47 protein-coding genes (1 of these 47 cut by a window edge) are annotated in these 43,213 nt (G+C 56.3%); 34 read left to right on the forward strand and 13 right to left on the reverse strand.

Annotation, left to right across the window (positions count from 1 at the left end; genetic code table 11):
- The 8 genes from hofQ to trpS form a co-directional block, all read left to right on the forward strand.
- On the forward strand, positions 1–221 hold the 3' end of the coding sequence (gene hofQ / locus ACOTX5_RS14135; protein WP_045348067.1) for a DNA uptake porin HofQ. 1,018 nt of this gene lie to the left of the window's left edge; only the last 221 of its 1,239 coding nucleotides appear in the window; its start codon lies off the left edge, out of view; it ends in the stop codon at positions 219–221.
- Between the two features lie 286 nt (positions 222–507).
- Positions 508–1,029 carry a shikimate kinase AroK gene (gene aroK, locus ACOTX5_RS14140; RefSeq protein ID WP_003861630.1) on the forward strand — a complete coding sequence of 174 codons (522 nt, stop codon included), beginning with the start codon at positions 508–510 and terminating at the stop codon, positions 1,027–1,029.
- Between the two features lie 57 nt (positions 1,030–1,086).
- On the forward strand, positions 1,087–2,175 hold the full coding sequence (aroB, locus tag ACOTX5_RS14145; protein WP_003861631.1) for a 3-dehydroquinate synthase: 1,089 nt from the start codon (positions 1,087–1,089) through the stop codon (positions 2,173–2,175).
- 92 nt (positions 2,176–2,267) lie between these two features.
- The gene (gene damX / locus ACOTX5_RS14150; RefSeq protein ID WP_045142195.1) at positions 2,268–3,557 is read left to right on the forward strand and encodes a cell division protein DamX; all 1,290 of its coding nucleotides are present in this window, start codon (positions 2,268–2,270) and stop codon (positions 3,555–3,557) included.
- 67 nt (positions 3,558–3,624) lie between these two features.
- Positions 3,625–4,437, forward strand: a complete 813-nt coding sequence (gene dam, locus ACOTX5_RS14155; protein WP_015571432.1) for an adenine-specific DNA-methyltransferase — start codon at positions 3,625–3,627, stop codon at positions 4,435–4,437.
- Positions 4,438–4,476: 39 nt separating this feature from the next.
- Positions 4,477–5,154, forward strand: a complete 678-nt coding sequence (gene rpe, locus ACOTX5_RS14160; protein ID WP_003861634.1) for a ribulose-phosphate 3-epimerase — start codon at positions 4,477–4,479, stop codon at positions 5,152–5,154.
- On the forward strand, positions 5,147–5,908 hold the full coding sequence (gene gph, locus ACOTX5_RS14165; RefSeq protein ID WP_045910894.1) for a phosphoglycolate phosphatase: 762 nt from the start codon (positions 5,147–5,149) through the stop codon (positions 5,906–5,908). The genes rpe and gph overlap by 8 nt, the downstream gene beginning before the upstream one ends.
- On the forward strand, positions 5,901–6,905 hold the full coding sequence (gene trpS, locus ACOTX5_RS14170) for a tryptophan--tRNA ligase (RefSeq protein WP_015571430.1): 1,005 nt from the start codon (positions 5,901–5,903) through the stop codon (positions 6,903–6,905). Before gph ends, trpS begins: the two co-directional genes overlap by 8 nt.
- 137 nt (positions 6,906–7,042) lie before the next feature.
- On the opposite strand, the gene ACOTX5_RS14175 is transcribed toward trpS, so the two are convergent.
- The 5 genes from ACOTX5_RS14175 to tsgA all read right to left on the reverse strand — a co-directional run bounded on the left by ACOTX5_RS14175 (position 7,043) and on the right by tsgA (position 13,175).
- Complete coding sequence (locus tag ACOTX5_RS14175; protein ID WP_008503029.1) at positions 7,043–7,213, reverse strand: YhfL family protein; 171 nt, start codon at positions 7,211–7,213, stop codon at positions 7,043–7,045.
- 142 nt (positions 7,214–7,355) lie between these two features.
- Positions 7,356–8,729, reverse strand: a complete 1,374-nt coding sequence (gene cysG, locus ACOTX5_RS14180; protein WP_040118178.1) for a siroheme synthase CysG — start codon at positions 8,727–8,729, stop codon at positions 7,356–7,358.
- A 134-nt stretch (positions 8,730–8,863) separates the two neighbouring features.
- Positions 8,864–9,190 carry a nitrite reductase small subunit NirD gene (gene nirD / locus ACOTX5_RS14185; protein ID WP_015571429.1) on the reverse strand — a complete coding sequence of 109 codons (327 nt, stop codon included), beginning with the start codon at positions 9,188–9,190 and terminating at the stop codon, positions 8,864–8,866.
- Positions 9,187–11,730: a nitrite reductase large subunit NirB gene (nirB, locus tag ACOTX5_RS14190; RefSeq protein ID WP_017384160.1), complete on the reverse strand. Its 2,544-nt coding sequence runs from the start codon at positions 11,728–11,730 to the stop codon at positions 9,187–9,189. Before nirB ends, nirD begins: the two co-directional genes overlap by 4 nt.
- A gap of 260 nt (positions 11,731–11,990) precedes the next feature.
- Positions 11,991–13,175: an MFS transporter TsgA gene (tsgA, locus tag ACOTX5_RS14195; RefSeq protein WP_045910893.1), complete on the reverse strand. Its 1,185-nt coding sequence runs from the start codon at positions 13,173–13,175 to the stop codon at positions 11,991–11,993.
- Between the two features lie 278 nt (positions 13,176–13,453).
- On the opposite strand from tsgA, the gene ppiA reads away from it, so the two are divergent.
- The 4 genes from ppiA (at position 13,454) to argD (ending at position 16,617) form a co-directional block, all read left to right on the forward strand.
- Positions 13,454–14,026 (forward strand): peptidylprolyl isomerase A, encoded by a 573-nt coding sequence (gene ppiA / locus ACOTX5_RS14200; protein ID WP_003861649.1) that lies wholly within the window; start codon positions 13,454–13,456, stop codon positions 14,024–14,026.
- A gap of 104 nt (positions 14,027–14,130) precedes the next feature.
- Positions 14,131–14,715: a putative adenosine monophosphate-protein transferase Fic gene (locus tag ACOTX5_RS14205; RefSeq protein WP_026080671.1), complete on the forward strand. Its 585-nt coding sequence runs from the start codon at positions 14,131–14,133 to the stop codon at positions 14,713–14,715.
- A gap of 30 nt (positions 14,716–14,745) precedes the next feature.
- A complete protein-coding gene (gene pabA / locus ACOTX5_RS14210; protein WP_017384162.1) occupies positions 14,746–15,309 on the forward strand; it encodes an aminodeoxychorismate synthase component 2 in 564 nt (187 codons plus the stop codon).
- Positions 15,310–15,396: 87 nt separating this feature from the next.
- The gene (gene argD, locus ACOTX5_RS14215) at positions 15,397–16,617 is read left to right on the forward strand and encodes a bifunctional acetylornithine/succinyldiaminopimelate transaminase (RefSeq protein WP_023295528.1); all 1,221 of its coding nucleotides are present in this window, start codon (positions 15,397–15,399) and stop codon (positions 16,615–16,617) included.
- Here the strand turns inward: argD and ACOTX5_RS14220 are convergent.
- Together ACOTX5_RS14220 and crp are read right to left on the reverse strand one after the other, a co-directional pair.
- Positions 16,614–18,701 (reverse strand): YccS/YhfK family putative transporter, encoded by a 2,088-nt coding sequence (locus tag ACOTX5_RS14220; RefSeq protein WP_006812214.1) that lies wholly within the window; start codon positions 18,699–18,701, stop codon positions 16,614–16,616. The genes argD and ACOTX5_RS14220 overlap by 4 nt on opposite strands.
- Before the next feature lie 57 nt (positions 18,702–18,758).
- Positions 18,759–19,391: a cAMP-activated global transcriptional regulator CRP gene (crp, locus tag ACOTX5_RS14225; protein ID WP_000242758.1), complete on the reverse strand. Its 633-nt coding sequence runs from the start codon at positions 19,389–19,391 to the stop codon at positions 18,759–18,761.
- Positions 19,392–19,701: 310 nt separating this feature from the next.
- On the opposite strand from crp, the gene ACOTX5_RS14230 reads away from it, so the two are divergent.
- Positions 19,702–20,106, forward strand: coding sequence for an OsmC family protein (locus ACOTX5_RS14230; RefSeq protein ID WP_015571423.1), 405 nt, complete (start codon positions 19,702–19,704; stop codon positions 20,104–20,106).
- An 86-nt stretch (positions 20,107–20,192) separates the two neighbouring features.
- Here the strand turns inward: ACOTX5_RS14230 and ACOTX5_RS14235 are convergent, their stop codons facing one another.
- From ACOTX5_RS14235 to ACOTX5_RS14245, 3 genes are read right to left on the reverse strand one after another with little or no spacing between them, the layout of a single operon-like run.
- A complete protein-coding gene (locus ACOTX5_RS14235; protein ID WP_003861663.1) occupies positions 20,193–21,062 on the reverse strand; it encodes a phosphoribulokinase in 870 nt (289 codons plus the stop codon).
- Between the two features lie 30 nt (positions 21,063–21,092).
- Positions 21,093–21,311 carry a YheU family protein gene (locus ACOTX5_RS14240; RefSeq protein WP_045910892.1) on the reverse strand — a complete coding sequence of 73 codons (219 nt, stop codon included), beginning with the start codon at positions 21,309–21,311 and terminating at the stop codon, positions 21,093–21,095.
- Positions 21,311–22,330 carry a hydrolase gene (locus ACOTX5_RS14245; RefSeq protein WP_017693875.1) on the reverse strand — a complete coding sequence of 340 codons (1,020 nt, stop codon included), beginning with the start codon at positions 22,328–22,330 and terminating at the stop codon, positions 21,311–21,313. The genes ACOTX5_RS14240 and ACOTX5_RS14245 overlap by 1 nt, the downstream gene beginning before the upstream one ends.
- 228 nt (positions 22,331–22,558) lie before the next feature.
- Between ACOTX5_RS14245 and mdcA the strand changes: the two genes are divergently transcribed.
- From mdcA to mdcH, 8 genes are all read left to right on the forward strand, one after another.
- Positions 22,559–24,214, forward strand: coding sequence for a malonate decarboxylase subunit alpha (gene mdcA, locus ACOTX5_RS14250; RefSeq protein WP_234101238.1), 1,656 nt, complete (start codon positions 22,559–22,561; stop codon positions 24,212–24,214).
- Positions 24,214–25,071: a triphosphoribosyl-dephospho-CoA synthase gene (locus ACOTX5_RS14255; protein ID WP_017384166.1), complete on the forward strand. Its 858-nt coding sequence runs from the start codon at positions 24,214–24,216 to the stop codon at positions 25,069–25,071. Before mdcA ends, ACOTX5_RS14255 begins: the two co-directional genes overlap by 1 nt.
- Positions 25,072–25,080: 9 nt before the next feature.
- A complete protein-coding gene (mdcC, locus tag ACOTX5_RS14260) occupies positions 25,081–25,380 on the forward strand; it encodes a malonate decarboxylase acyl carrier protein (RefSeq protein WP_000411786.1) in 300 nt (99 codons plus the stop codon).
- Entirely contained in the window at positions 25,373–26,206 is an 834-nt protein-coding gene (locus ACOTX5_RS14265; RefSeq protein ID WP_032669055.1) for a biotin-independent malonate decarboxylase subunit beta, read from the forward strand. Before mdcC ends, ACOTX5_RS14265 begins: the two co-directional genes overlap by 8 nt.
- Positions 26,206–27,006: a biotin-independent malonate decarboxylase subunit gamma gene (mdcE, locus tag ACOTX5_RS14270; protein ID WP_040118327.1), complete on the forward strand. Its 801-nt coding sequence runs from the start codon at positions 26,206–26,208 to the stop codon at positions 27,004–27,006. The genes ACOTX5_RS14265 and mdcE overlap by 1 nt, the downstream gene beginning before the upstream one ends.
- Before the next feature lie 123 nt (positions 27,007–27,129).
- Positions 27,130–28,089, forward strand: a complete 960-nt coding sequence (locus ACOTX5_RS14275) for an AEC family transporter (protein WP_000222846.1) — start codon at positions 27,130–27,132, stop codon at positions 28,087–28,089.
- 2 nt (positions 28,090–28,091) lie between these two features.
- Positions 28,092–28,709: a malonate decarboxylase holo-ACP synthase gene (locus ACOTX5_RS14280; RefSeq protein WP_045910890.1), complete on the forward strand. Its 618-nt coding sequence runs from the start codon at positions 28,092–28,094 to the stop codon at positions 28,707–28,709.
- The gene (gene mdcH, locus ACOTX5_RS14285; RefSeq protein ID WP_017693877.1) at positions 28,709–29,605 is read left to right on the forward strand and encodes a malonate decarboxylase subunit epsilon; all 897 of its coding nucleotides are present in this window, start codon (positions 28,709–28,711) and stop codon (positions 29,603–29,605) included. Before ACOTX5_RS14280 ends, mdcH begins: the two co-directional genes overlap by 1 nt.
- Before the next feature lie 85 nt (positions 29,606–29,690).
- Here the strand turns inward: mdcH and ACOTX5_RS14290 are convergent, their stop codons facing one another.
- Both ACOTX5_RS14290 and ACOTX5_RS14295 read right to left on the reverse strand, forming a co-directional pair.
- Positions 29,691–30,623, reverse strand: a complete 933-nt coding sequence (locus tag ACOTX5_RS14290) for a LysR substrate-binding domain-containing protein (protein WP_033488045.1) — start codon at positions 30,621–30,623, stop codon at positions 29,691–29,693.
- Positions 30,624–30,638: 15 nt separating this feature from the next.
- On the reverse strand, positions 30,639–32,543 hold the full coding sequence (locus ACOTX5_RS14295) for an ABC transporter ATP-binding protein (protein WP_045910889.1): 1,905 nt from the start codon (positions 32,541–32,543) through the stop codon (positions 30,639–30,641).
- A gap of 132 nt (positions 32,544–32,675) precedes the next feature.
- Here ACOTX5_RS14295 and kefG point away from each other — a divergent pair, with 132 nt between their 5' ends.
- The 4 genes from kefG (at position 32,676) to slyD (ending at position 35,931) form a co-directional block, all read left to right on the forward strand.
- Positions 32,676–33,227: a glutathione-regulated potassium-efflux system ancillary protein KefG gene (kefG, locus tag ACOTX5_RS14300; RefSeq protein ID WP_003861686.1), complete on the forward strand. Its 552-nt coding sequence runs from the start codon at positions 32,676–32,678 to the stop codon at positions 33,225–33,227.
- Complete coding sequence (gene kefB, locus ACOTX5_RS14305; protein WP_017384173.1) at positions 33,227–35,032, forward strand: glutathione-regulated potassium-efflux system protein KefB; 1,806 nt, start codon at positions 33,227–33,229, stop codon at positions 35,030–35,032. Before kefG ends, kefB begins: the two co-directional genes overlap by 1 nt.
- Before the next feature lie 13 nt (positions 35,033–35,045).
- Positions 35,046–35,246, forward strand: a complete 201-nt coding sequence (locus tag ACOTX5_RS14310; RefSeq protein WP_003861689.1) for a YheV family putative zinc ribbon protein — start codon at positions 35,046–35,048, stop codon at positions 35,244–35,246.
- A 94-nt stretch (positions 35,247–35,340) separates the two neighbouring features.
- The gene (gene slyD, locus ACOTX5_RS14315) at positions 35,341–35,931 is read left to right on the forward strand and encodes a peptidylprolyl isomerase (RefSeq protein WP_003861691.1); all 591 of its coding nucleotides are present in this window, start codon (positions 35,341–35,343) and stop codon (positions 35,929–35,931) included.
- Between the two features lie 51 nt (positions 35,932–35,982).
- Here slyD and ACOTX5_RS14320 read toward each other — a convergent pair whose 3' ends face one another.
- Positions 35,983–36,201, reverse strand: a complete 219-nt coding sequence (locus ACOTX5_RS14320; protein WP_003861693.1) for a protein SlyX — start codon at positions 36,199–36,201, stop codon at positions 35,983–35,985.
- Positions 36,202–36,439: 238 nt separating this feature from the next.
- Between ACOTX5_RS14320 and fkpA the strand changes: the two genes are divergently transcribed.
- From fkpA to ACOTX5_RS14365, 9 genes are all read left to right on the forward strand, one after another.
- On the forward strand, positions 36,440–37,258 hold the full coding sequence (gene fkpA, locus ACOTX5_RS14325) for an FKBP-type peptidyl-prolyl cis-trans isomerase (protein ID WP_003861695.1): 819 nt from the start codon (positions 36,440–36,442) through the stop codon (positions 37,256–37,258).
- 167 nt (positions 37,259–37,425) lie between these two features.
- Positions 37,426–38,148, forward strand: a complete 723-nt coding sequence (locus tag ACOTX5_RS14330) for a helix-turn-helix transcriptional regulator (RefSeq protein ID WP_003861697.1) — start codon at positions 37,426–37,428, stop codon at positions 38,146–38,148.
- Positions 38,148–38,534 (forward strand): sulfurtransferase complex subunit TusD, encoded by a 387-nt coding sequence (gene tusD / locus ACOTX5_RS14335; protein ID WP_045910888.1) that lies wholly within the window; start codon positions 38,148–38,150, stop codon positions 38,532–38,534. The genes ACOTX5_RS14330 and tusD overlap by 1 nt, the downstream gene beginning before the upstream one ends.
- Positions 38,534–38,893 (forward strand): sulfurtransferase complex subunit TusC, encoded by a 360-nt coding sequence (gene tusC, locus ACOTX5_RS14340; RefSeq protein WP_023295521.1) that lies wholly within the window; start codon positions 38,534–38,536, stop codon positions 38,891–38,893. The genes tusD and tusC overlap by 1 nt, the downstream gene beginning before the upstream one ends.
- A 7-nt stretch (positions 38,894–38,900) precedes the next feature.
- Positions 38,901–39,188, forward strand: a complete 288-nt coding sequence (tusB, locus tag ACOTX5_RS14345; protein ID WP_045910887.1) for a sulfurtransferase complex subunit TusB — start codon at positions 38,901–38,903, stop codon at positions 39,186–39,188.
- 124 nt (positions 39,189–39,312) lie between these two features.
- On the forward strand, positions 39,313–39,687 hold the full coding sequence (rpsL, locus tag ACOTX5_RS14350; RefSeq protein WP_000246815.1) for a 30S ribosomal protein S12: 375 nt from the start codon (positions 39,313–39,315) through the stop codon (positions 39,685–39,687).
- Positions 39,688–39,783: 96 nt separating this feature from the next.
- On the forward strand, positions 39,784–40,254 hold the full coding sequence (gene rpsG / locus ACOTX5_RS14355) for a 30S ribosomal protein S7 (protein WP_003861706.1): 471 nt from the start codon (positions 39,784–39,786) through the stop codon (positions 40,252–40,254).
- Positions 40,255–40,350: 96 nt separating this feature from the next.
- Positions 40,351–42,465, forward strand: a complete 2,115-nt coding sequence (gene fusA, locus ACOTX5_RS14360) for an elongation factor G (protein ID WP_006812195.1) — start codon at positions 40,351–40,353, stop codon at positions 42,463–42,465.
- 69 nt (positions 42,466–42,534) lie between these two features.
- Positions 42,535–43,213: GTP-binding protein (locus ACOTX5_RS14365; protein WP_214577642.1), on the forward strand; the 679-nt coding region annotated here is incomplete at its 3' end.

Below are 43,213 nucleotides of genomic sequence, written 5' to 3' on the forward strand. Positions count from 1 at the left end.
CGATCGATAAGCAGGAGATCGAAACGCAGGTAGAGGTAAAAAGTGGGGAAACGCTCGCGCTGGGCGGGATCTTTTCGCAAAAGAATAAAACCGGACGCGACAGCGTGCCCGTGCTGGGCAACATTCCGTGGCTGGGTCAGCTGTTCCGCCATGACGGAAAAGATAACGAACGGCGCGAGTTAGTGGTGTTTATCACGCCACGTCTGGTCAGTATTCATTAATGGGTAACGATCCCCGCAATGATTTTGCATTCAGTTTGTTGCAGATGTTTGACGTGGGGCATGAATTAGCATACAAGGAGTACCGATTTGAGTTGGACTTACGTCTTATTTCCTTATGCGCCGGGAACGGTGATTTAATCAGTTGCCAAACAAGCCGGAGTATTGAGATAATTTTTCGTCTGACTCTCGCTCTATTGCAAATGAGGTTTCAGTTCATGTCCTGCTACGCCGGGTGTCTGCGCAGCGGGGATTACCATTAACGAATAGTCTTAGTAGTACCGAAAAAATGGCAGAGAAACGCAATATCTTTCTGGTTGGGCCTATGGGTGCCGGCAAAAGCACTATTGGGCGTCAGTTAGCTCAACAACTCAATATGGAATTTTACGATTCTGATCAAGAGATTGAGAAACGAACCGGAGCGGATGTGGGCTGGGTCTTCGACGTAGAAGGCGAAGAAGGTTTCCGTGACCGAGAAGAAAAAGTGATCAACGAACTCACGGAAAAACAGGGCATTGTGCTGGCAACTGGCGGCGGCTCTGTAAAATCTCGCGAAACCCGCAACCGTCTCTCCGCCCGTGGCGTAGTGGTCTATCTTGAGACGACCATCGAAAAACAGCTGGCACGCACGCAGCGTGATAAAAAGCGCCCGTTGTTGCAGGTTGAAACACCGCCACGTGAAGTTCTGGAAGCTTTGGCCGATGAACGCAATCCTCTGTACGAAGAGATTGCTGATGTGACCATTCGTACTGACGATCAAAGCGCTAAAGTGGTTGCAAACCAGATTATTCATATGCTGGAAAGCAACTGATTCTGGCTTTATATACACTCGCCTGCGGGTAAAAGCATTTAAGGTGGATGTCGCGTCATGGAGAGGATTACAGTTACTCTCGGGGAACGTAGTTACCCTATCACCATCGCGGCTGGTTTGTTTAACGACCCAGCTTCCTTCTTACCACTGAAAGCGGGTGATCAGGCGATGCTGGTCACCAACGAGACGCTGGCTCCGCTTTATCTCGACCGTGTACGTCACCTGCTTGAGCAGGCGGGCGTGAAGGTCGACAGTGTGATTCTGCCCGATGGCGAGCAGTACAAAAGCCTGACGGTACTGGATACCGTCTTTACCGCACTTCTGCAAAAACCGCACGGTCGTGATACAACACTGCTTGCCCTGGGCGGCGGCGTTGTGGGCGATCTGACCGGTTTTGCAGCCGCCAGCTATCAGCGCGGCGTGCGCTTTATTCAAATTCCAACCACGTTGCTCTCACAGGTCGATTCTTCTGTGGGCGGTAAAACGGCGGTTAACCATCCGCTCGGCAAAAACATGATTGGCGCGTTCTACCAGCCTGCCTCGGTGGTGGTGGATCTCGACTGTCTGAAAACCTTGCCAGCGCGCGAACTGGCGTCCGGCCTTGCAGAAGTGATCAAATACGGCATTATTCTTGACGGGGAGTTCTTCACCTGGCTGGAAGAGAATATGGATGCGCTGCTGCGCCTCGACGGGCAGGCAATGGCCTACTGTATTCGCCGTTGTTGTGAGCTGAAAGCAGAAGTCGTTGCCGCAGATGAGCGTGAAACCGGCTTACGTGCTTTACTGAATCTGGGGCATACGTTTGGTCATGCGATCGAAGCCGAAATGGGCTACGGTAACTGGCTTCACGGTGAAGCTGTCGCTGCCGGAATGGTTATGGCGGCGCGAGCCTCTGAACGTCTGGGGCAGTTCAGGCCGGAAGAGACAGCACGTATCATCGCGTTGCTTAAACGTGCTGGCTTGCCGGTGAGTGGTCCGCAGGAAATGTCTGCGCAGGCGTACCTTCCCCACATGATGCGCGATAAAAAAGTATTGGCAGGTGAGATGCGTCTGGTACTCCCGCTTGCAATAGGGAAAAGTGAAGTGCGCGGCGGAGTGCCGCACGAAGTCGTACTTGGCGCTATTGCTGATTGTCAGCAGGCGTAACAACTAGAAAGGTCAGACCGCTGTAACAGGTGGTCGTTTTAGCTTCAGGTAAATGCAGAGTCGTTGGCAGAAGCCTTTGAGTGGGGTGTTAAATGGATGAATTCAAACCAGAAGACGAGCTGAAACCCGATCCCAGCGATCGTCGTACTGGTCGTTCTCGTCAATCTTCAGAACGTGATAACGAGCCGCAGATCAATTTTGACGATGTCGAACTGGATGCAGACGATCGTCGCCCTTCGCGTAGCCGTAACGCGCGAAATGAGCGAGAAGACGAGGAGTATGAATCCGAAGAAGAGTTAATGGATGAACAGCCTGTTGAACGTCGTCCGCGCAAACGTAAAAAAGCGGTAGCGGCAAAACCGGCCTCCCGTCAGTACATCATGATGGGCCTTGGCGTTCTGGTGCTGGTCTTGCTGATTGTCGGCATTGGGTCCGCGCTAAAAGCACCTTCTACCAATTCTACCGAGCAGACGGCGTCTGCCGAGAAGAGCATCGACCTGTCTGGTAACGATGCGAGCAACCAGGCGAATGGCGCTCAGCCTGCGCCGGGCACCACTTCCGCAGAGCAGACCGCAGGTAACACCAGCGCTGGCCAGGATATCTCTCTGCCGCCTGTCTCTGCGACCCCGACTCAGGGCCAGGCGCCTGCGACGCCTGAAGGCCAGCAGCGTGTTGAAGTTCAGGGCGATCTGAACAATGCGCTGATGCAGTCGCAGAATCAGGAGCAGGTTAACGCTGCCGTGGTGAACTCCACGCTGCCAACTGAACCAGCCACCGTTGCGCCAGTTCATGGCAGCAATGCCCAGCAGCAAACGGCGACAACGGAAACCAAACCGCGCCAGACGCAGACTGCGCCACGCCAGGAGCGTAAGCAGGCTGTGATTGAGCCGAAGCGTGAGACGAAACCGCAAACCGTGGCAAAAGCGCCAGAAACGAAAGCGCCAGCGCAGACCAAACCTGCAGTGACCCAGCCGGTTAAAGCGCCAACGCCTGCGGCAACCACTGCACCGAAAGCAACGGCGACCACAACCGCGCCTGCTGCAACAACACCTGCGGCTCCCGCAGCCAAAACGGGCGCTGCATCAGGTAAAACGACGGGCAACGTGGGTTCTTTGCAGTCGGCCTCTTCCAGCAACTACACCCTTCAGCTGAGCAGTTCGTCTAACTATGACAACCTCAACGCCTGGGCGAAGAAATCGAATCTGAAAAACTACGTGGTTTATCAGACGACCCGTAACGGTCAACCGTGGTATGTGCTGGTGAGTGGTATTTATGCTTCCAAAGATGAAGCAAAACGTGCCGTTTCCACGCTGCCAGCCGACGTGCAGGCGAAAAACCCGTGGGCGAAGCCGATTCATCAGGTGCAGGCCGATCTGAAGTAATGTTTAAAGCGCAGGATGCTGTCGGAGCTTTCTCCACAGCCGGAGAAGGTGTAATCAGTTAGTCAGCATGAAAAAAAATCGCGCTTTTCTGAAATGGGCAGGGGGGAAATACCCCCTGCTCGACGATATTAAAAAGCACCTGCCGAAAGGCGAGTGTCTTATCGAGCCCTTTGTGGGTGCTGGATCGGTGTTCCTGAATACCGATTTTTCTCGTTATATCCTGGCGGATATCAACAGCGACCTTATCAGCCTCTATAACATCGTCAAACTGCGTACCGATGAGTATGTGGAAGAGGCGCGGAAGCTGTTTACGCCAGAGAACAACAACCCGGACGTCTACTATCAGTTCCGCGCTGAGTTTAATCAAAGCCAGGATCCGTTCCGTCGCGCGCTGTTGTTTCTTTATCTCAACCGCCATGGTTACAACGGTCTGTGCCGGTATAATCTGCGTGGCGAGTTTAACGTGCCGTTTGGCCGCTATAAGCGTCCCTATTTCCCACAGGACGAACTGTATCACTTTGCTGAAAAAGCGCAGAATGCCGAGTTCTACTGTCTCTCCTATGAAGAGTGCATGGATCTGGCGGGCGTAAACTCGGTGGTCTACTGCGACCCGCCTTACGCGCCGCTGTCTGCCACGGCAAATTTCACCGCCTACCACACCAATAGCTTCAGCCCGGCCGAGCAGGCTCGTCTGGCTGAGATGGCGGAAAAGCTGGTCAGCAAAAGAATTCCGGTGTTAATTTCGAATCACGACACGCCTGATACGCGCGAATGGTACAAAGCCGCGAAGCATTTTCAGGTAAAAGTGCGGCGTAGCATTAGCAGCAACGGCGGCACACGTAAAAAGGTGGACGAACTTCTGGCGCTTTATCGACCCTGAGCCTTTGCCCGCCGGTAAACACATTTCAAGGAGATGCGGATGAAACAGTTTTTGATTGCCCCCTCAATTCTGTCGGCCGATTTTGCCCGCCTGGGTGAAGACACTGCCAAAGCTCTCGCGGCTGGCGCGGATGTCGTCCATTTCGACGTTATGGATAACCACTACGTTCCCAACCTGACCATCGGTCCGATGGTGCTTAAAGCACTGCGTAACTACGGGATCACCGCGCCCATTGACGTGCATCTGATGGTGAAACCGGTTGACCGCATCGTGCCTGATTTCGCCGCGGCGGGTGCCAGCATCATCACTTTCCACCCGGAAGCCTCCGAACACGTTGACCGCACGCTACAGCTGATCAAAGAGAACGGCTGTAAGGCGGGACTGGTCTTTAACCCGGCGACCCCGCTGAGCTATCTCGACTACGTGATGGACAAGCTGGACGTGATCCTGCTGATGTCCGTCAACCCGGGCTTTGGTGGTCAGTCATTTATCCCTCAGACCCTCGACAAACTGCGTGAAGTGCGCCGCCGTATTGATGAGTCTGGCTATGATATTCGTCTGGAAGTGGACGGCGGCGTGAAGGTCAATAACATCGGTGAGATTGCGGCGGCAGGAGCGGATATGTTCGTCGCAGGCTCCGCCATCTTCGATCAACCGGATTACAAAAAAGTCATTGATGAAATGCGCCGTGAACTGGCGAAGGTAAGTCATGGATAAATTGCAGGCTATTCGGGGTGTAGCATTTGACCTCGACGGCACGCTGGTCGACAGCGCGCCAGGATTAACCCGCGCCGTCGATCAGGCGCTGTATGCCCTTGAACTCCCCGTTGCAGGCGAAGAGCGCGTCGTGACGTGGATTGGTAACGGTGCAGACGTGCTGATGGAGCGCGCGCTGTCCTGGGCTCGTCAGGAGCGTGCCTCTCAGCGTTCCGCGCAAGGTAAACCGAGTGTTGACCACGCGGATATTCCCCAGGATGAGCAGCAGCGTATTCTGCGCAAACTGTTCGACCGTTTCTACGAAGAGACCGTCGAAGAGGGTAGCTTCCTGTTCCCGGATGTCGCTGAAACGCTGAGCGCGCTACATGCCAAAGGCATCCCGCTGGGACTGGTGACTAACAAGCCGACACCGTTCGTTGTGCCTCTGCTGGAAGCGCTGGATATCGCGAAATACTTCTCCGTAATTGTGGGCGGCGATGACGTGCAGAATAAAAAGCCGCATCCGGAACCGCTATTGCTGGTGGCAGGAAAATTATCCTTAGCGCCTGCGGAGCTGCTCTTTGTCGGGGATTCCCGCAATGATATTCTGGCTGCCAGAGCGGCAGGTTGCCCGTCGGTTGGGTTGACCTACGGCTACAACTACGGTGAAGCCATTACGCTGAGTGAGCCGGACGTTGTGTTCGACCACTTCAAAGATTTGTTGCCCGCACTCGGGCTCTCGCACAGTGAACATCAGGAATTGAATAATGACTAAGCCCATCGTTTTTAGTGGCGCACAGCCTTCAGGTGAACTGACCATTGGTAACTACATGGGTGCGTTACGTCAGTGGGTGAGCATGCAGGATGACTACCACTGCATTTACTGCATCGTGGATTTGCATGCTATCACCGCGCGTCAGGATCCCGAGAAGCTTCGCAAAGCAACACTTGATACGCTGGCGCTGTACCTGGCGTGCGGTATCGATCCAGAGAAGAGCACCATTTTCGTTCAGTCTCACGTGCCAGAGCACGCGCAGCTGGGCTGGGCGCTGAACTGCTACACCTATTTCGGCGAGCTGAGCCGCATGACCCAGTTCAAGGATAAGTCTGCCCGCTACTCTGAAAACATCAACGCCGGTCTGTTTGACTATCCGGTGCTGATGGCGGCCGACATTCTGCTGTACCAGACCAACCAGGTGCCGGTGGGTGAAGACCAGAAGCAGCACCTGGAGCTGAGCCGCGATATTGCCCAGCGCTTCAATGCGCTTTACGGTGACGTGTTCAAAGTGCCTGAGCCGTTTATTCCGAAATCCGGTGCGCGCGTGATGTCGCTGCTGGAGCCGACCAAAAAGATGTCCAAGTCTGACGATAACCGCAACAACGTTATCGGCCTGCTGGAAGATCCGAAATCGGTGGTGAAAAAGCTCAAGCGTGCGGTGACCGACTCCGACGAGCCGCCAGTGGTGCGCTACGACGTGCAGAACAAAGCGGGCGTGTCTAACCTGCTGGACATTCTCTCCGGTGTGACCGGACAGAGCATCCCTGAGCTGGAAAAACACTTTGAAGGCAAGATGTACGGCCACCTGAAAGGCGAAGTGGCAGACGCCGTTTCCGGCATGCTGACCGAGTTGCAGGAGCGCTATCACCGTTACCGTAACGACGAAGCTTTCCTGCAAAAAGTGATGAAAGAGGGCGCGGAAAAAGCCAGCGCGCGCGCCTCCGAAACTCTGAAAGCGGTGTACGACGCGATTGGGTTTGTGGCGAAACCTTAAGCCGCTTTGTCGGGTGGCGCTTACGCTTACCCGGCCTACGGGACCGTGCAGGTCGGGTAAGGCGGAGCCGCCACCCGACAAAACTGACGAAACAAAAAAACCGGGACATCCCCGGTTTTTTTACGCCTGAAAAACGCTTACTGCTGTGCCGCCGGGCCGCAACCGCCGATGATCTTCGAAATGGAGATCGCCGGGTGAAGCAGGTAATCGTAGCTGCAATTATTTTTAGTATTTTGAACGTGACCGGTGCAGGCCGTCAGAGTTGATAACAGGCCGACCAGAACGGCAGCTTTTGCCAGTTTGAACATACGCATTCCTTGTCAATAAATCGAAAATTGGATGTAACACGAGGGAATAAATGGAAAAGTTCCATTATGCGGGCGGTATGTTATCGACTGAGGTAAGAAGGGAGTAGTCCGCTTAAAGACTACTCCCGGGAGAGATTATGCGTTAGTGGCTGGAGAACCAGTTCAGTTTTTCGCGCAGGGCTACCACGCGACCCACCACGATCAGCGCCGGGCTTTCAACCTGCTGCGCCAGCTCGCCCAGCTGCGTCAGCACGCCATCGACCACGCGCTGCGTAATGGCGGTGCCGTTTTCCACCAGCGCGACCGGCATATCTGCTTCCATGCCGTGCTCCAGCAGTTTCGCCTGGATCGTGGCTGCCTGATTTAGCCCCATATAGAACACCAGCGTCTGCTTTTCAGCGGCCAGATTATGCCAGTCCAGTTCGCTGCCGGTTTTCAGGTGGCCCGTCACCAGGCGCACGCTCTGGGCATAGTCGCGATGGGTTAACGGAATGCCGGAATAGGCAGAACAGCCGGACGCCGCCGTAATGCCCGGCACCACGGAGAACGGAATACCCGCGTTGCACAGGGTTTCCAGCTCTTCGCCGCCACGACCAAAGATAAACGGATCGCCACCCTTCAGGCGCACCACGCGCTTTCCTTTTTGCGCTTCCCGCAGCAGGATCTGATTGATCTCCTCCTGCGGCACGCAGTGATAACCTGCCCGTTTGCCGACGAACACGCGGTCAGCATCGCGGCGCACCAGATTCATGATGTCATCAGAGACCAGACGGTCATACACCACGATGTCCGCCTGCTGGATCTGCTGGAGACCCTTCAGCGTCAGCAGGCCCGCATCGCCGGGACCTGCGCCCACCAGCACCACTTCACCGCGATGGTCCAGCGGCTCGCTCAGGAGCTGTTCGGTCGTCTCTTCAACGGCTTTGGTGTCCTGATTGGCAAGGGACTGCGCCAGCCTGTCGTTGACAAAGAACTTCTCCCAGAAGCGACGGCGTTCGCCCACGGTTGCGAAGGTTTGCTTCACGCGGGAGCGCAGCTCCCCGGCGTATTGGGCAATCTGACCAAGATGCTGCGGCAGCACGGCTTCCAGTTTTTCCCGCAGCAGACGGGCAAGAACGGGCGAGCGCCCGCCGGACGACACCGCAATCATCAGCGGTGAACGGTCAATAATCGACGGCATGATAAAGCTCGCCTCTTTCGGCGCATCCACAACGTTACAGAAGATGCGGCGCGCTTCGCAGGCGTCGCTGACGCGCTGGTTAACGTCATCGTTATCCGTTGCGGCGATGGTCAGCCAGCAGGTATCCAGCAGGGATTCATCAAATTCGCCCTGCACCTGGGTGAGCATCCCTTCCTGCGCCCAGACGTCAAACTGTGGGGCAAAGGTGAGGGCGTTGACGGTCAGCCGGGCACCCGCCTCTAACAGCAGGCGTGCCTTGCGTTCAGCCACATCGCCGCCGCCCACGAGCAGGCAGTCGCGGTTGCGTAATTGACAAAAAATCGGCAGGTGATCCACGACGTTACCTCACAGCATTCATGGCGGGGGAAGAATTGACGTCAGGATAACAGCAGGAATCGTACAGAACATACGGTTTTTCCTGCCGTTACCCATAAGGGGTCATAAGCCTTTCCTATTGAAAAGGCGAGAGGTTACGCTTTCAGCTGCACCTCGCCGTCCTTCACGCGGACGTCGTAGTGTTTGACCGAGAAGCTTTCATCTTCCATGCAGAGTCCGTCGGTTAAGCGGAAGCGCTGCTTTTTCAGCGGGCTGGCAACCCACAGCTCGCCCTGGTGCTCCGCAATCAGACCGCGGGAGAGCACGCTGGCCTCGAAGAACGGGTCGATATTGCTGATGGCATAGACCTGTTCATCGTGGCGAGGGCGGAAAATCGCCACCTGCTCGTTGCCCAGCAGGGCACAGACGCCGGTTGCTGGCAGAATGTCGTTAATATTGCAGATGTTTACCCACTGGCTCATGCGTTTTCCTCCACCAGCATCACCGGAATACGTTCATACGGGGTCGCTGGACGATGCTGTTCACGCTCCGGCACCACCTGCACGTTCGGGTCGCGCTGGGTGCTGTTGATAAAGTGTTTGAAGCGCGTCTGCGCCGCTGGCGTGTTCACGGTTTCGGTCCACTCGCAGATCACCGCCTCGCGCAGGCGAGTCATCTCGGATTCCAGCTGTTCATTCAGACCCAGCTTGTCGTCGATAATGACCGACTTCAGGTAGTCGATGCCGCCTTCGAGATTATCCAGCCAGGACGCGGTACGGGTCAGCTTATCGGCGGTACGAATGTAGAACATCATGAAGCGGTCGAGGTATTTGATCAGCGTATCGCGATCGAGATCGGCGGCCAGCAGATCCGCGTGGCGAGGTTTCATCCCGCCGTTACCGCACACGTACAGGTTCCAGCCTTTCTCCGTGGCAATGATACCCACGTCTTTCCCCTGTGCTTCCGCACATTCACGGGTACACCCTGAGACGCCGAACTTCATTTTGTGCGGCGTACGGATGCCTTTGTAGCGGTTTTCCAGCTCTACGCCAAAGCCCACGCTGTCGCCCACGCCGTAGCGGCACCAGGTGCTGCCCACGCAGGTTTTCGCCATGCGCAGCGCCTTGGCGTACGCGTGACCGGTTTCAAAGCCCGCTTCAATCAGCTGACGCCAGATTTCCGGCAGGTCATCTTTCTGCGCTCCGAACAGGCCGATACGCTGGGAGCCGGTGATTTTGGTGTACAGGTTAAACTCACGGGCGATACGGCCCACGGCGACCAGCCCTTCCGGGGTAATCTCCCCTCCGGCAGAACGCGGGATCACCGAGTAAGTCCCGTCTTTCTGAATATTGGCCAGGAAGTTATCGTTGGTGTCCTGAAGCGGAGTATGTTCTGGTTTGAGCACATATTCGTTCCAGCAGGACGCCAGCAGAGAACCGACGGTAGGCTTACATACTTCACAGCCATAGCCCTGGCCGTGTTTCTCCAGCAGTTCGTCGAAGGACTTAATGCCTTCCACGCGGATCAGGTGATACAGCTCCTGGCGAGAGTAAGCGAAGTGCTCGCACAGGTTGTTGTTCACTTCAATGCCCTGTTTTGCCAGCTCGGCGTTCAGCACCTGAGTGACCAGAGGAATACAGCCGCCGCAGCCGGTCCCGGCTTTGGTTTCCGCCTTCAGCGCCGCAACGGTGTGGCAGCCTTTGTTAATGGCGGAGATCAGCATGCCTTTGGTCACGTCGAAGCAGGAGCAAATCTGCGCGCTGTCCGGCAGTTTATCCACGCCGATGGACGGCTTACCGCTGGAGGCGTGCGCCGGGAGGATTAGCGCGTCCGGGTTCTCCGGCAGCTCAATGGCGTTCAGCACCAGCTGGAGCAGGTTACCGAAGTCGCTGGTATCACCCACCAGCACCGCCCCGAGCAGGGTTTTGTTGTCCTGGCTGACGATGAGGCGTTTGTAGACTTCTTTGCTTTCGTCCAGATAAACATAGCTGCGGGAGTTCGGGGTGCGGCCATGCGCATCACCAATACCGCCCACGTCCACGCCCAGCAGCTTCAGCTTGGCGCTCATGTCTGCGCCGGTGAAGGCGTTTTCGCTGCCGAGGATATGGTCAACGGCGACCTGCGCCATTTTATACCCTGGTGCAACCAGACCGTATACGCGGTTATTCCAGCTGGCGCATTCGCCGATGGCGTAGATATCCGGATCGGAGGTCTGGCAGGTATCGTTGATCATGATCCCGCCGCGCTGCGCAACGGCCAGACCGCACTGGGTGGCCAGCTTGTCGCGCGGGCGAATACCGGTGGAGAAGACGATGAAATCCACTTCCAGCTCGCTGCCGTCGGCAAAGCGCATGGTTTTACGCGCTTCGGTGCCTTCCTGCACGATCTCTTTGGTGTTCTTGCTGGTGTGAACCTTCACGCCCATGCTTTCGATTTTACGGCGTAGCTGGTCGCCACCCATATGGTCCAGTTGTTCCGCCATCAGCATCGGGGCAAATTCGATGACGTGGGTTTCAACGCCGAGGTTTTTCAGTGCGCCTGCCGCTTCCAGACCCAGCAGACCACCGCCGACAACCGCGCCGCGTTTGCTTCGACGTGCGCAGGATTCAATGGCGTTGAGGTCTTCAATTGTACGGTAAACGAAGCAATCCTGGGTTTCCGACCCTTTAATAGGCGGGATCCACGGATACGAGCCCGTCGCCATGATCAGCTTATCGTAAAAAACCGTACGTCCGGCGCTGGAGTGGATCACTTTCTCCTGACGGTTGATGGTGATAGCGCGTTCGCCCACCAGCACTTTTACGCCATGCTTCTCGTAGAACCCTTCACGCACCAGAGATAGCTCTTCGGCGGTATGGTGAGAGAAGTAGGAAGACAAGTGCACACGGTCGTACGCCTTGCGGGGTTCTTCACAGAACACGGTAATATCGAACTGCTCAGCATCGGCTTTATCGAGAAGATCCTCAATAAAGCGGTGGCCGACCATGCCGTTACCGATGATAGCGAGTCTGACTTTGCTCATTTTTGCCTCGATTTCTTTTCTATTACTGCCTACCTTAACGATTCAGCAGGGGCACTTATTGATGCAAATCAAATACGCCTTCACCTACCCCTTAGTGGGTATATCTATGATTTGTCAGGATTTTTATAAGTGACGGATATTGTTTGATTTTTGTGCTTGCTTATTTTTTGCACAAATGTAGTGGTGTTTTTTACCCATTGGCGGGCAGGGCGGGTGAGCAGGGGAAAACCCCTTTGCAGTACGCAAAGGGGTTACGGCGATTAGTGGGTAGCTGTTGCCGGGTTGTGTTGACGGTGACGGGTCACAAAGCCCAGCACGAAGCACATGATGAACACCACGGCGTACAGACCGTTAGCGGTATGCAGCGCCGCCAGCGGGCCGCTGTGCGCAACAATCGGGCCCGTGACCACGAAGGTCAGCATGGTGCCGATGGTGCCGCAGGTCAGCACGAAGTTCACCAGCTTTGGCGAGGCCACTTTGGTCTGAAGAGAGCCAAGGGTGATGATCGAGGTGTAAATCGCACTGGAGAAGAAGCCCAGGGTCAGGATGAACCACGGCATATGCTCCGGGGAACCGTTGATGAACAGATACATCAGCACGGTCGCCAGACCCGCCAGAACGGTCAGGATCCGTTGCAGGTCGAAGAAGCGCAGGATAAAGCTAAACGCCCACATGCCGAACATGTAAGACATCCAGAAATCGCTCACCAGTTTACCCGCATCGCTCAGGCTCATGCCCAGACCTTTCGCGTATTCAGGAACCCAGGAGATAAAGCCCAGCTGGCCGAGGATATAACACAGCGCGGCGATGGAGAGGAACAGTACGCCGATACCCCATTTTTCTTTCGCAACCGGCTCGGACGTAGTCTGCGCTTTTTTGCCCAGCACCGGGAACTCGCAGCCGAAGGTGAGAACAAAGATCGCGACATAAACCAGACCAATGCAGGCGTACACCCAGTACCACTCAATGCTGCGCGCCAGAAGATATGCGGCGACCATCGGGAAAATCATCCCGGCCATGCTGAAGAAGGAGTCGGTGAACAGCAGACGCGCGCCGCGCTGGCGGCCTTCATACATATGCGTAATCAGGAACGTACCGATCGACATGGTGATCCCGCTCACCAGACCCAGCACGAACATGGCGGCAGAGAAGAGGGCGATGCTGTGGCTCAGCATCAGGCCCGCCACGGCGGCAACCATCAGCACGAAGCCGAAACGCAGCTGCGTTTTCAGCGGCACGATTTCCATCAGCCAGGCATTAAGGAAAATAGAGATCAGGATCCCCGCGTTCAGGAAGGTGAATGTGTTACTCATGCTGGAAACGGGCAACTGGAAGTAGTCTGCGATATTTCCCATCACCATCCCGGTGACGATCACCAACGCGCCGGTCAGGGCGTAAGAGAAGAAGCTGATCCATGTGAGCTTGATGCGATTGCTGTTAGTCATGTCTGGCCTGTTAAAAGTAAAGAAAAACGCAATGACTGCGTTTGACCGGGCAGATTTTAGTCGCGAAAGTGATCTAATTAAATCTTTTCAGAAAATTTTGAGCACAATTGCAGGATTTAACGTGATGCAGATCACATTACGTTGCGGGGTGAACAATCGTTTGCGCGGTAATAATTGTTTCAATTTGGTAAAATTAGGTAAAAGACTGGTCTGGGTTCATACTGCTCTTTAGAATCAAGCCATTCGCTTTTTATACTGCGCTTTGTTAAGGAATTCTCATGCTCAAATCAACACTGGCGGCTGTCGCAGCTGTGTTTGCTCTTTCTGCCGTTTCCCCTGCTGCGCTGGCAGCCAAAGGAGACCCTCACGTCCTGCTGACTACCTCTGCGGGGAATATTGAGCTGGAGCTGGATAGCCAGAAAGCCCCTGTTTCGGTGAAAAACTTCCTCGACTACGTGAACAGTGGTTTTTATAACAACACCACGTTCCACCGCGTGATCCCGGGCTTTATGATTCAGGGTGGCGGTTTTAACGAGCAGATGCAGCAGAAACAGCCCAACCCGCCCATCAAAAATGAAGCAGACAACGGCCTGCTGAACAAGCGCGGCACCATCTCCATGGCGCGTACGGCGGACAAAGACAGCGCCACCAGCCAGTTCTTCCTCAACGTGGCTGATAACGCCTTCCTGGACCACGGTCAGCGCGACTTTGGCTACGCGGTGTTTGGCAAAGTGGTGAAAGGCATGGACGTTGCGGATAAGATCTCTCAGGTTCAGACTCACGATGTCGGTCCATACCAGAATGTGCCGACTAAGCCTGTCGTCATTCTCTCCGCGAAAGTGCTGCCGTAACGTTCCCTTACACGGGCACATCTTGCCCGTGTCTTTCCACCCTCCCTGCGAAAGCGCGTTTTGCTGCTTATACTTGTGACAAACGGACTATTCAGGGAGGCGTAGTGAAAAAACTCACCGACAAGCAAAAATCCCGTCTCTGGGAGCAACAACGTAAGGTCAATTTTCAGGCCAGCTGCCTCCTTGAAAAAGGCAAGGGTCCCGCTGAACCCGATATCGAGACGCTGGAACTGGGGCCTTCCGCTCCGGGTTTACCCCATCTGTGTCTTATTCACCGCCATTTATTCCGCAACGAAATGAAAGGCGCGGGCGAGCTGCGCACCGCCGATATTTCTAAGGGCGACATTCCTTTTTGCCATTTCGAGTACATCGAGAAAGTGGGTAATGAGCTGATGGCTTCGCTGGAAAGTGATAAATATCTGGTGGGCCTTCAGAAAGAAGAGTTTACAGACAGAATCAGTCATTACTACTGTGAAATCAACATGCTACATCCGTTTATGAGCGGTAATGGCGTGGCCCAGCGGATCTTCTTTGAACAACTGGCTATTCATGCGGGCTATGTGCTGAACTGGCAGGGGATCGACCCGAACGACTGGGCAGCCGCCAATCAGAGCGGGGCAATGGGGGATTTGACCGCCCTGAACGCCATCTTTGCCAAAGTTGTGAGCGAAGCGCGGGAATCTGCGTAAAATAGGGCGGCCATTTTTTCAGGAGCCGCCATGATTCTGCTGATTGATAACTACGATTCCTTTACCTGGAACCTTTACCAGTACTTTTGTGAGCTGGGGGCAGAGGTGGTTGTCCGCCGTAACGATGAGATCGCGCTGGCTGACATTGACGCGCTGGCACCCCAGAAAATCGTGATTTCGCCGGGGCCGTGTACCCCTTCGGAGTCTGGTATCTCGCTGGAGGCGATCCGCCACTATGCGGGCAAACTGCCGATTCTGGGCGTCTGCCTGGGTCATCAGGCCATTGCGCAGGTCTTTGGCGCCACCATTGTCCGTGCCGCGAAAGTCATGCACGGCAAAACCTCTCCGGTCACGCACACCGGTACCGGCGTATTCCTGGGGCTAAACAATCCGTTAACCGTGACGCGCTACCATTCTCTGATCATTGATCCGCCGACCCTGCCGGCCTGCTTTGAGGTCACCGCCTGGAGCGAGACGCAGGAGATCATGGGCATTCGTCACCGTGAGTACGATCTGGAAGGGGTGCAATTCCACCCGGAAAGCATTCTCAGCGAACAGGGGCACGCGCTGCTGGCCAATTTCCTTAATCGCTGAATATCTGTTGCCTTGTTGTGATTTTTTATGCATATTTTGTGATTATATTTTCACAATCAATGTGACATAAAAATGGATGGTCATGACATGGCAACTGAACAACCAGCAATTACTCGCGCGACATTCGATGAAGTGATCCTGCCGATTTATGCACCGGCTGAGTTTATCCCGGTAAAAGGCAGAGGCAGCCGCGTCTGGGATCAGCAGGGCAACGAGTATGTTGATTTCGCAGGCGGTATTGCGGTGACGGCGCTGGGCCATTGCCATCCTGCGCTGGTGGACGCGCTGAAAACGCAGGGCGAAACGCTGTGGCACACCAGCAACGTATTCACCAACGAACCGGCGCTGCGTCTGGGGCGTAAGATCATCGATGCCACCTTCGCCGAACGCGTGCTGTTTATGAACTCCGGCACCGAAGCCAACGAAACCGCCTTTAAGCTGGCGCGCTACTACGCAACCACGCGTCATAGCCCGTACAAAACCAAAATCATCGCCTTCCATAACGCCTTCCACGGTCGCTCCTTCTTTACCGTTTCCGTTGGCGGCCAGCCGAAGTATTCCGACGGCTTTGGTCCGAAACCTGCGGATATCATCCACGTGCCGTTTAACGATCTCCACGCCGTTAAAGCGGTGATGGACGATCACACCTGTGCCGTGGTGGTCGAGCCCATTCAGGGGGAAGGCGGCGTCACGGCGGCCACCCCGGAATTTCTGCAAGGGCTGCGCGAGCTGTGCGACGAGCACCAGGCGCTGCTGGTGTTTGATGAAGTGCAGTGTGGGATGGGGCGTACCGGAGACCTGTTTGCTTATATGCACTACGGCGTAACGCCGGATATTCTGACCAGCGCGAAAGCGCTCGGCGGCGGTTTCCCGGTCAGTGCGGTGCTCACCACCCAGGATATCGCTTCCGCATTTCATGTGGGCTCACACGGCTCCACCTACGGCGGTAATCCGCTGGCGTGCGCCGTGGCGGGTGCGGCGTTCGACATCATTAATACGCCGGACGTCCTGAATGGCGTGAATGCGAAACGCGACCTGTTTGTGAAACATCTCCAGCAGATTGACCAACAGTTTGATGTCTTCAGCGACATCCGCGGGATGGGGCTGCTGATCGGCGCCGAACTGAAGCCGCAGTACAAAGGCCGCGCGCGCGATTTCCTGCACGCCGCCGCGCACGAAGGCGTCATGGTGCTCAACGCCGGGCCGGACGTGATGCGCTTTGCGCCATCGCTGGTGGTGGAAGACAAAGACATCGAAGACGGATTAACCCGTTTTGCCGCGGCGGTCGCGAAGATCGTCAGCGGCTAATACGCGGTTCGTTTTAACCGGCGCGTTAACCAAATCCCGTGATGCGGGCGCTGACGCCATGCCACCGACGAAATGGTGTGCATGGTGTTCAGGTGCCCGAGAACGCGCTGTAAATGCTGCTCAAGGGTGCTCATCGGCCCGTGGGTCAGCGTCTCCGGCGCTTCCAGAATGTTCGAATCCCCTGACTCGCCCGGCGCGTCATACTCCAGACGCTGCTGACAGCGCTGCAACGCAATTTCACACGACTGCAAATAGCGCTGCGCCAGATCCGGCGTCAGCATCGTGTGCTCCCGCGCCAGCGTCGTCATGGCATTGATGTGCTCGACGATAAACTGGCTGTGCGTGACCCACAGCTTCATGTCAGCCAGATAGTGCGCGTTAAAGCCCGGCTCCTGCATGGCCTGGTTAAGAGAGTTGAACAGGGCGTTATGCGCCTGGTTGACCTTCATGCGCTCGTAGGCCAGCGGAGAGGGCTGCGGGTCATCGCTCAGAATAAGACGAATGGCCTGCTGGTCAGCTTCGAGCGCGTCGTGGGCGTTCTGCCTCAGCAACCCGCTCTGCCACTGCGGCCACAGCCAGACCATGCCGCCAAAGGCGATCAGGCAGCCAATTAGCGTATCGACCAGCCGGGCAATAATAAACTGTTCCCCGTTAAGCGTGAGCAGTTGCAGGGTATACACCGCCGTGACCGTAAAGCCCACCATCGCCCAGCCGTAGTTTTTGCGGATGATCAGGTAGCTCACCAGCGTGATTGCCAGCATACCGGCCAGGGTATAGCCTTCCGGCACGTGAAAGTGCAGCGTCACGCCCGCGATAATCAGCCCCGCCATCGTACCGCCCGCCCGATGCAGAATGCGCACCCGCGTGGCGCCATAGCCGTTCTGGGTGACAAACAGCACGGTCATTAAGATCCAGTAGGGTTTCGGCAGGTGCAGGGCCATTCCCATCAGGCTGGCGATGCTCAGCATCACACTGATCCGCGCGGCATTGCGCAGGGCGGAAGATTTCAGTGATAGATAGCTTTTGAGCGCGGGCAGCAGCGGCAGCCGTTTTTGCTTATCGGCCATCAGGTCCCGGGCATAAAGCGGGCGCTGGGTGCGTAACACCCGGGCGATGCGGCTGAAATGCCAGGCAGCAAATTGCCCGACCGGGTTATCCGCGTGCTGACGCGCAATCTTTTCCAGCGCGCCGAGCTGTTTGTCCATGTTAAAGCGCGTCGGGTAGCGGTGATAGAGGATATCGTCAGCCAGCACCCGCAGGCGGGCCGCGACGGTCTGCGCGTTCCAGCGGATCACCGCTTCCGCATGGCTGCGCTCCACCAGCTTTTGCACCTCTTCCGGATTATGAAGGCTGACGGAGATATGCTCCTGCAAATCCAGCCCGACCTGGAAGGTTCGCAGCAGCCGCTTGTATTCATGATTTTTGTTGGCGGCAAGCATGTGCAACTGCTGATAGCACTGGCTGATCAGATCCACCACTTTTTGCTGGCGCGCCAGCAGCGGCGGCAGGGATTTTTCCGGGTCGGTATGTTGAGTGAGCAGGGTGTATTTTGCTTCGCAGTATTCAGCAAGCTGCACGTAGAGCAGGCTCAGGGATTCGCGCAGCGGCTGTTCCCGCCACAGCCAGAACCAGAACCAGTTAAACAGCCCGTACCATAGCGTGCCGAGGGCGTAAATCAGCAATGGCTCCCACACCGGCATATTGCCCGCAAGGCTTAAGGTGAAGATGGCGGCAATCAGCGACGCGGGAAGCAGGCGGGCGTGCAGCGAGCTGATTTCGGCGGTGACGCCGAGCGTCATCGCCAGCACGGTCAGGATCAGCGGCAGAGGAATGTCGCGGGCCAGTAAGAGTTGTACGGCAAGGCTACAGCCGGCAAACAGGCAGCCGCCAATAATCAGACGTTTAAAAAAGCGTTTATGCGGCGTATCCAGACCGGCAATGTTGCAGCAGGCGGGCACAAGAGAAAACAGCAGGCCTTGCTGAAGATGTCCGAGGATCAGGCCCACGGCCACGGGAAGACACAGCACCAGCGTTTGTCGCAGTGCGTAGTTAACTTCCGGGTGATAGATCAGCCTGCGCCACATGAGGAGTAGAGACAAAAACGGCGTGCCACCCTGCGGCGGCACGCCGTTTGACCGAAATTAACGGGTTCCGTAGACCACGATAGTTTTACCGTGGGCAGAGATCAGGTTCTGGTCTTCCAGCATCTTCAGGATACGGCCCACTGTTTCACGGGAGCAGCCGACGATCTGACCGATTTCCTGGCGGGTAATTTTAATTTGCATACCGTCAGGGTGGGTCATGGCGTCTGGCTGTTTCGCCAGGTTCAACAGCGTCTGCGCGATACGACCGGTCACGTCCAGGAAGGCGAGGTTACCCACCTTCTCAGAGGTCACTTGCAGACGGCGTGCCATCTGGGAAGAAAGACGCATCAGGATGTCAGGGTTGACCTGAATCAGCTGACGGAATTTCTTGTAAGAAATTTCAGCCACTTCACATGCTGTTTTTGCACGAACCCAGGCGCTACGTTCCTGGCCTTCTTCAAACAGGCCCAGTTCACCGATAAAATCGCCCTGGTTCAGATAAGAAAGGATCATCTCTTTCCCTTCTTCATCTTTGATCAGCACGGCCACCGAGCCTTTAACGATGTAATACAACGTTTCCGCTTTTTCACCCTGGTGAATCAGCGTGCTCTTTGATGGGTACTTATGAATGTGGCAATGAGACAAGAACCATTCGAGAGTCGGGTCTGTTTGCGGTTTGCCAAGCACCATGCGCTGTTATCCTCTGTTATAAGCTGTCACCAGAGTCATAAGATGCATCCGGACTCTGGGGTTGCAATCGAATTCTTACCCATACCTGGGAAGTCGGCTGTCGTAACGTTTCGCAGCCAGTAAAGTTTGATGTCCTCTGCATACATGTGTAACGTCAATGTATTACTGTAGCATCCAGAGTGTTTTAGCATAGCTTTCGCCGCGTGTCTCCTGGTGTCTCGCTTCAGCATGACGCAGGTCGCCTTCCGTTGCGAGAATTGTAACGTACACGTAATCTGTCATAAAAAATGCAACGTTGGAGTGAGTGAATATGCAAGCGCGTGTGAAATGGGTTGAAGGGTTAACGTTCCTGGGCGAGTCTGCTTCCGGGCACCAGGTTTTGATGGATGGCAACTCCGGCGATAAAGCGCCAAGCCCAATGGAAATGGTGCTGATGGCGGCGGGGGGATGCAGCGCGATCGACGTGGTGTCGATCCTGCAAAAAGGCCGTCATGACGTGACCGATTGTGAAGTGAAGCTGACGTCAGAACGTCGCGAAGAGGCGCCACGCCTGTTCACGCATATTAATCTGCACTTTATCGTCACCGGCAAAGAACTGAAGGATGCGGCGGTCTCGCGTGCGGTTGACCTGTCTGCGGAGAAATACTGCTCTGTGGCGTTAATGCTGGAGAAAGCGGTAAAAATCACCCATTCGTATGAAGTGATCGCGGCTTAATTTTTTGGCGGGTGGCGCTGCGCTGACCCGCCCTACAAAAGCACGCCCGTAGGCCGGATAAGCGAAGCGCCATCCGGCAACAGGCGTCACGCGATCTGCTTTCCTTCCATCAGCCGCTGCACCAGCGGTGTCATGATCAGCTCCATTGCCAGCCCCATTTTTCCGCCCGGCACCACTAACGTATTCATGTGCGAAATAAACGAACCCTGTAGCATCGCCAGCAGCCAGGGGTAATCAATGCCTTCCAGGTTGCGGAAGTGGATCACCACAAAGCTCTCGTCCAGCGACGGGATGCTTTTTGCAGCGAACGGGTTGGAGGTGTCCACGGTGGGGACGCGCTGGAAGTTAATGTGGGTTCGGGAGAACTGCGGCGTCAGGAAGTTGATGTAATCTTCCATGGAGCGCACCACCGAGTCCATGACCGCCTCTCGCGAATGGCCGCGCTCGCTCATGTCACGCGTCAGCTTCTGGATCCACTCAAGGTTAACAATCGGCACCACCCCCACCAGCAAATCCACGTGGCGCGCCACGTCGTGCTGAGGCGTCACCACGCCGCCGTGCAATCCTTCGTAAAACAGCACGTCAGTCGGTTCCGGCAGCGGCTGCCAGGGCGTGAACGTGCCGGGGACCTGGTTCCAGGGCACGGCTTCATCGTAGGTGTGGAGATACTTGCGGGACTGCCCGGTACCGCTTTGCCCGTATTCACGGAAGGTTTGCTCCAGCAGGCCGAAGTCATTCGCCTCCGGGCCGAAGTAGCTGATGTGTTTACCCAGATCGCGCGCCTTGCGGATGGCCATATCCATCTCCGGGCGCGTGTAGCGGTGAAAGCTGTCGCCTTCTACCTCTGCCGCCCGTAAGTTAAGCTGGGCGAAGATCTTGCGGAAGGCGAGGCTGGTGGTAGTGGTTCCCGCCCCACTCGAACCCGTAACGGCAATAACCGGATGTCTGGCAGACATAGCAACTCCCTGACTGGAAAAGTGTAAAGATCAGCCGTGAAACGCGTTGCGGGGCATGATATTGACCGTCTCATGCAGTTCGGACCATACCAGCACCACGTCGCCGCTTTTAAGCTGGCGCTTAACATCGTTGACCTTTTGTTCAAGCGAACGTTCATGTTCACCATAATCGGTGCCTTCGCGCAAGACAAAGCTTTCAATCAGATTATCGAGCGTGTCGGGAGAGAGAGCCTGCCAGGGAATAATCATTATTTACCGTCCAGATAAGCCGTTAACCAGTCGGGAATACGCGTCTCAAGCCACATTTTTGGCCGACGCAGCGTGCCGCCGACAAAGCCGACGTGTCCCCCGAATTGGGTGAGCTGATACTCCACGTTGGCCGGCAGATGATCGGGCGCCGGAATCGAGTGGTGATCCATAAACGGATCATCTTTGGCGTGGATAATCAGCGTAGGTTTCGTGATTTGGTTCAGTAAAGGCATGGCGCTGCACTGACGGTAATAGTCAATCGCATCGGCAAAGCCGTGAATTTTCGAGGTGATCAAATCATCAAACTCGCGCAGGCGCTTCACGCGTTTGAGCTGTTGCAGCGTCACAGGCAGCGTATCCGGATAGGCCTTCAGCTTGCGCGCGGCGTTGGCTTTCAGCAGGTTGAGCAGGTAGCGCTGGTACACTCGCGAAAACCCCTTTTCCATATGATAGCTGCACTGCTCCAGCATAAAGGGCGCAGAGACGATCACCGCCGCATCCAGCGGTACGGCGTCGCTCTCCTTCGCCAGCAGGCAGGCCAGCATATTGCCGCCCAGCGAATACCCCACCGCTGCCGTTGGCGCCTCGCCGAAATTGTCTCTTAGCCAGCGCAGGAACCAGGTACCGTCCTCGGTTTCACCCGAGTGATAAATACGTTTCTGACGATTAGGCTCGCCGCTGCATCCGCGAAAATGCATCACCACCCCAAGCCAGCCGCGGGCTTTCGCCGCCTCAATGAGACCGTGTGCGTAAGGGCTGTGCAGGCTGCCTTCCAGACCGTGAAACACCACCAGACGGGGTTTATGTCTGGCCCGATCCGGATCTTCGCTCCAGGCGAGATCCAAAAAGTCGCCATCCGGCAAATCCAGGCGTTGCCAGTGCGGGGTGAACTGTACCTTGCGGCGGATCAGGCGCGGCAGCATGGTTTGCAGGTGAGGGTTAGCCACACCGCGCATGGGCACGAACTCTGCGCTCTCTTCGGCTGCAATGTCGAAGTCTGAGGGAATGATTTGGGTCATAAGGGCGATGCTGATTCTTGTCAGAAATTAACTATACCTTCCGAATTGTACCCCGTTTAGCCCGTTTTTCCGAAACATGAACTGATCCCGATCACAAATATTTACCTTGATTATTACTCTCAGGCTAATGATTTGGCTCTACGCTTAATTGATGCCTTTCTCACCAGAGCGCACACTTTACTCAACGTTAAGCAAATCAGAATGATGTGCTGAATCAGGAGGTTAATAATGTTATCTGGGCAAACACCCACCCGGCCATGGAACACCCGACGCAGTGAGAAAGCGCGTCGTCTGGCGTCCGTACCGGTGCAGGGCAAGGTACTGCCAACCGGCGATCTTGTCGCCATGCTGGAAAAACTGATCGCACCAGGCGACAAAGTCGTTCTGGAAGGCAACAACCAGAAGCAGGCGGATTTCCTTTCCCGTTCACTGGCGGAAGTGAACCCGCAAATCGTGCACGATCTGCATATGATCATGCCGAGCGTGGGCCGCAGCGAACATCTGGACATCTTTGAGAAAGGCATCGCCCGCAAGCTGGACTTCTCCTTCTCCGGTACGCAAAGCCTGCGAATCTCCCAACTGCTGGAGGATGGTCAGCTCGAAATCGGGGCGATTCACACCTACATCGAACTCTACTCACGTTTATACGTCGACCTATCGCCAAACGTGGCGCTGATTGCCGGTTTTAAAGCGGACCGCAAAGGCAACCTCTATACCGGGGCGAGTACCGAAGATACTCCGGCGCTGGTGGAAGCCGCCGCGTTCCATGACGGCATCGTCATCGCGCAGGTGAACGAGCTGGTGGACGACGAGTGCGACCTGCCGCGTGTGGATATTCCGGGCTCGTGGATTGATTTTGTGGTGGTTGCCGATAAGCCGTTCTTTATCGAACCGCTCTTCACCCGTGACCCGCGCCTGATCAAACAGGAACATATCCTGATGGCGATGATGGCGATTAAAGGCATCTACGCTGAACACCAGGTGCAGTCCCTGAACCACGGGATTGGCTTTAACACCGCAGCGATCGAGCTGCTGCTGCCAACCTACGGCGAACAGCTCGGACTCAAAGGCAAAATCTGTAAACACTCGACCCTGAACCCGCATCCAACGCTGATCCCGGCCATCGAAAGCGGCTGGGTGGAGAGCGTCCACTGCTTCGGCGGCGAGCTGGGAATGGAAGAGTACATCCGCGCCCGTCCTGACGTGTTCTTTACCGGTGCCGACGGCTCCATGCGCTCTAACCGCGCCTTCTGTCAGCTGGCAGGTCAGTACGCGGTCGATATGTTTATCGGCTCCACGCTACAGGTCGACGGTTACGCTAACTCCTCAACCGTGACTCGCGGCCGTCTTTCCGGCTTCGGCGGCGCGCCAAACATGGGCCACGATCCGCACGGTCGTCGCCACGCCACACCGGCCTGGCTGAACATGATCACCGAGCCTGACCCGATGCAGCGCGGTAAAAAGCTGGTTGTGCAGATGGTGGAAACCTTCCAGGCGGGCGTGAAGCCAACCTTCGTGGAAAAACTCGACGCCGTTGAGGTCGCGAAAGCCTCCGGTATGCCGCTGGCGCCGGTCATGATCTACGGCGATGACGTCACCCACGTGCTGACGGAAGAGGGGATTGCTTACCTCTACCGGGCGAAAGATCTGGAAGAGCGTCGCGCCATGGTCGCCGCCGTGGCGGGTATCACCGATATCGGTCTGGGCGTTGACGCCAAACGCGTGGCGGAACTGCGCCAGAGCGGCAAGGTTGTGTATCCGGAAGATATGGGCATTCGCCGCACCGATGCCACCCGTTCGCTGCTGGCGGCCGGTAGCGTCGCGGACCTGGTGGAATGGTCCGGCGGTCTTTACAACCCACCTGCGAAATTCCGGAGCTGGTAATGAAACTTCTGCCCCAGATCCAGGTTGAAGGCGGTGCCGAATGGCTGGCGCGAACCGCCACGCAGTGTCTGATTGACGAAGCACGTTTAAGCCCGAAGCCCGGTCTGGTGGACAGCCGGGGGAACGGCGCGCACCACGATTTATCGCTTGCGCTGATGGAGCGCTCCGCTCACAGCCTGACCCCCACGTTTCAGGCGCTGGCGCAGCAGAGCTGGCAGCGTCCGGCGGATATTGCCCTCAGGCAAACCGTTGGCCGCCTGGGTCGCGAAGGTGAACGGCAGATGATGGCCGCTACCGACGGCGTGAACACGCACCGTGGCGCGATCTGGGCGCTGGGATTGCTGGTGAGCGCGGTGGCGATGCTGGGCGGCGATGCCCGGGCGCAAACCGTCGCGAACACCGCCGCTCAGCTGGCGAAGCTGCCGGATGACGCGGCGCCGAAAGTGTTCAGCAAGGGGTTACGCGTTACGCACCGCTACCGTGTGCCGGGCGCGCGTGAAGAGGCTCAGCAGGCGTTTCCGCACATCATGCAGCGCGCGCTGCCGCAGCTTCGCCTCAGCCGTCTCAACGGCAGCAGCGAAACGCAGGCCAGACTCGACGCGCTGATGGCGATCATGACCTCGCTCACCGACACCTGCGTGCTGTCGCGCGCCGGCATGGAGGGGCTGGACGCCATGCAGAACGGCGCCCGTGCGGTGCTGAACGCCGGAGGATGCGCAACCCTCGCGGGGCAGCAGGCGCTGGCGCGGTTAGACCGTCAGATGCTGGCGCTTAACGCCTCGCCGGGCGGAGCCGCAGACCTGCTTGCCGCCACGCTGTTTCTTGACCGCGCCGAAACGCCCTATTCAAAGCATTAAGAGGATGTTATGGAAAAAATCACATTGACCGTGCCCGCCAGCCGCGAAGTAAGCGGCAGGGCGCTGGCAGGGGTAGTCGGTTCCGGGGATATGGAGGTGCTTTTCACCGCCGAACCGGGCCAGACCTTAACCATTGATATCACCACCTCCGTCGACAACAGCCGCGGGCGCTGGGAGGCATTGTTCAACCGCCTGCAAACCGTCAGCAGCCTGCCCGCAGGTAAGCTGACCATCCACGACTTCGGCGCGACGCCGGGCGTGGCACGCATTCGTATCGAACAGGTTTTTGAAGGGGTGAACCATGCGTGATGACAGCAGCTTTATCGAATTAAAAGCGCGCCAGCGTGCGCAGGCGCTGCTCGACGACGGCAGCTACCGCGAACTGCTGGATCCGTTTGAAGGCATTATCTCTCCGTGGCTTGGGCCACAGGGGATTGTTCCTCAGGCCGATGACGGCATGGTGGTTGCGAAAGGGACCATCAACGGCCAGCCTGCGGTGGTGGTGGCGATTGAAGGCACCTTCCAGGGCGGCAGCATGGGCGAAGTGTCCGGCGCCAAAATGGCGGCAGCGCTGGAGCTGGCGGCGGAAGATAACCGCAACGGCATTCCGACTCAGGCGGTGCTGTGCCTCGAAACCGGCGGCGTACGTTTGCAGGAAGCCAACCTCGGCCTGGCGGCGATTGCCGATATCCACGCCGCGATCGTTGACCTGCGTCGCTATACCCCGGTCGTCGGGATTGTCGCCGGGACCGTGGGCTGCTTCGGTGGGATGTCTATCGCCGCGGCGCTGTGCAGCTACCTGATTGTGACCCGCGAAGCGCGGCTCGGCCTCAACGGTCCGCAGGTTATCGAGCAGGAAGCGGGCATTGAAGAGTATGACTCCCGCGACCGTCCGTTTATCTGGAGCATGACCGGCGGCGAAGTACGCTTTGAAAGCGGGCTGGTGGACGCGCTGGTGGGCGACGGCGTGAACGCGGTGAAAGCCGCGATGAACGACGCCATCGCCAAAGGCGTACCGGCGAAACATCGCACCGATAACTACGACGATTACCTGAACCGTCTGACGAATTTCGACACCCGCAAACAGGCCGATGCCGAACAGATTAAAGCGCTTTTTGCCCGGGAGGTGAAATGATGACTAACGCAATTAGCCGTGGCGAACTCTGGCTGGAAACTCTGGCCCCGAACGCGAAACGTCTGGAGGGGTTATGCCCGTCCGTGCAGGCCGCAGACGGCGAGCTAAACGGTGAAACGGTGCGTTTTGTCGCCGTGGTGCCGGACGCCAACAACCACTTCCCGCGCGCGGCGCAGGGTGAAGTCGGCCTGCTGGAAGGATGGACGCTGGCAAAAGTGGTCAGCGAAACCGTCGCCGCCGACGCAGATAAAGCCGTGAAGCGCCCGATTGTGGCGGTAATCGACGTCCCAAGCCAGGCCTATGGCCGTCGCGAAGAGGCGTTTGGTATCCACCAGGCGCTGGCCGGCGCCGCTGCCGCCTACGCTAATGCGCGGCTGGCGGGTCATCCGGTGATTGGTCTTATCGTCGGTAAGGCCATGTCCGGCGCGTTTCTGGCGCACGGCTACCAGGCTAACCGTCTGATTGCCTTCAACGATAAAGGCGTGCTGATCCATGCCATGGGCAAAGAGTCTGCGGCGCGCATTACGCTGCGTACCGTTGAGGCGCTGGAAAAACTGGCTGCAACCATTCCGCCAATGGCGTATGACATCAGCAACTACGCCACGCTGGGGCTGCTTTCCGACCTGCTGGATATCAGCAATCCGGATGCCCCTACCGAAAGCGATCTGACGCGGGTGAAAACCACCCTGCAACAGGCCATCAGCGACGCTCGTCAGGACACCACGTTGAAAAACCGTCTGGGTGCTGACAACCGCCGCAGCTCGGCGCTCGTACGTGAACGTATGCGAGCCAGCTGGTAAGTAAAAAGAGACCTGCCAGATGCATCACCCCGTGGGCGCGCCCGTTGCGTCCACGCGGGAACCTGCATCCTGAAAATAATAAACATCGCGCCAGTGCTTAAACTTTTTTACTACAGGTGATTTATGACTTACGTAATTGTTCATGCTCTTGCACCGATTTTCGTCATCATGCTGCTGGGATTCTGGGCCGGTAAGGCAAAGATGGTCGATAACAAAAATGTTTCCCTGCTGAATATCTTCGTGATGGATTTTGCACTCCCGGCTGCGCTGTTCAGCGCCACCGTGCAAACCCCGTGGACCGGCATCGTGGCGCAGTCGCCGCTGATCCTGGTGCTCACCCTGGCGATGTGGATCACCTATGCGGTCATCTACTTCCTCGCGACGAAAGTGTTTAAAAAATCCCCGCAGGATGCGGCCGTGCTGACGCTTACCGTCGCCCTGCCAAACTACGCGGCGCTTGGCCTGCCGATTCTGGGCAGCGTGCTGGGCGAAGGCCCTTCAACCTCACTGTCCGTGGCGGTCTCCATCGCCTGTGGTTCAGTGTTGATGACCCCGTTCTGCCTGCTGATTCTGGAGCGTGAGAAAGCCCGCGCCGAAGGCAATAACTCGGGTTCAACGCTTTCCATGCTGCCGGTGCTGATGTGGCGTTCCATTAAAAAACCGATCGTGATGGGCCCGCTGCTGGGTGTGATCCTGTCCGCTATCGGCATCAAAATGCCGGAGCTGGTACTGGCGGCGATTAAACCGCTGGGACTGTCTGCGACCGCTGCGGCGCTGTTCCTGACCGGGGTGATCCTCTCCGCGCGTAAACTTCAGATCAACACCATGGTGATCACTTCCACTATCGCCAAGCTGCTGATCCAGCCAGCGATCGCCTGGGGTATCGTTTTAATCTTCGGTCTGCACGGCTCCGTGGCGATCACCGCCATCCTGATGATTGCGCTGTCCGCGGGCTTCTTTGGCGTGGTGTTCGGTAACCGCTTTGGCGTGCAGTCGCCGGATGCTGAAGCCGTGCTGCTGTTGAGCTCCGTACTGTGTATCCTGTCGCTGCCGCTGTTTATCTCGCTGACTTCAGGAATGTAATCATGACCACAACATTACGCCCACACGACCTCATCTGGCTTACCGCGCGCGACGCCCTGGAAGGGGTTACCGAATCCTGGGTGGACGCGGCCTGGCATACCGGACTACCGGTAGTGGTGCGGCGTGATGTTGATAATGAAGGCCGTATTCCCGTTGGCGTGCGCGGATTGCGCCGCGACCAGCGGGCGGGCGGATGGGTGAAGCCTGAGAACGTGTTGCGCGTGGTGTCGCCCGAAGATTTGAGCGTTGCCGCCGACCTGCTGCGTTCGCCGTTTATCACTCAGCCGCCGGTTCAGGTGGCGCTTCAGCTTGCGCAGCAGTCGTGGACGTGGACGTGGGGGATAACCGGCAGTACGGGTTACGCGCTGGCGACCGGCATTCCGGTGATCCACGCCGACAGCGATCTCGATCTGCTCATCCGCGCCCCGCGTGCCGTTTCCCCTGAGGCGTTTACTGGCTGGCAGGCTCAGCTCAGCCGTGCGTTGTGCCGGGCGGATACGCAGGTGGACACGCCCGAGGGCGGATTCGCGCTGGCGGAATGGTTACGCGACGGCAAAACGCTGCTAAAAACGCAATGTGGACCGCGCCTGGTGGCGGATCCATGGCACAGGGAGGAGTAATGAAAATACTGTTTACCTTTCCGGGGCAGGGCACACAGCATGAAGGTATGCTGCAAAACCTGCCGGGAACGGAGCTGGAGCAGGCCCGTGCTGTGCTGGGGGCGGAAGTCGATACCCTGGACAGCGCATGCTCGTTAACCCACACCCGTGCGGTTCAGCTTTCGCTGTTGATTGCCGGCGTGGCGTGGGCGCGCGAGCTGGAACGTCGCGGCGTGTCGCCGGATATCGTCAGCGGGCTGTCCATTGGCGCTTATCCTGCGGCGGTTATCGCCGGCGCGCTGGACTTTACGGACGCGCTGAAGCTGGTGGCGTTGCGCGGCGATCTGATGGAGCAGGCGTATCCTCACGGCTACGGCCTGACGGCAATTATGGGGTTGACCCTGCCGCAGGTGGAAAACCTGATTCAGGGGACAGGAACCTATATTGCTAACCTGAACGCCGAAACGCAGATCGTGATTGCCGGAGCCGATGACGGCATGGCGCAGGTGGCGGAGCGCGCCCTGGCAAAAGGCGCGAGCAAGGCTAAGCGGCTGGCGGTGAGCGTACCGTCGCACTGTGAACTGCTGGCGGAACCGGCGCAGAAGCTGGTGGCAGCATTTAATTCGGTCACGCTTTCACGTCCGCGCTGTGCGTACCTGAGCGGCAGTACCGGACGCGTGCTCTGGCAGCCGGAGAAAATTGCCGACGATCTGGCGATGAATATGGCGCGAACCGTGCGCTGGCAGGAGGCGGTGATTTCCGCTAACGAGCGTGAAGCGCGGCTGGCGATTGAGATGCCGCCAGGGGGCATCCTGACCTGTCTGACGCGGCAGGCGGCGTGGGAAGGTGAATCCATTTCGCTGGAGCGCAGCGGGGTGGACGTGGCGGTGCATCTGGCGGGTCGGCTTCGTGCATGAGTTTTTAGCCCGGTGGCGCTACACTTACCGGGCCTACAATTCGGGAGTAGGCCCGGTAAGGCGCAGCCGCCACCGGGCAATAACATCAGGCACTATCCTGCAAACTTCTCGCATACATCCGCCCTTCCGCGGCCAATGCCCGCAGGCTCGGATCCTGCTCGCGGTTGCGGGCAAAGACGATCGCAATCAGCTGCTGCATCTGGTACGGCTGCGCCAGCTTCAGTAGCTGTACCGAATTTTCATACACTTTCTTCATCCTGCCCGGCATCAGCGTAAACCCGACCCCCGCCTGCACCAGACTCAGCATCGAGAAGATATCGTTTACGCGCGTCACAATCTCCGGCTCGAAACCGGCGATATGGAACGCTTCCTGGAACCCGGCGTAGGTCGCAAAGCCTTCTGCAAGCGCGACAAATTTCTGATCTTTGTAATCGCGGAGATCCGCTGGCCCGTGGGTATTCAGCGTGGCAGAGGCCGGTGCGGCAAGGAAAATATCGTCATGGAACAGGGGAAGCACTTCGAGGCTGTTACGGTCGATATCGCTTTCGGAAATAGAGATTAAAATCGCATCCAGCGATCCCTCATCCAGCATATGGAGCAGGGTTTCGTTCGAGCCCATCGTCAGATCCATCTCCAGATCCGGACGGCGCAGCTTCATGCCCATTATCAGGCGCGGCACGGTTTCCAGCGTCAGCGAGTAGAGCGTGCCGACGCGCAACCGTCCCTGGCCGATACCGGCGATCTTGCGCGACTCTTCCAGCCCGCGCTCCATCACCTGCATCACCTCCTGACAATACTCCAGCAGCGTCCACGCGGAGGGGAGGGCAATCAGGTTACGCCCTTTGTGAGCAAAGAGCGGGCAGCGGACGTTCTCTTCGAGGGTATGCAGCGCGCGGTGCACGCTGACACCGCTCAGGCCGAGCGTTTCGGCGGTACGTGCGATATTGCCCTTCTCCATGAACGTCATGAAGATGCTGAGCTTACGGAATGTAATCTCGCTCGTGGTATCGAAGCCCATAACCCTCCCGGCGTGTTAGTCGGCTTGCAGCATCGCTTCCAGCTGTTCCTGCGCGTCCAGCCATGCCATTTCGCACTCTTCGAGGCTGGATTTGGTTTTCGCCTGAGTTTGCAGACAGTCCGTCAGCTCCGCTTTGCGGCTCTGATTGTACAGTTCGCTGTCGCCCAGCTTCTCTTCGACGGCAGCAAGCGTGGCGTTGAGCTTCTCCATCTCTTTTTCGAGACGGGCAATCTCTTTACGCAGCGGCTGCGTCTGGGTGCGCAGTTCCGCTTCACGGCGCTTCTGGTCTTTACGCGCCTGGGCGCTGTTGGCGTTGTCTTTCGCTGACTCTTCCGGCTGGTTTTCCTGCTTCTGCACGTCCGTCAGCCACTGCTGGTAATCTTCCAGATCGCCGTCGAACGGCTCCACTTTGCCACCGTGCACCAGGTAGAGATCGTCGGTGGTGGAGCGGATCAGGTGGCGGTCGTGCGATACGACAACCAGCGCCCCTTCGAACTCTATCAGCGCTTCGGTCAGCGCCTGGCGCATGTCGAGATCGAGGTGGTTGGTCGGTTCATCAAGCAGCAGCAGGTTTGGACGCTGCCAGACGATCAGCGCCAGCACCAGACGGGCCTTTTCGCCGCCGGAGAAGCGCTCGGTGTTTTCAGTCACCTTATCGCCCTGGAAGCCAAAGCCGCCGAGGTAGTCGCGCAGCTTCTGCTCCATCTCCTGCGGCGCCAGGCGCGCCAGGTGCTGGATCGGCGATTCATCCGCGCGTAAAAATTCCAGCTGATGCTGGGCGAAGTAACCAAGCTTGATGCCTTTCGCCAGGCCGATTTCGCCGCTGACCGGGTTAAGCTCGCCCGCCAGCAGCTTGATCAGCGTCGATTTACCGGCGCCGTTACGTCCCAGCAGACCAATGCGTGAACCTGGCACCAGGTTGAGCTTGATAGAGTCGAGGATAATGCGATCGCCATAGCCCGCGCTCACTTTTTCCATTTTCAGCAGCGGGTTCGGCAGGCTCTCCGGCTCGCGGAAGCTGAAGTGGAACGGGTTATCCACGTGCGCCGGGGCGATCATCTCCATGCGTTCCAGCATCTTGATGCGGCTCTGCGCCTGCTTGGCTTTTGACGCCTTGGCCTTGAAGCGATCCACAAAGCTTTGCAGGTGCGCCACGCGCTGCTGCTGGCTTTCATACATCGCCTGCTGCTGGGCAAGGCGCGTCGCGCGCTGGCGCTCGAAAGAGCTGTAGTTGCCGGTGTATTCGAACATGCTTTGCTGTTCGATATGAATGATTTTATCCACTACCGGATCGAGGAAGTCGCGGTCGTGGGAGATCAGAATCAGAGTGCCCTGATAGCTCTTGAGCCACTTCTCCAGCCAAATAACCGCATCAAGATCGAGGTGGTTGGTTGGTTCATCGAGCAGCAAAAGGTCGGAGCGGCAGATCAGCGCCTGGGCCAGGTTAAGGCGCATGCGCCAGCCGCCCGAGAAATCGCTCACCGGGCGTTCAAGCTGTTCGTTGCTGAAACCCAGACCGTGCAGCAGGCTGGAGGCACGGGAGCGAATGGTCCAGGCATCGATGGCGTCCAGCTTGCCGTGGACGGTGGCGATGGCGTGGCCGTCGTTACGTTCGTTGGCGGCGTTGAGCTCCGCTTCGAGCTTGCGGTATTCACGATCGCCGTCGATAACATAGTCGAGCGCGGGTTCGCTCAGCGCGGGCGTCTCCTGGTTCACCCAGGCGAGCTGCCAGTTGCCCGGGAAGGTAAAGTTACCGCCATCCGCGCTTATCTCGTTTTTCAGCAGCGCCAGCAGGGTGGATTTACCGCAGCCGTTTTTGCCGACCAGCCCCACTTTCTGGCCCGGGTTGATGGTAGCAGTCGCGTTATCCAGCAGGACGCGCACGCCGCGACGAATTTGTAACGAGGAGAAAACAATCATAGAAGCGCCGTATGTTCCGACTATGTTAATTTGTCATTATGATAATGTAAGGTGTGGGCCATTTTCCCCACCGGGCCGCCATGGTAGCCCAAAACGACAACAATACACAAAAACAGAACCGGGAGGGGAGTGATGTCTCAGACAGCGAAAGTGCTGCTGCTGTATGCCCATCCGGAATCACAGGACTCGGTGGCGAACCGGGTGCTGCTTAAGCCGGCCACACAGCTCAGTAACGTAACGGTGCACGATCTCTACGCGCACTATCCTGATTTTTTTATCGATATTCCTTACGAGCAGGAACTGCTGCGTCAGCACGACGTGATTGTGTTCCAGCATCCGCTTTATACCTACAGCTGTCCGGCGCTGCTCAAAGAGTGGCTGGACCGCGTGCTGAGCCGGGGCTTCTCCAGCGGGGTGGGGGGCAACCAGCTGGCGGGAAAGTACTGGCGGAGTGTCATTACCACCGGTGAGCCGGAAAGCGCTTACCGTCACGACGGGCTGAACCGTTACCCCATGAGCGACATTCTGCGGCCGTTTGAGCTGACGGCGGCGATGTGCCGTATGCACTGGATGAGCCCGATTATTATCTACTGGGCACGGCGGCAGGATCCGAAAGCACTGGCGAGCCATGCCAGGGCCTATGGCGAATGGCTGGCGTCACCGATTCCGGCGGGAGGACGCTAATGGACGGTTCGAATTTACTCCTTGCCGGGGTGCTGTTTTTGTTTGCCGCCGTCGTCGCGGTCCCGCTTGCCGCGCGTCTCGGCATTGGCGCGGTGCTGGGCTATTTGCTGGCGGGGATCGCCATTGGCCCCTGGGGGCTTGGGTTTATCAGCGATGTGGATGAAATTCTCCACTTCTCCGAGCTGGGCGTGGTCTTCCTGATGTTTATCATCGGGCTGGAGCTGAACCCCGCCAAGCTGTGGCAACTGCGGCAATCTATTTTTGGCGTCGGGGCGGCGCAGGTGTTACTCAGCGCGGCCATTCTCGCGGGACTGCTGATGTTGACGCAGTTTTCCTGGCAGGCCGCGGTGATTGGCGGGATCGGTCTTGCGATGTCGTCGACGGCGATGGCGCTTCAGCTGATGCGCGACAAAGGGATGAACCGCAACGAGGCGGGGCAGCTGGGTTTTTCGGTGCTGCTGTTCCAGGATTTAGCGGTGATCCCGGCGCTGGCGCTGGTGCCGCTGCTGGCGGGCTCCGGAGACGATCATTTCGACTGGATGAAGATCTCCATGAAGGTGCTGGCCTTCGCGGGGATGCTGATCGGCGGACGGTTTTTACTGCGTCCGGTATTCCGGTTTATTGCCGCATCCGGCGTGCGCGAGGTATTCACCGCCGCAACGCTGCTGCTGGTGCTTGGCTCAGCGCTGTTTATGGATGCGCTGGGGCTGTCGATGGCGCTCGGGACGTTTATCGCCGGGGTGCTGCTTGCGGAAAGCGAGTACCGCCACGAGCTGGAGACCGCCATCGATCCGTTTAAGGGGCTGCTGTTAGGGCTGTTCTTTATCTCGGTGGGTATGGCGCTTAATCTTGGCGTGCTCTATACCCATCTGCTGTGGGTTATTGCGAGTGTCGCCGTGCTGGTGGCGGTCAAAACGCTGGTGCTGTATGTCCTCGCGAGGATTTACGGGCTGCGCAGCTCGGAAAGAATGCAGTTTTCCAGCGTGTTAAGCCAGGGTGGAGAATTTGCGTTTGTGCTGTTTTCCACGGCGTCGTCTCAGAAGCTGTTCAAAGATGACCAGATGGCGCTGCTGCTGGTGACGGTTACGCTGTCGATGATGACCACCCCGCTGCTGATGAAGCTGGTGGACAAACTGCTGTCGCGCCGCCTGAATCCCGCAGACGATGAAGACGAAGCGCCGTGGGTGGAAGATGATAAACCGCAGGTGATCGTCGTGGGCTTTGGTCGCTTCGGACAGGTGATTGGTCGCCTGTTGATGGCGAATAAAATGCGCATCACGGTGCTGGAGCGCGATATCAGCGCCGTCAACCTGATGCGCAAATATGGTTATAAGGTGTACTACGGCGATGCGACGCAGCTTGAGCTGTTGCGCTCGGCGGGGGCAGAGGCTGCGGAGTCCATCGTCATCACCTGCAACGATCCGGAAGACACGATGAAGCTGGTGGAGCTGTGCCAGCAGCATTTCCCGCATCTGCATATTCTGGCGCGTGCGCGTGGACGTGTGGAGGCTCACGAACTTTTGCAGGCGGGTGTGAAACACTTCTCCCGCGAAACCTTCTCCAGCGCGCTGGAGCTGGGACGCAAGGCGCTGGTTTCGCTGGGTATGCATCCTCACCAGGCGCAACGCGCCCAGATGCATTTCCGCCGGCTGGATATGCGAATGCTGCGTGAACTGATGCCCGTGCACAGCGACACGGCGCAGATCTCCCGCGTGCGGGAAGCGCGTCGCGAACTGGAGGAGATCTTCCAGCGTGAGATGCAACAGGAACGACGCCAGCTCGACGGCTGGGATGAATTTGAATAAAGGGTAACGAAAGATGGCTGTACGTAAACGCTTTATCGCGGGCGCAAAATGCCCATCCTGCCAGGCGCAAGATACGCTGGCCATGTGGCGTGAAAATAATATCGATATCGTTGAATGTGTTAAGTGCGGTCACCAGATGCGTGAGGCCGATAAAGAAGCCCGCGATCACGTTCGCAAAGAAGAGCAAGTGATCGGCATTTTTCATCCAGACTAGCGATATGCTCTGAGTTTTTTTAAGCTTAAGGGTACACGGGTGCAGATTTCCGCTACAATCTGCGCCAGCAATTTTCCCACGCTCAGGAGATATCATGAAAGTAGCAAAAGACCTGGTGGTCAGCCTGGCCTATCAGGTACGTACAGAAGACGGTGTGTTGGTTGATGAGTCTCCGGTGAGTGCGCCGCTGGACTACCTGCATGGTCACGGTTCCCTGATTTCCGGCCTGGAAACGGCGCTGGAAGGCCATGAAGTTGGCGACAAATTCGACGTTGCTGTAGGCGCGAACGACGCTTACGGTCAGTATGATGACAACCTGGTTCAGCGCGTTCCTAAAGACGTATTCATGGGCGTTGACGAGTTGCAGGTTGGCATGCGCTTCCTGGCGGAAACTGACCAGGGTCCGGTTCCGGTTGAAATCACTGAAGTGGAAGACGACCACGTTGTGGTTGACGGCAACCACATGCTGGCGGGTCAGAACCTGAAGTTCAACGTAGAAGTTGTTGCGATCCGTGAAGCGACCGAAGAAGAGCTGGCTCATGGCCACGTTCACGGTGCGCACGGTCACGATCATGACCACGATCACGGCCACGATGGCTGCTGCGGTGGTCACGGCCACGACCATGGTCATGACCACGGCCACGGTAAAGGTGGTTGCGGTAACGGCGGCTGCGGTTGCCACTGATTCCGTACTCCGGAAAATAAAAAAGCGGGATAATCCCGCTTTTTTTACGCCTCAATAATGAGGTGGTGGTGTCTCTTCTGACTGAGAGGCAATGTTTGACGGCTGCGTGGCCTTCAGCTTTTCCGTCAGCAGGCGCATGTGATCGCGCAGTTTTGCCATTTCAAGCTCATGGGCCGTCACGGTCTGGTTCAGTTCTTCGATGGTGATGTCCTGAAAAGCCAGGCGGCTTTCCAGCTCAGCCAGTCTCGCTTCGATCGTTGTATCCTTCATCATTCACCTCGTTTATCTCTCATTCGCCATAATGGACCAGCGGCGGCGAAGTTTAGCTGACTTTTTCCTTAAGTACAGTATCCATCTCCCTGACAAGAAACTTATTTAAACAAAAATAGTCTGAAAAGAAGCGACATTCGGGGGAGTCTGTCTGTAGATTTCTTCCGCAACGTTTTATAGTACGTCACTCATTTACGTTTAACACTGGGGTGAGAGACCTCAGGTCCTGGAGATATGGATGAAATCACTGTTTAAAGTTACGCTGCTGGCGACCACTATGGCTGTAGCGCTCAATGCGCCGCTGTCTTTCGCTGCTGATACTGCTGCGAAGCCTGCTGCGACTACAGACAGCAAAGCGGCATTCAAAAATGACGACCAGAAATCCGCCTACGCACTTGGCGCGTCTCTGGGTCGTTACATGGAAAACTCTCTGAAAGAACAAGAGAAACTGGGCATCAAACTGGACAAAAACCAGCTGATCGCAGGGGTTCAGGATGCGTTCGCAGACAAGAGCAAACTGTCTGACCAGGAAATCGAGCAGACTCTGCAAGCGTTTGAAGCGCGCGTGAAAGGCGCCGCTCAGACCAAGATGGAAGCAGACGCTAAAGATAACGAAGCGAAAGGCAAAGCCTACCGCGACAAGTTCGCTAAAGAGAAAGGCGTTAAAACGTCTTCTACTGGCCTGATCTATAAAGTTGAGAAAGAAGGTACCGGCGACGCGCCTAAAGACAGCGACACCGTTGTGGTGAACTACAAAGGTACGCTGATCGACGGTAAAGAGTTCGATAACTCTTATACCCGTGGTGAGCCTCTCTCCTTCCGTCTGGATGGTGTGATCCCGGGCTGGACCGAAGGCCTGAAGAACATCAAGAAAGGCGGTAAAATCAAGCTGGTCATCCCACCGGATCTGGCTTACGGCAAAACCGGCGTTCCGGGTATCCCGGCTAACTCCACGCTGGTATTTGATGTAGAACTGCTGGACATCAAACCGGCGCCGAAAGCGGATGCGAAAACAGACGCACCGGCTGACGACAAAGCCGCAGCAGCTAAGAAGTAATCCTGAAAAAAACCGCCGCCTTTACAGGCGGCGGTTTTTTTATTGCGGGGCAGATATAATTAACACTGGAAAGCGTTATACACGCTGTATTAATTTAGTTGTCCGTGTAGATAATGAGCCTGCCCTGAAAACCTAACGACAGGCTCCTGAAAAGGAGTGTTTTTTTCATGTCCAGGTCGCTTTTAACCAACGAAACCAGTGAACTTGATTTGCTGGATCAACGTCCATTTGACCAGACCGACTTCGATATTCTGAAATCCTATGAAGCGGTAGTGGACGGGTTAGCGATGCTCATTGGTTCCCACTGCGAAATCGTATTGCATTCCCTGCAAGATCTTAAGTGTTCCGCTATCCGCATTGCGAATGGCGAGCACACTGGCCGTAAAATTGGCTCGCCAATCACCGACCTTGCATTGCGTATGTTGCATGACATGACCGGCGCGGACAGCAGCGTCTCAAAATGCTATTTCACCCGCGCCAAAAGTGGCGTGCTGATGAAATCAGAAACGATCGCGATTCGAAATCGCGAACACCGGGTAATCGGTTTGCTGTGCATCAACATGAACCTTGATGTGCCATTCTCGCAAATCATGAGCACCTTCATCCCGCCCGAAACGCCGGACGTGGGCTCATCGGTGAACTTTGCTTCTTCGGTTGAGGATCTCGTGACCCAGACGCTGGAGTTCACCATTGAAGAGGTGAATGCCGATCGCAACGTATCCAACAACGCCAAGAATCGTCAGATCGTCCTGAACCTCTATGAGAAAGGGATTTTTGATATCAAAGATGCCATCAACCAGGTGGCCGATCGCCTGAATATCTCCAAACACACGGTTTACCTCTATATTCGCCAGTTCAAAAGCGGTGACTTCCTGGGACAAGACAAGTAATGCGTTTTGCGTTAATGGTGACGGGCCCGGCGTACGGTACCCAGCAGGCCAGCAGCGCGCTACAGTTTGCCCATGCGCTGCTTGATGCCGGTCATGAACTGGCAAGCGTCTTCTTTTATCGCGAAGGCGTATATAACGCGAACCAGTTTACGTCTCCGGCGAGCGATGAGTTTGACCTCGTGCGCGCCTGGCAAAAATTAAACGAAACGCAGGGCGTTGACCTGCATATCTGCGTCGCGGCGGCACTGCGTCGCGGCGTGACGGATGCGACCGAAGCCGAACGCCTTGGTCTGGCGGGGGCTAACCTGCAACCGGGCTTTTCGCTCAGCGGACTGGGTGCCCTGGCACAGGCGGCGTTGACCTGCGACAGAATGGTGCAATTTTGATGAAGCGCGTAGCGTTTGTTTTTACTTCTGCGCCGCATGGCAGCGCTTCAGGCCGGGAAGGGCTGGATGCATTGCTCGCGACATCGGCTTTAACCGAAGATATCGGCGTCTTCTTTTTAGGCGATGGCGTATTCCAGCTTCTGGCAGGCCAACAACCGCAGGCCATTCTTGCGCGCGACTACATTGCGACCTTTAAAGTTCTGCCGCTCTATGACATTGGAACCTTCTATGTGTGCGCCGACTCGCTGGCCGCGCGTGGGTTAAACGAGAAAACACCGTTCGTGCTGGACGTGACAATCCTGACATCTGCTGCGCTGCGCGAACAACTCTCTCACTACGATACCGTTCTGACTTTCTGAGGCTGTCATGCTCCATACCCTGAGCCGTTCACCGTGGCAATGCGATATCGACACGTTACTGAGCATGCTGCGCGAAGGTGATGATCTGCTGCTGATTCAGGATGGCGTGCTCGCGGCGCTTGAAGGCAGCCGTTTTGTTGAAATCCTCGCGAATGCCCCCATAACAGTCTCTGCGCTGAAAGAGGATCTGGATGCGCGGGGTCTTTCTGGTCAAATTTCATCCAAAGTTGACGTGGTTGGCTATACTGATTTCGTCAATCTTACTGTGACGCACGCCAGTCAAATGAACTGGTGATTTGAGATCGCTGTATATTTCTTGACACCTTTTCGACGTAGCCCTAAAATTTCGCGTCCTCATATTGTATGAGGTCGTTTTATTACGTGTTTACGAAGCAAAAGCTAAAACCAGGAGCTATTTAATGGCAACAGTTAACCAGCTGGTACGCAAACCACGTGCACGCAAAGTTGCAAAAAGCAACGTGCCTGCGCTGGAAGCCTGCCCGCAGAAACGTGGCGTATGTACTCGTGTATATACCACCACTCCTAAAAAACCAAACTCCGCACTGCGTAAAGTATGCCGTGTGCGTTTGACTAACGGTTTCGAAGTGACTTCCTACATCGGTGGTGAAGGTCACAACCTTCAGGAGCACTCCGTGATCCTGATCCGTGGCGGTCGTGTTAAAGACCTTCCGGGTGTTCGTTACCACACCGTTCGTGGTGCGCTGGACTGCTCAGGTGTTAAAGACCGTAAGCAGGCTCGCTCCAAGTACGGCGTGAAGCGTCCTAAGGCTTAATGGTTCTCCGTTAAGTAAGGCCAAACTGATTTATCTTAATGTCAAACTAAACTCGTAGAGTTTTGGACAATCCTGAATTAACAACGGAGTAATCCCATGCCACGTCGTCGCGTCATTGGTCAGCGTAAAATTCTTCCAGATCCGAAATTCGGATCAGAACTGCTGGCAAAATTTGTAAATATCCTGATGGTAGATGGTAAAAAATCTACCGCAGAAGCAATCGTATACAGCGCGCTGGAGACCCTGGCTCAGCGTTCTGGTAAAAATGAACTGGAAGCCTTCGAAGTCGCTCTCGACAACGTGCGCCCGACTGTAGAAGTTAAGTCTCGCCGCGTTGGTGGTTCTACTTATCAGGTTCCAGTTGAAGTTCGTCCGGTTCGTCGTAATGCTCTGGCAATGCGTTGGATCGTTGAAGCTGCTCGTAAACGCGGTGATAAATCCATGGCTCTGCGTCTGGCGAACGAACTTTCTGATGCTGCGGAAAACAAAGGTACCGCAGTTAAGAAACGTGAAGACGTTCACCGTATGGCAGAAGCCAACAAGGCGTTCGCACACTACCGTTGGTAATCCCTTCGGAGTCGTAGTCACCAGGCGGGCGCTTCAGAGAAGCCGCCCGCTCTGGGTAACTTAACTGAACGCCTAAAGATATAAACGAGGAATCAAATGGCTCGTACAACACCCATCGCACGCTACCGTAACATCGGTATCAGTGCGCACATCGACGCCGGTAAAACCACTACTACCGAACGTATTCTGTTCTACACCGGTGTAAACCATAAAATCGGTGAAGTTCATGACGGCGCAGCCACCATGGACTGGATGGAACAGGAGCAGGAGCGTGGTATTACTATCACCTCCGCAGCGACTACTGCATTCTGGTCAGGTATGGCTAAGCAGTACGAACCGCATCGCGTAAACATCATCGACACCCCAGGGCACGTTGACTTCACCATCGAAGTAGAACGTTCCATGCGTGTTCTTGACGGCGCGGTAATGGTTTATTGCGCAGTTGGTGGTGTTCAGCCACAGTCTGAAACCGTATGGCGTCAGGCAAACAAATATAAAGTTCCACGCATCGCGTTCGTTAACAAAATGGACCGTATGGGTGCTAACTTCCTGAAAGTTGTTGGCCAGATCAAAACCCGTCTGGGCGCGAACCCTGTTCCGCTTCAGCTGGCAATTGGTGCTGAAGAAGGTTTCACCGGCGTTATCGACCTGGTGAAAATGAAAGCCATCAACTGGAACGAAGCAGATGCGGGCGTTACCTTCGAATACGAAGATATCCCGGCAGAGATGCAGGACCTGGCTGACGAATGGCACCAGAACCTGATCGAATCCGCAGCAGAAGCTTCTGAAGAGCTGATGGAGAAATACCTGGGTGGTGAAGAACTGTCTGAGCAAGAGATCAAATCTGCTCTGCGTCAGCGCGTTCTGAACAACGAAATCATCCTGGTAACCTGTGGTTCTGCGTTCAAGAACAAAGGTGTTCAGGCGATGCTGGATGCGGTAGTTGACTACCTGCCATCCCCGGTTGACGTTCCTGCGATCAACGGCATCCTGGACGACGGTAAAGATACTCCGGCTGAGCGTCACGCAAGTGATGACGAGCCGTTCTCTGCACTGGCGTTCAAAATTGCTACCGACCCATTCGTGGGTAACCTGACCTTCTTCCGCGTTTACTCTGGTGTGGTTAACTCCGGTGACACCATCCTGAACTCCGTGAAAGCGGCGCGTGAACGTTTTGGCCGTATCGTACAGATGCACGCTAACAAACGTGAAGAGATCAAAGAAGTTCGTGCGGGCGACATCGCTGCTGCTATCGGTCTGAAAGACGTGACCACTGGTGACACCCTGTGTGACCCGGATCACCCGATCATTCTGGAGCGTATGGAATTCCCTGAGCCGGTAATCTCCATCGCAGTTGAACCAAAAACCAAAGCTGACCAGGAAAAAATGGGTCTGGCTCTGGGCCGTCTGGCGAAAGAAGACCCATCATTCCGCGTATGGACTGATGAAGAATCTAACCAGACCATCATCGCTGGTATGGGTGAACTGCACCTGGACATCATCGTTGACCGTATGAAGCGTGAATTCAACGTTGAAGCGAACGTGGGTAAACCTCAGGTTGCTTACCGCGAAGCGATTCGCGCGAAAGTTACCGATGTTGAAGGTAAACACGCTAAGCAGTCTGGTGGTCGCGGTCAGTACGGTCACGTTGTGATCGACATGTACCCACTGGAGCCGGGCTCTAACCCTAAAGGTTACGAGTTCATCAACGACATCAAAGGTGGTGTAATTCCTGGCGAATACATCCCTGCCGTTGATAAAGGCATCCAGGAGCAGCTGAAAGCTGGTCCTCTGGCTGGTTACCCGGTTGTAGACATGGGTGTTCGTCTGCACTTCGGTTCTTACCACGACGTTGACTCCTCTGAACTGGCGTTTAAACTGGCTGCGTCTATTGCCTTTAAAGAAGGCTTTAAGAAAGCAAAACCAGTTCTGCTTGAGCCGATCATGAAGGTTGAAGTAGAAACTCCTGAAGAGAACACCGGTGACGTTATCGGTGACTTGAGCCGTCGTCGCGGTATGCTGCGTGGTCAGGAATCCGAAGTAACTGGCGTTAAGATCCACGCTGAAGTTCCGCTGTCTGAAATGTTCGGATATGCAACTCAGCTGCGTTCTCTGACCAAAGGTCGTGCATCATACACTATGGAATTCCTGAAGTATGATGATGCGCCGAACAACGTTGCTCAGGCCGTTATCGAAGCCCGTGGTAAGTAATCCACAGGATTAAAACCTAAGTCCCGTGCTCTCTCCGAAGGGGAGAGCACTATAGTAAGGAATATAGCCGTGTCTAAAGAAAAATTTGAACGTACAAAACCGCACGTCAACGTTGGTACTATCGGCCACGTTGACCATGGTAAAACTACCCTGACTGCTGCAATCACCACCGTACTGGCTAAAACCTACGGCGGTGCTGCTCGTGCTTTCGACCAGATCGATAACGCACCAGAAGAAAAAGCTCGTGGTATCACCATCAACACCTCTCACGTTGAGTATGACACCCCGACTCGCCACTACGCACACGTAGACTGCCCAGGCCACGCCGACTATGTTAAAAACATGATCACCGGTGCTGCGCAGATGGACGGCGCGATCCTGGTTGTTGCTGCGACTGACGGCCCTATGCCTCAGACTCGTGAGCACATCCTGCTGGGTCGTCAGGTAGGCGTTCCTTTCATCATCGTGTTCCTGAACAAATGTGACATGGTTGATGACGAAGAGCTGCTGGAACTGGTAGAGATGGAAGTTCGTGAACTGCTGTCTCAGTACGATTTCCCAGGCGACGACACTCCAATCGTTCGTGGTTCCGCGCTGAAAGCGCTGGAAGGCGAAGCAGAGTGGGAAGAGAAAATCATCGAACTGGCTGGCTACCTGGATTCTTACATCCCAGAACCAGAGCGTGCGATTGACAAGCCATTCCTGCTGCCAATCGAAGACGTATTCTCCATCTCCGGTCGTGGTACCG

The organism is Enterobacter cloacae complex sp. IR5441 (assembly GCF_049238215.1).
Taxonomy (GTDB): Bacteria; Pseudomonadota; Gammaproteobacteria; order Enterobacterales; family Enterobacteriaceae; genus Enterobacter; species Enterobacter hormaechei_C.

Bases quoted from the DNA above. Each gene is read 5' to 3' on its own strand.
- ACOTX5_RS14220 (WP_006812214.1), bottom strand. From the start codon at position 18,701: ATGTGGCGCAGGCTGATCTATCACCCGGAAGTTAACTACGCACTGCGA.
- ACOTX5_RS14175 (WP_008503029.1), bottom strand. From the start codon at position 7,213: ATGTTCAAACTGGCAAAAGCTGCCGTTCTGGTCGGCCTGTTATCAACT.
- damX (WP_045142195.1), top strand. From the start codon at position 2,268: ATGGATGAATTCAAACCAGAAGACGAGCTGAAACCCGATCCCAGCGAT.
- rpe (WP_003861634.1), top strand. From the start codon at position 4,477: ATGAAACAGTTTTTGATTGCCCCCTCAATTCTGTCGGCCGATTTTGCC.
- dam (WP_015571432.1), top strand. From the start codon at position 3,625: ATGAAAAAAAATCGCGCTTTTCTGAAATGGGCAGGGGGGAAATACCCC.
- rpsG (WP_003861706.1), top strand. From the start codon at position 39,784: ATGCCACGTCGTCGCGTCATTGGTCAGCGTAAAATTCTTCCAGATCCG.
- fusA (WP_006812195.1), top strand. From the start codon at position 40,351: ATGGCTCGTACAACACCCATCGCACGCTACCGTAACATCGGTATCAGT.
- rpsL (WP_000246815.1), top strand. From the start codon at position 39,313: ATGGCAACAGTTAACCAGCTGGTACGCAAACCACGTGCACGCAAAGTT.
- ACOTX5_RS14265 (WP_032669055.1), top strand. From the start codon at position 25,373: ATGCGTGATGACAGCAGCTTTATCGAATTAAAAGCGCGCCAGCGTGCG.
- aroK (WP_003861630.1), top strand. From the start codon at position 508: ATGGCAGAGAAACGCAATATCTTTCTGGTTGGGCCTATGGGTGCCGGC.
- ACOTX5_RS14310 (WP_003861689.1), top strand. From the start codon at position 35,046: ATGGCTGTACGTAAACGCTTTATCGCGGGCGCAAAATGCCCATCCTGC.
- ACOTX5_RS14245 (WP_017693875.1), bottom strand. From the start codon at position 22,330: ATGACCCAAATCATTCCCTCAGACTTCGACATTGCAGCCGAAGAGAGC.
- ACOTX5_RS14295 (WP_045910889.1), bottom strand. From the start codon at position 32,543: ATGATTGTTTTCTCCTCGTTACAAATTCGTCGCGGCGTGCGCGTCCTG.
- mdcE (WP_040118327.1), top strand. From the start codon at position 26,206: ATGACTAACGCAATTAGCCGTGGCGAACTCTGGCTGGAAACTCTGGCC.
- gph (WP_045910894.1), top strand. From the start codon at position 5,147: ATGGATAAATTGCAGGCTATTCGGGGTGTAGCATTTGACCTCGACGGC.
- ACOTX5_RS14230 (WP_015571423.1), top strand. From the start codon at position 19,702: ATGCAAGCGCGTGTGAAATGGGTTGAAGGGTTAACGTTCCTGGGCGAG.
- trpS (WP_015571430.1), top strand. From the start codon at position 5,901: ATGACTAAGCCCATCGTTTTTAGTGGCGCACAGCCTTCAGGTGAACTG.
- crp (WP_000242758.1), bottom strand. From the start codon at position 19,391: ATGGTGCTTGGCAAACCGCAAACAGACCCGACTCTCGAATGGTTCTTG.
- argD (WP_023295528.1), top strand. From the start codon at position 15,397: ATGGCAACTGAACAACCAGCAATTACTCGCGCGACATTCGATGAAGTG.
- pabA (WP_017384162.1), top strand. From the start codon at position 14,746: ATGATTCTGCTGATTGATAACTACGATTCCTTTACCTGGAACCTTTAC.
- nirB (WP_017384160.1), bottom strand. From the start codon at position 11,730: ATGAGCAAAGTCAGACTCGCTATCATCGGTAACGGCATGGTCGGCCAC.
- mdcH (WP_017693877.1), top strand. From the start codon at position 28,709: ATGAAAATACTGTTTACCTTTCCGGGGCAGGGCACACAGCATGAAGGT.
- tsgA (WP_045910893.1), bottom strand. From the start codon at position 13,175: ATGACTAACAGCAATCGCATCAAGCTCACATGGATCAGCTTCTTCTCT.
- ACOTX5_RS14275 (WP_000222846.1), top strand. From the start codon at position 27,130: ATGACTTACGTAATTGTTCATGCTCTTGCACCGATTTTCGTCATCATG.
- kefG (WP_003861686.1), top strand. From the start codon at position 32,676: ATGTCTCAGACAGCGAAAGTGCTGCTGCTGTATGCCCATCCGGAATCA.
- ACOTX5_RS14240 (WP_045910892.1), bottom strand. From the start codon at position 21,311: ATGATTATTCCCTGGCAGGCTCTCTCTCCCGACACGCTCGATAATCTG.
- ACOTX5_RS14320 (WP_003861693.1), bottom strand. From the start codon at position 36,201: ATGAAGGATACAACGATCGAAGCGAGACTGGCTGAGCTGGAAAGCCGC.
- ACOTX5_RS14330 (WP_003861697.1), top strand. From the start codon at position 37,426: ATGTCCAGGTCGCTTTTAACCAACGAAACCAGTGAACTTGATTTGCTG.
- ppiA (WP_003861649.1), top strand. From the start codon at position 13,454: ATGCTCAAATCAACACTGGCGGCTGTCGCAGCTGTGTTTGCTCTTTCT.
- kefB (WP_017384173.1), top strand. From the start codon at position 33,227: ATGGACGGTTCGAATTTACTCCTTGCCGGGGTGCTGTTTTTGTTTGCC.
- tusC (WP_023295521.1), top strand. From the start codon at position 38,534: ATGAAGCGCGTAGCGTTTGTTTTTACTTCTGCGCCGCATGGCAGCGCT.
- ACOTX5_RS14235 (WP_003861663.1), bottom strand. From the start codon at position 21,062: ATGTCTGCCAGACATCCGGTTATTGCCGTTACGGGTTCGAGTGGGGCG.
- ACOTX5_RS14255 (WP_017384166.1), top strand. From the start codon at position 24,214: ATGAAACTTCTGCCCCAGATCCAGGTTGAAGGCGGTGCCGAATGGCTG.
- mdcC (WP_000411786.1), top strand. From the start codon at position 25,081: ATGGAAAAAATCACATTGACCGTGCCCGCCAGCCGCGAAGTAAGCGGC.
- mdcA (WP_234101238.1), top strand. From the start codon at position 22,559: ATGTTATCTGGGCAAACACCCACCCGGCCATGGAACACCCGACGCAGT.
- slyD (WP_003861691.1), top strand. From the start codon at position 35,341: ATGAAAGTAGCAAAAGACCTGGTGGTCAGCCTGGCCTATCAGGTACGT.
- nirD (WP_015571429.1), bottom strand. From the start codon at position 9,190: ATGAGCCAGTGGGTAAACATCTGCAATATTAACGACATTCTGCCAGCA.
- fkpA (WP_003861695.1), top strand. From the start codon at position 36,440: ATGAAATCACTGTTTAAAGTTACGCTGCTGGCGACCACTATGGCTGTA.
- tusB (WP_045910887.1), top strand. From the start codon at position 38,901: ATGCTCCATACCCTGAGCCGTTCACCGTGGCAATGCGATATCGACACG.
- ACOTX5_RS14290 (WP_033488045.1), bottom strand. From the start codon at position 30,623: ATGGGCTTCGATACCACGAGCGAGATTACATTCCGTAAGCTCAGCATC.
- ACOTX5_RS14280 (WP_045910890.1), top strand. From the start codon at position 28,092: ATGACCACAACATTACGCCCACACGACCTCATCTGGCTTACCGCGCGC.
- tusD (WP_045910888.1), top strand. From the start codon at position 38,148: ATGCGTTTTGCGTTAATGGTGACGGGCCCGGCGTACGGTACCCAGCAG.
- aroB (WP_003861631.1), top strand. From the start codon at position 1,087: ATGGAGAGGATTACAGTTACTCTCGGGGAACGTAGTTACCCTATCACC.